The organism is Colidextribacter sp. OB.20 (genome assembly GCF_009911595.1).
In the GTDB taxonomy this organism is placed as follows: domain Bacteria; phylum Bacillota; class Clostridia; order Oscillospirales; family Oscillospiraceae; genus Lawsonibacter.
The window spans coordinates 1-55941 of the sequence record NZ_QWKG01000022.1; the positions used below are offsets into that span (position 1 = coordinate 1).

The 55941-nt window shown below is 61.4% G+C and carries 54 protein-coding genes and 1 tRNA gene (1 of these 55 only partly in view); 36 read left to right on the forward strand and 19 right to left on the reverse strand.

The window, feature by feature from the left end; all coding sequences use genetic code 11:
- Positions 1 to 377, reverse strand: a 377-nt coding sequence (locus D1641_RS07055; protein WP_160664092.1) for a hypothetical protein, incomplete at its 3' end; no start/stop codon positions are given.
- Positions 378 to 606: 229 nt separating this feature from the next.
- Between D1641_RS07055 and D1641_RS19130 the strand changes: the two genes are divergently transcribed.
- Positions 607 to 1557 carry a hypothetical protein gene (locus D1641_RS19130; protein WP_201757279.1) on the forward strand — a complete coding sequence of 317 codons (951 nt, stop codon included), beginning with the start codon at positions 607 to 609 and terminating at the stop codon, positions 1555 to 1557.
- A gap of 303 nt (positions 1558 to 1860) precedes the next feature.
- On the opposite strand, the gene D1641_RS07065 is transcribed toward D1641_RS19130, so the two are convergent.
- Positions 1861 to 1934 (reverse strand) — tRNA-Gln (locus D1641_RS07065).
- 178 nt (positions 1935 to 2112) lie between these two features.
- Between D1641_RS07065 and proC the strand changes: the two genes are divergently transcribed.
- Entirely contained in the window at positions 2113 to 2916 is an 804-nt protein-coding gene (gene proC / locus D1641_RS07070; RefSeq protein WP_160664095.1) for a pyrroline-5-carboxylate reductase, read from the forward strand.
- Between the two features lie 45 nt (positions 2917 to 2961).
- On the opposite strand, the gene D1641_RS07075 is transcribed toward proC, so the two are convergent.
- The 3 genes from D1641_RS07075 to D1641_RS07085 all read right to left on the reverse strand — a co-directional run bounded on the left by D1641_RS07075 (position 2962) and on the right by D1641_RS07085 (position 7319).
- On the reverse strand, positions 2962 to 3888 hold the full coding sequence (locus D1641_RS07075) for a LysR family transcriptional regulator (RefSeq protein WP_160664097.1): 927 nt from the start codon (positions 3886 to 3888) through the stop codon (positions 2962 to 2964).
- A 124-nt stretch (positions 3889 to 4012) separates the two neighbouring features.
- A complete protein-coding gene (gene hypD / locus D1641_RS07080; RefSeq protein WP_160664099.1) occupies positions 4013 to 6397 on the reverse strand; it encodes a trans-4-hydroxy-L-proline dehydratase in 2385 nt (794 codons plus the stop codon).
- A 4-nt stretch (positions 6398 to 6401) separates the two neighbouring features.
- Positions 6402 to 7319 (reverse strand): trans-4-hydroxy-L-proline dehydratase activase, encoded by a 918-nt coding sequence (locus tag D1641_RS07085; RefSeq protein WP_160664101.1) that lies wholly within the window; start codon positions 7317 to 7319, stop codon positions 6402 to 6404.
- A 211-nt stretch (positions 7320 to 7530) separates the two neighbouring features.
- Between D1641_RS07085 and D1641_RS07090 the strand changes: the two genes are divergently transcribed.
- Positions 7531 to 8121 carry a TetR/AcrR family transcriptional regulator gene (locus D1641_RS07090; protein ID WP_160664103.1) on the forward strand — a complete coding sequence of 197 codons (591 nt, stop codon included), beginning with the start codon at positions 7531 to 7533 and terminating at the stop codon, positions 8119 to 8121.
- Between the two features lie 132 nt (positions 8122 to 8253).
- Here D1641_RS07090 and D1641_RS07095 read toward each other — a convergent pair whose 3' ends face one another.
- Positions 8254 to 9738 carry an alanine/glycine:cation symporter family protein gene (locus D1641_RS07095; RefSeq protein ID WP_160664105.1) on the reverse strand — a complete coding sequence of 495 codons (1485 nt, stop codon included), beginning with the start codon at positions 9736 to 9738 and terminating at the stop codon, positions 8254 to 8256.
- 356 nt (positions 9739 to 10094) lie between these two features.
- Between D1641_RS07095 and D1641_RS07100 the strand changes: the two genes are divergently transcribed.
- On the forward strand, positions 10095 to 10526 hold the full coding sequence (locus tag D1641_RS07100; protein ID WP_160664108.1) for an Rrf2 family transcriptional regulator: 432 nt from the start codon (positions 10095 to 10097) through the stop codon (positions 10524 to 10526).
- Positions 10527 to 10694: 168 nt separating this feature from the next.
- Here the strand turns inward: D1641_RS07100 and D1641_RS07105 are convergent, their stop codons facing one another.
- Positions 10695 to 11612 carry a LysR family transcriptional regulator gene (locus D1641_RS07105; protein ID WP_243149304.1) on the reverse strand — a complete coding sequence of 306 codons (918 nt, stop codon included), beginning with the start codon at positions 11610 to 11612 and terminating at the stop codon, positions 10695 to 10697.
- A 300-nt stretch (positions 11613 to 11912) separates the two neighbouring features.
- On the opposite strand from D1641_RS07105, the gene glsA reads away from it, so the two are divergent.
- Positions 11913 to 12833 carry a glutaminase A gene (glsA, locus tag D1641_RS07110; RefSeq protein WP_160664110.1) on the forward strand — a complete coding sequence of 307 codons (921 nt, stop codon included), beginning with the start codon at positions 11913 to 11915 and terminating at the stop codon, positions 12831 to 12833.
- 46 nt (positions 12834 to 12879) lie between these two features.
- A complete protein-coding gene (locus D1641_RS07115) occupies positions 12880 to 14280 on the forward strand; it encodes an alanine/glycine:cation symporter family protein (protein WP_160664112.1) in 1401 nt (466 codons plus the stop codon).
- A gap of 58 nt (positions 14281 to 14338) precedes the next feature.
- On the opposite strand, the gene D1641_RS07120 is transcribed toward D1641_RS07115, so the two are convergent.
- From D1641_RS07120 to D1641_RS07130, 3 genes are all read right to left on the reverse strand, one after another.
- Positions 14339 to 16009 (reverse strand): putative manganese-dependent inorganic diphosphatase, encoded by a 1671-nt coding sequence (locus D1641_RS07120; RefSeq protein WP_160664114.1) that lies wholly within the window; start codon positions 16007 to 16009, stop codon positions 14339 to 14341.
- 30 nt (positions 16010 to 16039) lie between these two features.
- Complete coding sequence (locus D1641_RS07125; protein WP_160664116.1) at positions 16040 to 17740, reverse strand: glutamine--tRNA ligase/YqeY domain fusion protein; 1701 nt, start codon at positions 17738 to 17740, stop codon at positions 16040 to 16042.
- Positions 17741 to 17904: 164 nt separating this feature from the next.
- Positions 17905 to 18612 carry a leucine-rich repeat protein gene (locus D1641_RS07130; protein WP_160664118.1) on the reverse strand — a complete coding sequence of 236 codons (708 nt, stop codon included), beginning with the start codon at positions 18610 to 18612 and terminating at the stop codon, positions 17905 to 17907.
- Positions 18613 to 18802: 190 nt separating this feature from the next.
- Here D1641_RS07130 and D1641_RS07135 point away from each other — a divergent pair, with 190 nt between their 5' ends.
- The 7 genes from D1641_RS07135 to mtnA all read left to right on the forward strand — a co-directional run bounded on the left by D1641_RS07135 (position 18803) and on the right by mtnA (position 26877).
- The gene (locus tag D1641_RS07135) at positions 18803 to 19651 is read left to right on the forward strand and encodes an FAD-dependent oxidoreductase (protein WP_160664120.1); all 849 of its coding nucleotides are present in this window, start codon (positions 18803 to 18805) and stop codon (positions 19649 to 19651) included.
- Between the two features lie 96 nt (positions 19652 to 19747).
- Positions 19748 to 20059 carry a thioredoxin gene (gene trxA, locus D1641_RS07140; protein WP_160664122.1) on the forward strand — a complete coding sequence of 104 codons (312 nt, stop codon included), beginning with the start codon at positions 19748 to 19750 and terminating at the stop codon, positions 20057 to 20059.
- A 471-nt stretch (positions 20060 to 20530) separates the two neighbouring features.
- A complete protein-coding gene (locus D1641_RS07145) occupies positions 20531 to 21739 on the forward strand; it encodes a substrate-binding domain-containing protein (RefSeq protein ID WP_160664124.1) in 1209 nt (402 codons plus the stop codon).
- 157 nt (positions 21740 to 21896) lie between these two features.
- Complete coding sequence (locus D1641_RS07150) at positions 21897 to 23429, forward strand: sugar ABC transporter ATP-binding protein (RefSeq protein WP_160664126.1); 1533 nt, start codon at positions 21897 to 21899, stop codon at positions 23427 to 23429.
- Between the two features lie 27 nt (positions 23430 to 23456).
- A complete protein-coding gene (locus D1641_RS07155; RefSeq protein WP_160664128.1) occupies positions 23457 to 24452 on the forward strand; it encodes an ABC transporter permease in 996 nt (331 codons plus the stop codon).
- Between the two features lie 67 nt (positions 24453 to 24519).
- Entirely contained in the window at positions 24520 to 25731 is a 1212-nt protein-coding gene (gene mtnK, locus D1641_RS07160; protein WP_160664130.1) for an S-methyl-5-thioribose kinase, read from the forward strand.
- An 81-nt stretch (positions 25732 to 25812) separates the two neighbouring features.
- Complete coding sequence (gene mtnA, locus D1641_RS07165) at positions 25813 to 26877, forward strand: S-methyl-5-thioribose-1-phosphate isomerase (RefSeq protein ID WP_160664132.1); 1065 nt, start codon at positions 25813 to 25815, stop codon at positions 26875 to 26877.
- Between the two features lie 53 nt (positions 26878 to 26930).
- On the opposite strand, the gene D1641_RS07170 is transcribed toward mtnA, so the two are convergent.
- Positions 26931 to 27683, reverse strand: a complete 753-nt coding sequence (locus D1641_RS07170) for a DeoR/GlpR family DNA-binding transcription regulator (RefSeq protein WP_160664134.1) — start codon at positions 27681 to 27683, stop codon at positions 26931 to 26933.
- A 96-nt stretch (positions 27684 to 27779) separates the two neighbouring features.
- Between D1641_RS07170 and D1641_RS07175 the strand changes: the two genes are divergently transcribed.
- From D1641_RS07175 to D1641_RS07230, 12 genes are all read left to right on the forward strand, one after another.
- Positions 27780 to 28598: a class II aldolase/adducin family protein gene (locus tag D1641_RS07175; RefSeq protein ID WP_160664136.1), complete on the forward strand. Its 819-nt coding sequence runs from the start codon at positions 27780 to 27782 to the stop codon at positions 28596 to 28598.
- Between the two features lie 4 nt (positions 28599 to 28602).
- Positions 28603 to 29484: a phosphate propanoyltransferase gene (pduL, locus tag D1641_RS07180; RefSeq protein ID WP_160664138.1), complete on the forward strand. Its 882-nt coding sequence runs from the start codon at positions 28603 to 28605 to the stop codon at positions 29482 to 29484.
- A 173-nt stretch (positions 29485 to 29657) separates the two neighbouring features.
- Positions 29658 to 29969 carry a EutN/CcmL family microcompartment protein gene (locus tag D1641_RS07185; RefSeq protein WP_160664140.1) on the forward strand — a complete coding sequence of 104 codons (312 nt, stop codon included), beginning with the start codon at positions 29658 to 29660 and terminating at the stop codon, positions 29967 to 29969.
- Complete coding sequence (locus D1641_RS07190) at positions 29969 to 31435, forward strand: aldehyde dehydrogenase family protein (protein WP_160664142.1); 1467 nt, start codon at positions 29969 to 29971, stop codon at positions 31433 to 31435. The genes D1641_RS07185 and D1641_RS07190 overlap by 1 nt, the downstream gene beginning before the upstream one ends.
- Positions 31436 to 31441: 6 nt before the next feature.
- Positions 31442 to 32746 (forward strand): 4Fe-4S dicluster domain-containing protein, encoded by a 1305-nt coding sequence (locus D1641_RS07195; protein ID WP_160664144.1) that lies wholly within the window; start codon positions 31442 to 31444, stop codon positions 32744 to 32746.
- Positions 32743 to 33291, forward strand: a complete 549-nt coding sequence (locus D1641_RS07200; protein WP_243149305.1) for a BMC domain-containing protein — start codon at positions 32743 to 32745, stop codon at positions 33289 to 33291. Before D1641_RS07195 ends, D1641_RS07200 begins: the two co-directional genes overlap by 4 nt.
- A gap of 73 nt (positions 33292 to 33364) precedes the next feature.
- Positions 33365 to 33649, forward strand: a complete 285-nt coding sequence (locus tag D1641_RS07205) for a BMC domain-containing protein (protein ID WP_160664146.1) — start codon at positions 33365 to 33367, stop codon at positions 33647 to 33649.
- Entirely contained in the window at positions 33646 to 33912 is a 267-nt protein-coding gene (locus tag D1641_RS07210) for a EutN/CcmL family microcompartment protein (RefSeq protein ID WP_160664148.1), read from the forward strand. Before D1641_RS07205 ends, D1641_RS07210 begins: the two co-directional genes overlap by 4 nt.
- A gap of 12 nt (positions 33913 to 33924) precedes the next feature.
- The gene (locus tag D1641_RS07215) at positions 33925 to 34233 is read left to right on the forward strand and encodes a EutN/CcmL family microcompartment protein (protein ID WP_160664150.1); all 309 of its coding nucleotides are present in this window, start codon (positions 33925 to 33927) and stop codon (positions 34231 to 34233) included.
- 62 nt (positions 34234 to 34295) lie between these two features.
- Positions 34296 to 34739 carry an RbsD/FucU family protein gene (locus D1641_RS07220; protein WP_160664152.1) on the forward strand — a complete coding sequence of 148 codons (444 nt, stop codon included), beginning with the start codon at positions 34296 to 34298 and terminating at the stop codon, positions 34737 to 34739.
- Positions 34740 to 34807: 68 nt separating this feature from the next.
- Positions 34808 to 35455: a class II aldolase/adducin family protein gene (locus D1641_RS07225; RefSeq protein ID WP_160664154.1), complete on the forward strand. Its 648-nt coding sequence runs from the start codon at positions 34808 to 34810 to the stop codon at positions 35453 to 35455.
- A 109-nt stretch (positions 35456 to 35564) separates the two neighbouring features.
- Positions 35565 to 37199 carry a DUF262 domain-containing protein gene (locus tag D1641_RS07230; protein ID WP_160664156.1) on the forward strand — a complete coding sequence of 545 codons (1635 nt, stop codon included), beginning with the start codon at positions 35565 to 35567 and terminating at the stop codon, positions 37197 to 37199.
- 61 nt (positions 37200 to 37260) lie between these two features.
- Here D1641_RS07230 and D1641_RS07235 read toward each other — a convergent pair whose 3' ends face one another.
- Complete coding sequence (locus tag D1641_RS07235) at positions 37261 to 37902, reverse strand: dihydroxyacetone kinase subunit L (protein ID WP_160664158.1); 642 nt, start codon at positions 37900 to 37902, stop codon at positions 37261 to 37263.
- An 18-nt stretch (positions 37903 to 37920) separates the two neighbouring features.
- Entirely contained in the window at positions 37921 to 38913 is a 993-nt protein-coding gene (locus D1641_RS07240) for a dihydroxyacetone kinase subunit DhaK (RefSeq protein WP_160664160.1), read from the reverse strand.
- Positions 38914 to 39146: 233 nt separating this feature from the next.
- Here D1641_RS07240 and D1641_RS07245 point away from each other — a divergent pair, with 233 nt between their 5' ends.
- The 5 genes from D1641_RS07245 to D1641_RS07265 all read left to right on the forward strand — a co-directional run bounded on the left by D1641_RS07245 (position 39147) and on the right by D1641_RS07265 (position 47424).
- Positions 39147 to 40589, forward strand: a complete 1443-nt coding sequence (locus tag D1641_RS07245) for an SWIM zinc finger family protein (RefSeq protein WP_160664162.1) — start codon at positions 39147 to 39149, stop codon at positions 40587 to 40589.
- 23 nt (positions 40590 to 40612) lie between these two features.
- On the forward strand, positions 40613 to 42544 hold the full coding sequence (locus tag D1641_RS07250) for a hypothetical protein (RefSeq protein WP_160664164.1): 1932 nt from the start codon (positions 40613 to 40615) through the stop codon (positions 42542 to 42544).
- Between the two features lie 14 nt (positions 42545 to 42558).
- The gene (locus tag D1641_RS07255; protein WP_160664166.1) at positions 42559 to 43653 is read left to right on the forward strand and encodes an AAA family ATPase; all 1095 of its coding nucleotides are present in this window, start codon (positions 42559 to 42561) and stop codon (positions 43651 to 43653) included.
- Entirely contained in the window at positions 43650 to 46022 is a 2373-nt protein-coding gene (locus tag D1641_RS07260; protein WP_160664168.1) for a DUF5682 family protein, read from the forward strand. Before D1641_RS07255 ends, D1641_RS07260 begins: the two co-directional genes overlap by 4 nt.
- A 241-nt stretch (positions 46023 to 46263) precedes the next feature.
- Positions 46264 to 47424, forward strand: a complete 1161-nt coding sequence (locus D1641_RS07265) for a VWA domain-containing protein (protein WP_160664170.1) — start codon at positions 46264 to 46266, stop codon at positions 47422 to 47424.
- Positions 47425 to 47471: 47 nt separating this feature from the next.
- Here D1641_RS07265 and D1641_RS19680 read toward each other — a convergent pair whose 3' ends face one another.
- Positions 47472 to 47594 carry a hypothetical protein gene (locus D1641_RS19680; protein WP_279285662.1) on the reverse strand — a complete coding sequence of 41 codons (123 nt, stop codon included), beginning with the start codon at positions 47592 to 47594 and terminating at the stop codon, positions 47472 to 47474.
- A gap of 94 nt (positions 47595 to 47688) precedes the next feature.
- Between D1641_RS19680 and D1641_RS19135 the strand changes: the two genes are divergently transcribed.
- The 3 genes from D1641_RS19135 (at position 47689) to D1641_RS07275 (ending at position 48502) form a co-directional block, all read left to right on the forward strand.
- Positions 47689 to 47865, forward strand: coding sequence for a hypothetical protein (locus D1641_RS19135; RefSeq protein ID WP_201757280.1), 177 nt, complete (start codon positions 47689 to 47691; stop codon positions 47863 to 47865).
- A 78-nt stretch (positions 47866 to 47943) separates the two neighbouring features.
- A complete protein-coding gene (locus D1641_RS07270; protein ID WP_160664172.1) occupies positions 47944 to 48219 on the forward strand; it encodes a type II toxin-antitoxin system Phd/YefM family antitoxin in 276 nt (91 codons plus the stop codon).
- Positions 48200 to 48502 carry a type II toxin-antitoxin system RelE/ParE family toxin gene (locus D1641_RS07275; RefSeq protein ID WP_160664174.1) on the forward strand — a complete coding sequence of 101 codons (303 nt, stop codon included), beginning with the start codon at positions 48200 to 48202 and terminating at the stop codon, positions 48500 to 48502. Before D1641_RS07270 ends, D1641_RS07275 begins: the two co-directional genes overlap by 20 nt.
- Positions 48503 to 48546: 44 nt before the next feature.
- Here D1641_RS07275 and D1641_RS07280 read toward each other — a convergent pair whose 3' ends face one another.
- From D1641_RS07280 to D1641_RS07300, 5 genes are all read right to left on the reverse strand, one after another.
- Complete coding sequence (locus tag D1641_RS07280) at positions 48547 to 49032, reverse strand: ankyrin repeat domain-containing protein (RefSeq protein ID WP_160664176.1); 486 nt, start codon at positions 49030 to 49032, stop codon at positions 48547 to 48549.
- Positions 49033 to 49062: 30 nt separating this feature from the next.
- Positions 49063 to 50400, reverse strand: coding sequence for a butyryl-CoA:acetate CoA-transferase (locus tag D1641_RS07285; RefSeq protein WP_160664178.1), 1338 nt, complete (start codon positions 50398 to 50400; stop codon positions 49063 to 49065).
- Positions 50401 to 50474: 74 nt separating this feature from the next.
- Complete coding sequence (locus D1641_RS07290) at positions 50475 to 50618, reverse strand: hypothetical protein (RefSeq protein ID WP_160664180.1); 144 nt, start codon at positions 50616 to 50618, stop codon at positions 50475 to 50477.
- 20 nt (positions 50619 to 50638) lie between these two features.
- Positions 50639 to 52501 (reverse strand): DEAD/DEAH box helicase, encoded by a 1863-nt coding sequence (locus D1641_RS07295; protein WP_160664182.1) that lies wholly within the window; start codon positions 52499 to 52501, stop codon positions 50639 to 50641.
- Between the two features lie 82 nt (positions 52502 to 52583).
- Entirely contained in the window at positions 52584 to 53099 is a 516-nt protein-coding gene (locus D1641_RS07300; RefSeq protein WP_160664184.1) for a shikimate kinase, read from the reverse strand.
- A 145-nt stretch (positions 53100 to 53244) separates the two neighbouring features.
- Between D1641_RS07300 and D1641_RS07305 the strand changes: the two genes are divergently transcribed.
- The 3 genes from D1641_RS07305 to D1641_RS07315 form a co-directional block, all read left to right on the forward strand.
- Positions 53245 to 54567: a Na+/H+ antiporter NhaC family protein gene (locus tag D1641_RS07305; RefSeq protein ID WP_160664186.1), complete on the forward strand. Its 1323-nt coding sequence runs from the start codon at positions 53245 to 53247 to the stop codon at positions 54565 to 54567.
- 86 nt (positions 54568 to 54653) lie between these two features.
- Positions 54654 to 55664, forward strand: a complete 1011-nt coding sequence (locus D1641_RS07310) for a GDSL-type esterase/lipase family protein (RefSeq protein WP_160664188.1) — start codon at positions 54654 to 54656, stop codon at positions 55662 to 55664.
- Positions 55661 to 55941: the 5' portion of a DUF4358 domain-containing protein gene (locus D1641_RS07315; RefSeq protein ID WP_160664190.1), read on the forward strand. It continues 196 nt past the right edge of the window; 281 of the gene's 477 nt are visible here — the first part of the coding sequence; the start codon lies at positions 55661 to 55663; its stop codon lies off the right edge, out of view. The genes D1641_RS07310 and D1641_RS07315 overlap by 4 nt, the downstream gene beginning before the upstream one ends.

The following is a 55941-nucleotide window of genomic DNA, read 5'->3' on the forward strand; positions in this document are numbered from 1 at the left end:
GCTCCGGCGGGGCCGGCAGGACCGCCGGCAGGGCCGGCAGGGCCCTGGGGGCCGGTGGGGCCTGTAGGGCCGGTGGGCCCCTGCATGGGAGAGGCGTCCAGTGCGCCCTGCATCTTCCCCTTCAGGAAAATCTGGTTCTGCACGGCGGTCTCCAGCAGACCGCGGACGCTCTCGTTGGCGTTCAGCACGTCCTTCACCGTGGCGGCGGGACCGCTGAGGCCGGGCAGGGTTCCAAGAATATACTGCATCTTCTCGCCCTCGGCGTTGAGGATATGGCTCAGGCCGAGTTCCTCCATAGCGATGGAGGAAAGAATTTGATTAACCGCATCTTCCCGCTGAATCGGCGGGTCTACATTGGGAAAACTGGGCAGAGACATTCAGGAATCTCCTTTCAAATTAAGAAGTGCGCTACGAAAATACGTTGGAACGACGGCGGGAGAGCAGGCGCTCCAGCGCCGCGCCCGAGATACTCTATGCGTCTGCCCGCCGGCAGGTTCCAGCTGGAACCAAACCGCCTCCGCTGTCATAGGGTAGGGCGGCGGCATGGTTTCCCTGCCGCACATCTCAGTCCTGGCTCTGCCAGGACGCGCTGTGGAGTTTTTGAATATGTCTATGCCTTCCTTTCCATCCGGCGGGGCGGACATGACTCGGGATGAAGCTCTGACCATGATCGTTGCGTCTATCGCTATGGAAGAGCTCGCCCTGAGCCATATCCTCAACGCCGAGGGCGAGAAATTACAATATGTCCTTGGAACCCTGCCCGGCACAAGCTCTCAGGATGTGCTGAAAGTCAACAAAAGCGTTACCGCCCTTGTGGAGGTGGTAACCCAGAACCAGATGCTTCTGAAAAACAAGCTGGACCATGTGCTGGAGCTATTACCCTCCCCCACGCCGGAGGAGGATCCGGATTCAGAATTTATCGAAATCCCCGGCTCGACCTCTGATCCTACCCCGACACCAACGCCGACGCCAACACCGACGCCTACCCCAACTCCGACTCCCAACCCCGGCCATACCCCCTATCCCCCGCAGGGCTGGTGGCAGTACCCCGGCAGACCTCCCTACCCGCCCCAATACCCAGGGACCTATCCCAGGCCTGCTCCGCCGTCATATCAGGTGAGCTCCTGTCAGAAGAGCGCTCTCCAGTTGGCAGGTCAGCGGGAGAGGATACAGTGGAATCCGGAATGCCGCCTGCCCTGGAGACTGCGCGGGTGCTCCGGGCATGGGATCTGCTGGGACGGACGTGTCCCCGCCCGGATTCAGCTGAGTCCTGGGAGGACATATGTGGTCCAATACACATTGAATGTCTGCGCGATGTGTCCGGCAGAGGGGGCAGGAGCGATTTGCCTCAGACAGACCCCCTGCGGCGCGTTTGCTGACGCGCCTCCCCTGCGTTTTTCTATGGAGCGCCTGTCACACGGCCCCCAGGTGCTGCACCACATTGCCATGCTGCATCCCCGTATAAATGGGGGGTGCGCGCCCGAGTTGTCTCTGGTGCTGGATGCCCAAGCACCTCTGTGCGTGGAACGGGCCGTGATGGATATTGTGGAGCTTTAGATAAGGAAACACTGAATAAATCCCTGCACGCATTTTTACACCATAAATTCCACCAGGACTGCGTCAGAAGACCTTGAAAGCCCTAAGAAAACAGACAAGGAGCGGCACTCCATAAGGAAGTGCCGCCCCTCGGGCTGATTATCTTTGCCGCGCAGGGCCGCGCGTCGTCGTTGCGGTCTGCCGCCAGAAGAACAATCTGAAATCAAAACTGAACCCTGCCATTTCAAGATTTTCAGGTATAAAAAGACCCTGCCAAATCTGTCAGTTTCATACGTACTGTTCAGATTAGGCAGGGCCATTCACTGGCAGCCGGAGAAGGATTCGAACCCTCACAAACAGAGTCAGAGTCTGTCGTGCTACCCTTACACAATCCGGCTGTTTCTGATGTTCCGGACGGAACGATAGCTATTATAGCAAATACTGAGAAAATGTCAAGGGGTATTTTGAATCTTCTTGCATTTTTTTTCGGAGTCTGCTATAATAGCGAACCATACGGAGACAGAGCATTGCCATGAGCGGCTGAAATAAGGGAAGAATTGTAGGAGGACTGCGGTTATGGATAAAAAATTGGGGGTAATTGGCTTCGGAAACATGGCCACCGGTATTCTGAACGCCATCATAAAATCAGAAATACTCACCCTGGACGAGATCGCCATATGCGAGATCGACCCCAAGGCCCGGAAACGGGCGGAGCAGGCCGGTTTTTTAGTGGCCGAGAGCATGGGGCAGCTGTGTCGGGGCAGTGATATGGTCCTGCTGGCGGTGAAGCCCAACATGGTGGCCTCCGTACTGAAGGAGGCCGGTCCCGCTCTGGAGCGCAAGGCGCTGATGTCCATTGCCGCCGGGGTCTCCAGCCAGAAGCTGAAAGAATTTTGCGGCACTTATTTTCTGCGGGTGCTGCGCATCATGCCCAACTACCCCGCAGTGATGGGGGTGGGCACCATGGTGCTGAGCAGCAATACAGACTTCACCCCGGAGGAGCGGGCAAAGGCGGAGAGCCTGATGGGGGCTGTGGGCCATGTGGAGTGGATCGAGGAGCGGCACATGGACGCGGTCACTGGTCTGAGCGGCAGCGGCCCGGCCTATGTGGCCATGTTTATCGAGGCCCTGGCCGACGGCGGCGTGATGGAGGGGCTTTCCCGGCCTCAGGCCATGAACCTGGCCATGCAGACTGTGATGGGAACGGCCAAGCTGCTTCAGGAGGAGGGCGGCCTCCACCCCGGCGAGCTGAAGGACCGGGTTTGTTCCCCCGGCGGGACCGCCATCGAGGGGGTCAAGGCCCTGGAGCTGGGCCAGTTCCGGCACACTGTGATGAACGCGGTGATTGCTGCCAGTGAAAAGAGCAAGCGCCTGATTTAAAGCCAGAAGCGCCCGGGGCCAGACGGCCCCGGGCGCGCTGTGCTTCTAAATCCCGTCGCTGTGGGTGGAGTACTCCAAGGTGCAGGTTGGGGGCGTGGTTCCCTCAATCTGGTCCACAGCGTCCCGAAGATATTGGAGGAAGCGACGGGCGGCGGGGGAGGCGTCCTTCATGCTGGGGATGAGGATGCCCAGGCTGCGGTAGATGGGGGGCGTGATGGGGAGGAGGATGTTGTCCCCCTGATACCCCCGCAGGACCAGCTCGGGCAGGATGGCGATTCCCAGGTCCTGGCCCACGAGGGCCATCATGGTAAACTCATTCCGCGCGGAAAAGACCTGCTTGGGGTGGATGCCCATAGGGCTCAGGCAGTGGTAGAGGTCCTGGTCCGTGTGGTAGGGCAGGACGCACACCGTCTCCTCCAGACGGTGCAGCTGAAAGGCCAGCTCCTTGGCAAAGGAGGAGGTGGGGGCGCACACCGCCATGTAGTGGTCGGTTTTCAGGGGAATCCACTCCATCTTGCTGGTTCGGCTGGGCCCGGTGATGCCAAAGTCAATGGAGCCCTCCTCCAGGCCGGCCTCGATTTCATCCGTCCGCCACTCCCGGATGTCCACGGTGATGTTGGGGAAGTCCTTGTGGAAGTGCCTGAGGGCGGCGGGCAGCCAGTGGATGGCAATGCTCTCGTAGGCGCCGATGGAGATATGGCCCTCCAGCACACCGCAGATGGCGGAGGTCTCCTCGATAAAGAGCTCGTGGGCCATGACAATCCGCCGGGCGAAGGGGAGGATGCGCTCCCCGTTGGGGGTCAGCACCAGCCCCTTGCGGGTGCGGGCGAACAGAGAAAACCCCACCTCCTTCTCCAGCCGCTTGATAATGTGGCTGGCGCCGGATTCGGTGTAGCCGATCCGCTTGGCGGCTTGGGTGATGTTTTTCTCCTCTACGGCGGTAAGAAATAGCTGTAGATCTTTGATATTCATGCTCTGCTCCTCGTATTACCTCCGATCCGCGGGGGCCGGAGAACAGGGTGATTGGGAAAGGGCGGAGAGCACTTGGAGGTGCTCTCCGCCGCTTGCATCACTGTTTGCCGCAGGCGGGAGAAGATCAGCCGCAGCAACCGAAGTCCTGCTCGGTACGGTCGATAATCTCGTCCTGAAGGGGCTTATCCAGGTTGCGGAAGTAGTCGCTGTAGCCGGCCACGCGGACGATGATGTCCCGGTGCTCCTCGGGCTTGTTCTGAGCCTCGATAAGGGTCTCCCGGTGGACAACATTGAACTGCACGTGGTGGCCGTCCATGTTGAAGTAGGAGCGGATGAAGTTGGCCAGGTTGTCAATGCCCTCCTCGCCAGCCAGAACGTCGGGGGTAAACTTCTGGTTCAGCAGAGTGCCGCCGGTGCGCAGATGGTCCATCTTGGCGCAGGACTTGATGACGGCGGTGGGGCCATTGACGTCGGCGCCCTTCTCGGGGGAGATGCCCTCGGACACGGGCTTGTGGGCCAGACGGCCGTTGGGGCTGGCGATCATCACGTCGCCGAAGTAGACGTGGCAGGTGGTGGGCAGCATATCCACCCGGTACATGCCGCCGCGCATGTTGCGCCGGGCGCACACGTCGTCCAGGAAGTAGTTGAAGACCTTCTTCATCAGGCCGTCGGCGTAGTCGTCGTCGTTGCCGTACTTGGGGGTCTTGTTCTTCACCAGGTTGTAGATGCGCTCATAGCCCTGGAAGTCGGACTTCATGGCGTTGAGCAGCTCCTCCATGGTGAAGTTCTGCTTGTCATAGACGTTATACTTCACGGCGGACAGGCTGTCGGCGATGGTGCCGGTGCCCACGCCCTGGATAACGCTGGTGTTGTACCGGGCGCCGCCGGCGTTGTAGTCCTCGCCCCGGGAGATGCAGTCGTTGGTGAGGATGGACAGGAAGGGCACGGGCATGTACTTGGCGTACAGGGACTCGATCACATTGGAGCCCCGGACCTTGATGTCCAGGAAGTGGTGGATCTGCTTGGTGTAGGCGTCCCACAGCTCGTCAAAGGTCTTGAACTGGGTGACATCGCCCGTCTTGGGGCCCAGCTGCTTGCCGGTCATGGGGTCCACGCCGTTGAACAGGGTGAGCTCAAAGACCTTGGGCAGGTTGAAGTAGCCCTGGAGGATATAGGCCTCGTTGCCGAAGGCGCCGGTCTCCACGCAGCCGGAGCAGCCGCCCTTCCGGGCGTCCTCCAGGCTCTTGCCGGCGTTCATCAGCTCCTGAATAATGGCCTCGGTGTTGTAGAAGGCGGGCTGGCCCCAGCCCTCACGGGCGATCTCGCAGGCCCGCTTCAGGAACTTCTGGGGGTTCTTCTTGCTGATCTGCACGTTGGAGTTGGGCTGAACCAGCTTCATCTCGTCCATGCAGTCCAGGATGATGTAGGACACGTCATTCACGCCGTCCTCGCCGTCGGGGGTGACGCCGCCGGTGTTGATGTTGGCGAAATCGGTGTAGGTGCCGCTCTCCTTCAGGGTGACGCCCACCTTGGGAGGCGCGGGCTGGTTGTAGAACTTGACCCACAGGCACTCCATTAGCTCAAGAGCCTGATCCCGGTTGAGGATGCCGTCCTCCACGTCCTTCTGATAGAAGGGGTTCAGGTGCTGGTCGAAGTGGCCGGGGGAGTAGGCGTCCCAGGGGTTGAGCTCGGTGGTGACGGCCAGGTGGGTGAACCAGTAGTGCTGGATGGCCTGATAGAAGGTCTGGGGCTTGTGGGCGGGCACCACGTCGCAGTTGGCGGCGATCTGGAGCAGTTCCTTCCTGCGCTGCTCGTCAGAGCAGGTCTCGGCCATCTCACGGGCCAGCTTGGCATACCGCTCGCCCAGGATCATGATGGCGTCGCAGCAGATGCTCATGGCGTTGAGCTGGTTGCGGCGGTCGATGGCCTTGGGGTCGTTCATGTAGTCCAGGTTGGCCAGGGCCTCCTTGATGTCGTTCTGATAGTCCAGATAACCCTTCTCAAAGATCTTCACGGAGCCAACAGTGTGGCCGGGGCCACGCTGCTCCATGAACTCGGTGAACATGCCGGCGGCATAGGCCTCTTTCCACTCGTCGGTCATGCTGTCCAGGATCTTCTTGCGCATGGTGCGGTCCTGCCAGAAGGGGATAATCTTCTCCTGCTGGATCTTGATGTCCTCTTCCGTGACGGTGAAGTTGACCACCTTGCGGTCGTTCATGTTGTGCATATCCTCGACGGTGTGGCAGCACAGCTCGGGGAAGCTGGGGGCGGCCTGAGGGTGGTCGCCCTTCTCGCCCACGATCAGCTCGCCGTCGCCGATGTACAGCTTCTTGTTGGAGAAGATGTGCTTCAGGGTCAGGGCGCGCAGCTCGGGGATGGACACCTTGCCCTCATACATCTCGTAGGCCTCTGTCTCCAGGACAGCCCGCTCGATGTAAAGACGGGGCTGGGTCTCCACGCTCAGCTTTCTGAGTTTTTTGATACGATCGTTCATACCGAGATCAGCCATGATATTATCCTCCTATTTTAATATTTGGAAAACCATTTTGCTTAAAGGTCTCAACGACCTGTTGCAGCCATTCTTCCTTGGGGACGGCCATGTTCTTGCCGTCGTACTCCCGGCCCAGCTTCTTGTATTTGCTGGAGCCCGTGTTGTGGTATTTCAGCAGGTTGACCTGCCAGACACGAATCTCGTTGTCCTTCAGAAAGCGGATTACCTGCCCGATATGCTCGTCGGTGGTATTGACCCCGTCGATGAGGGGGAGGCGGATGTTGATTTTGCCGCCGTCGGCGCTGAGCTGCTTCAGATTCTCCAGAATCAGCTGGTTATCCACTCCGATGTACTCCTTGTGCTGCTCCGGGTCCATCAGCTTCAGGTCGTAGAGGTAGACGTCGGTGTAGGGCAGGACCCGCTTCAGGTGCTCGTAGGGGGCGTAGCCGCAGGTATCGATATTGACCAGAATGCCCTTCTCATGCAGCCGCCGGGCTAGCTCCTCCACATAGTCTATGTCCTGGGCCATCACCTCGCCCCCGGAGAGGGTGACCCCGCCGCCGGACTGCTCATAGAACATGATGTCCTTCTCCAGCTGCTTGACCAGGTCCTTGATCTCATACTCCTCGCCCACCAGCTCCCGGGCGTTCTGCATGCAGTACTCGGTGCAGACGCCGCAGGCGGTACATTTGTCGTAGTCGGTATGGGCCTTGTGCTCATCGTCCAGAGAGATGGCCTTCTGGGGGCAGGCCTTGACGCAGGCCCCGCAGCCGGTGCAGCGCTCGACGTAACAGAGCAGGTCGTTGGGATAGCACTGGCTCTCCGGATTGTGGCACCAGCGGCAGCTGAGGGGACAGCCCTTGAAAAACACTGTGCTCCGGATGCCCTCGCCGTCGTGAATGGAAAACTTCTGGATGTTGAAAATCAGAGGCTTACCCATGTCTCTCCGCTCCTTTTTGTCTTGGCAGGCTGGATTAGACCGTGTTTTAGAATGCGTTCTAGTTTTTTCTATATTATAGCGCATACTCACCTAAAAAGCAAGAGCAAATCCATAAGATTTTTAGGATTTTTTCCAATCTCATATTTATGCTTTACGGGGATGGAAATTCATGTTATAGTAAAACGACACTGATAGGGAATAAGGAGATATCATGACCAAACGACAGACGACAAAGAGTAAAATCATCGAGGCGGCCTGGGGGCTGTTTCGGGAGAAGGGCTATGACGAGACCACAATCGAGGACATCATCGCCCAGTCGGGGACCAGCAAGGGGACCTTTTATCACTATTTCAACGGGAAGGACGCCCTGCTGGGCTCGTTGTCGGACATTTTTGACTCTTACTATGAGGAGCTGGTGGAGCGGCTGGTCCCGGAGATGAACAGCGTGGACAAGCTGATTTTCCTCAGCTGCGAGGCCCACAAGATGATTGGAGAGCGCATTCAGCCCGACCTGCTGGCCTCTCTCTACTCCTCCCAGGTGGTGACCCGGGGGGACAAGCACCTGCTCAATCAGAACCGCTTTTACCACCAGCTGGTCCACCAGCTGGCCGACGAGGGGCTGCGCCGGGGGGAGATTTGCCCGGACATGTCTGTCCTTGACGCGGCCCACTATTTCTCTATGTGCGAGCGGGCCATTGTCTACGACTACTGCATCAGCGGGGCCTCCTTCGACCTGGGGGCCTATACCGAGAAGCTGATTCCCGTTCTGCTGGAGGGGCTGCGGGCCCGTCCGGCGGGGTAGAAGGGCAAACAGAATCATTGACCGCTCCGCTGCAGGCGGGGTGGTCAATTTGTTAAAACTCCCCCTGGAGCAGGCCGCTCTCGCGACGGCCCGCCCCAGGGGGAGAAATTCGTGTCACTATGGACAGATTATTTATTTGTCCTCAGCGATGCGCTTTTTGTTGATCTCCTTCCACAGGGCCACGTCAACACCCTTCCAGGAGAGCTTGTCGGGGTTGTAGTAGGGGTCCTTGCCGGCCTTCATCTGCTCACGGTAGTCCTTGTACAGAGCGAAGGCCTTGGGGGACAGGGCCAGAACCACAACCATGTTGATCCAGGTGATGGAGCCCAGAGCCAGGTCGGCCAAACCCCAGGCCAGATCGGGGGCGGCGACGCCGTAGTAGCAGATCAGGGCGATCATGGCGATGCGGAGAACCCAGGTAGCGGTCTTGCGGATGCCTTCCTTGCCCTCGCCCTCGAAGACGTAGATCATGGCGGTCTCGGCCTCGTAGTAGTAGCTAATCAGGCAGGTGAAGGAGAACAGAGCCAGCATGATGGCGATGAAGGTGGGAGCGATGGCACCCATCACGGAACTGGCGGCCATCTGCACATAGAACACGCCGCCCTCTTCGCCGGCCAGCTGCTCAGCGAAGCGCTGGCTGGTGTAGCCGAACTTGGTGTTGTAGGCGTCGGTGAGGAGGATCATCAGGCCGGAAGCGGTGCAGACGATGACGGTGTCCAGCCAAACGCCGGCGGCGTTGGCCATGCCCTGCTTCACGGGGTGGCTGGTCTCAGCGGCGGCTGCGGGGGGCATGGACTCGCCCATGCCGGAGGCGGAGGAGAAGGTGCCGCGCTTGACACCCTGCTGGATGGCGATGCCGATGCCGCCGCCGATGAGGGACTTGGGCCCGAATGCGGACTGAACCACGATGCTGATCATGTGGGGAACCTCACCGATATTGATAATCAGGACGGCCACGGCGGCCAGCAGGTAGATGATCACCATGGGAGGAACGATGAAGGAGGCCACAGTGCCGATGCGCTTCACGCCGCCGATAATGACCACGGCCATGATGGCGGCAATCACAATGGCGGTGGCGATCATGGGAATACCAAGAGACTTCTGGAAGCCGTCAGCGATGGTATTGGTGGCGGCGGCGGGCATAAAGCAGCCGATGCCGATGAAGCTGACGAAGGCCAGGAAAATGGCGTAGGGCTTCCAGCCCAGGCCGCGCTCTGCGCAGTAGGGGCCGCCGCCGCGGTACTCGCCGTCAATCTTGGTCTTATACAGAGAGGACAGCACGCACTCCACAAAACACACGGCGGAGTTGGTCATGCCGGCCAGGATCATCCAGAAGATGGCGCCGGGGCCGCCAGTGTAGATGGCGACGGCCACGCCGGCCACGTTGCCGGTGCCCACGCGCATGGCCATGGTGGTGCAGAAGGACGCGAAGGTGGAGATGCCGGATTCGGAGTCGCCCTTGTCCAGGATGCGCTTCCACATATCGCCGAAGTGGGCGAACTGGAAGAAGCCCAAGCGAATGGTGAAGTACAGGCCGCTGCCCACGATCAGGATCAGCATACCCACGCCCCAGATAGGACCGTTCAGCATACCGACAAAGTTGTTAAGAGCTTCCATAAAACTTTCTCCCTTTCTTTTTTGTATTGGTGCCGCGGAACACCATACAGGCGTTTCTCACATTTTTTATGTACACTCCAGCAAAATGAACAATCAAAAAATATGAGAAACCAGAACCTTGTGGCAATTATAGCTAATTGTTACGAAAATGTAAAGGTAAACATTGTACTATACCTTATTCTATTTTTTCATGTATAGGCCAAAAATTTCCTCAGTGAGAGACTGGCGGGGAAAAGGGCCGCACGCCCCAGAGCTTTGTGGTTTTAGAAGGGGAGAGGCAGGAAAATTTTTGGTTGCTTTACCACTAACCATGTAGTATGCTGGGTTTATGAAAAGACGGAGAAGGAGTGTGCTTTATGCTGATTTCCACAAAGGGACGCTACGCCCTGCGGGTCATGGCCGACCTGGCGGAGCACCAGGCGGAGGGGTTTATCCCGCTGAAGGAGATCGCGGAGCGGCAGAATATTTCGGAGAAATATCTGGAGAGCATTGTCAAGCTGCTGGTGAAGGCCAGACTGCTGGGCAGCCTGCGGGGCAAGGGGGGCGGCTATAAGCTGGTCAAGCCGGCGGAGCAGTACAGCGTCGGCTCCATCCTGCGGCTGACGGAGGCCACCCTGGCGCCGGTGTCCTGTCTGGAGCAGGGGGCAGAGGCCTGCCCAAGGGCGGCGGAGTGCTGCACCCTCGCCATGTGGAACGGGCTGAATCAGGTGATCAACGACTATCTGGACAATATTACCGTCGCGGACCTGGCGCGCCCGGGGGCGGCCGGGAGCGGCCAGATCATTTAGAGCGAGGTGCGGAATTATTGACAGCGGCCTGTAGGGGCGGACATTGTCCGCCCGCTCTACCGATACACACCGCATGATCGAGGGGCGCACATTGTGCGCCCCTGCATGATGCAGCAAGGGACAGAACCGGCGCCGGAGGACCCGCGAGCCTCCGGCACCGGTTTTTCTTCAGGACAGCCGCTGCTTCAAATCGCCGAGAAACTCCAGGGTAATCCGGTTGAGCTGGATGCCGGTGGGGAGGACGTAGCCAAATTCCAGAAGCCCCTCGCAGTCCTCAATGGGGATGGAGACCACCTGGTAGGAGGCTTGCTGCATGGTGAAATCCTGAATGCCGATGGAGTAGAAGTCGGTTTTGGACAGCAGGTGGAGCAGGGAGGCCCGGGTGACAATGTACACAATGCGGGGGTTGGCGCTGAGGTTGAAATGGGACCCCTGAGAGAACAGCTCATAGGTGAAATCCTCGAACTGGCCCTCGTAGCGGACAAATCCATAGCCCGACAGAGCCTCCAGTGTTACCGGCCTTTCCCCCAGCAGGAGGGGGTGATGCTTGGAGATGAGGATGTGGGGCGTCATCCGGGCCAGGGGGTGGTACTCCAGCTGGTGCTGGTGAAACAGGGACAGGATGTTCTCCCGCTGGCTCTGGCTGAAGTGGAGAACGCCGATGTCCGCCCGGTGGTTGTATACGTCCTCCATCACGTCGATGGGGTCCCCCTCCTGGAGGCGGTGGGCATAGGCGGGCAGCTCCTTGTGCTGGAGCACCGTCTGGATAAAGCTCTCCATGATATGGGAGTATTTTGTCATGGAGACCGACAGGGAGACGTCTTGCAGGACGCTGGCCTCCGGCCGGTGGAACATGCCGGCCATCTCGGCCAGCACACGCTGGGCCCGGCGCTGAAATTCGATGCCCTCCGGAGTCAGGGTGACGCCGTGATTGGAGCGGGTGAACAGGGGTGCGCCGGCGCTCTGCTCCAGGTCCCGGATAATTTTGCCAAGGTGGGGCTGGGAGATGAACAGGGCCTGGGCCGCACGGTTGATGGAGCCCATCTGGGCGACGGTATTAAAATATTCCAAGTGCTTTAAGTCCAAAACAAACGGCCTCCCTCGCTGTATTTCCTTTAGGCTATTGTATCACAAATGGCCCCTGTTGTGCACATTAAATAAATGTTTCGTTAAAACTATTATGAATATCGGTTAGTTCAATCAGAAACTATTCAAAAGTTGAGTTCTGTGCTATAATATCACCAAACCGGACATTTGAGGCGGGGGCTTTTATGTGCAAAATACCTGCTCCAAGTGCCGAAACGGCAGACAGGATCGGCGCGCCGGTCTGAGACGGCTTTTGCAGGGCAAAAGCCGTCCGAACTCAAGGGAAAGGGTGTGTTCAGTATGGATGAAGCTTTTCTGAAACAAGCGCTGGAGTTTGGGCAGCCCTATACGGAGCGGGGGGAGGTGGCCAGCTACATCCCGGAGCTGAGCAAGGCGGACGGCAGAGAGCTGGGCATCTGCGTCCGGCCCATCGGCGGAGAGACGGTGCGCTGCGGAGTCTGGAACCGCCGGTTTACCATCCAGAGCATCTCCAAGGTGGTCAATCTGGCCATGGCTCTGGAGCGCTTCGGCTTCGACGCAGTTTTCCACAAAACCAAGATGGAGCCCTCCGGCGCCTCGTTCAACTCCATGTCCCGCATCTCGGATACAGAGGATATCCCCTTCAACCCTCTGGTCAATTCCGGGGCCATCGCTATCGTGGAGCTGCTGGGTCCTGTGGGGCTGGAGGGGATGCTGTCGGCCTTCCGGGGCCTGTGCAGCGACCCGGATATCACCATGGATGAGGCGGTATTCCAGTCCGAGTGGACTCACAGTGCCCGCAACCGTTCCCTGGCCTATCTGCTCCAGAGCAAGGGGCTGATCGGGGAGAATGTGGATGAGACCCTGCGGCTGTATACTCAGCTGTGTTCGCTGAGCGTAACGGCCGGCAGCCTGGCTAACCTGGGTATGCTGCTGGCAAACGGCGGCGTACAGCCGGAAACCGGGCGCAGACTTTTAAAGGAGGAGGTGGTGCGCACAACCTTGACCATGATGCTGACCTGCGGTATGTACGACGGCAGCGGCGAGTTCGCCGTGCGGGTGGGCCTTCCCAGCAAGAGCGGCGTGGGAGGGGGCATCCTGTCGGTCGTCCCAGGTGAGATGGGCATCGGCGTATACGGGCCCAGCCTGGACAGCAAGGGCAACAGCGTGGCGGGGCAGCGGGTGCTGGAGTATATCTCCCGCACAGAGAAGCTGCATATCCTGGATCGGTACACGCGATGACCGATCCCCGCGTTCCAAAATTTTATGAAAGAGAGAGGGAAGAACTATGGAATTATTTTCTACCATAATCGGTACGCTCAGCAACTGGATGTACAGCTACATCCTGATTATCATGCTGCTGGGCGTGGGCCTCTACTTCACCTTCCGGAGTAAGCTGATTCAGCTTCGGCTGCTGGGAGAGTCCATCCGGGTGGTCAGTGAGAAGCCCAAGGATGCCAACTCCGTCTCTGCCTTCCAGGCCCTGATGGTGTCCACCGCCTCCCGCGTTGGCACCGGCAACATCGTGGGTGTGGCCAACGCCATCGCCATCGGCGGCTACGGCGCTGTGTTTTGGATGTGGATCACCGCTCTGGTGGGCGGGGCCTCCGCCTTTGTAGAGAGCACTTTGGCCCAGATCTATAAGAAAAAGGACCCCGAGGGCGGCAGCTACGGCGGCCCCGCCTACTACATTGAGGCGGCCCTCCACAGCCGCGTGCTGGGCGTCATCTTTGCCATTATCCTGATCGCCACCTATGCCGGCGGCTTCAATATGGCTGCCTCCTTCAATCTGATTGACAGCTTTAAGAGCTACAGCTTCTACAGCGACTCCATCCCTCTCATCGGCGGTGCGCTGCTGGCCATCCTGGTGGGTGTGTGTATCTTCGGCGGCGGCAAGCGCATCGTTAAGGTCACCGGCGTCATGGTTCCCGTAATGGGCGTCATCTACATCCTGCTGTCTCTGGTCGTGGTTGTGCTGAACATCGGCCAGGTGCCCATGGTCATAGGCAAAATTTTCTCCGAGGCCTTCAATTTCCGGGCTATCTTCGGCGGCTTCGCCGGCTCCGCCCTGATGCAGGGCATCAAGCGCGGCCTGTATTCCAATGAGGCCGGCGTGGGCTCCGCGCCCAACGCCGCCGCCGATGTCAGCCACCCCGTGAAGCAGGGCTTGGTCCAGATGCTGTCTGTCTTTATCGACACTATCCTGATCTGTACCGCCACCGCGCTCATGGCCCTGTGCACCGGTATTGTGCCCTCTGAGAGCCTGAAGGGAGCCCCCTTTGTCCAGGCCTCCCTGGCTAACGTCTTCGGCGCGATTGGCCCCTACTTCATCACCTTAGCCCTGCTGCTCTTCGCCTTCACCACCCTGCTGGGCAATCTGTACTACTGTGACGGCGCTCTGAACTACGTCGCCGGCCATACTTTAAGCAAGACCAGCAAAACCATCTTCAACCTGGCCGCTATTGTGATTGTGTTTGTCGGCGCTCAGCTGGACTTCGGTCTGATCTGGGACACCGCTGATGTGCTTATGGGCTTTATGGCTATCGTTAACCTGCCTGTGATCGTGATCCTGGGCGGCACCGCCTTGAAGGCGCTGAAGGACTATACCGACCAGCGGGCCGCAGGCAAAGACCCCGCCTTCAAGGCGGCCTCCATTGGTCTGAAGGAAAAAACGGATTTCTGGAACTGATTTGGCGTGATCCAATAACAACGGGAGCGGTCCCCCATATGGGGCCGCTCCCGGTTTGTTACTCCTGTTCCAGCTTGATGGTACTGATGAGACGGGGAATCATCTGCTTTTTCCGGCTGACAATCCCAGGCAGGGTGATCACGCCCCCCTCCGGTCGGACACCGAAGGCCTTGGCGATCAGCTCCTCCGCCCCGGAGCCGGCTGTGAGCAGCTCGGTGCTGGAGTGGCGGGCGTCGGTGAACATGTAGAAGATGTAGTCCAGCCGCTGTTTGGCCAGGGCCTCGGAGAGGTAGGGGCCCACCAGAGCCTGGGCGGCCTTGCGGTTTTTCTCTGTCATATAGATGCCCTGGCCCACGCCGAAGCGGATGTCTCCACTGGTGAAAATCTTATAGTCGCCGTTAAAGACCTCCGCCGCCGTCTTACCTGATACGTCGCCCCCGTGGGCGAACATGTCGTCGGCATAGGCCTCCAGGTCCACCCCGGCCAGCGGGGCCAGCTCCCGGGCGGCCCGCTCGTCCGCGGAGGTGCAGGTGGGGCTGCGGAACATGAGGGTGTCGGACAAAATGGCGGACAGCAGCAGCCCGGCGACGGTGGGGGAGATGTCCACGCCGTTTTCCCGGTACATCTGATAGACAATGGTGCAGGTGCACCCCACGGGGACGTTGCGGAAATACACCGGGCCGTCGGTCTCGAAGGCGCCGATGCGGTGGTGGTCGATAATCTCCAGCACCTCGGCCTCCTCGATGCCCTCCACCGCCTGGCTCTTCTCGTTGTGGTCCACCAGGATCAGCTGTTTTTTGTGCAGGTTCAGCATGTTCCGGCGGGAGACCACGCCGATGTATTTTCCGTCCTCATCCAGCACCGGGAAGTAGCGGAAGCGGACGGTGGCCATCACCTTGGTGGCCGATTCCACCGGGGTGTGCAGGGTGAAGGTGAGCAGGTTCCCGGTGGACATGAAGTGGCGGATAGGCACCGCCTGACTGATAATCTGCCCGGCGGCGTAGGTGCTCATGCTGGTGGTAATAATCATGCAGCCCTTTTCCTCGGCCAGCATACAGATGGTCCGGGGGACCTTGCTCTCGTTGCACACAATGATGCAGCCTGCGTCCATCTCCAGGGCGGCCAGCTGGCTCTCGCTGCGGCTGCTGACAATGGCGATGTCTCCGGGGGAGACGGCGTTCTCGATCTGCTCGGCGCTCCCCGCGCCGATAATAACCCGGCCCTCCACCGTTTTGCCCGTCACATCCCCCACCAGGACAGTGCCGTTCAGGATGTCCAGAATGTTCTGATAGCTGGTCCGGGCCTGGCGCAGGGTGTTGGGGTCGATGCCGTCCATGTTGGCGGTGGCCACGTCCTTGACGGTGATGACTCCCTTCAGCTCCCGGCCGCCGTCCACCACGCACAGGGTATCCAGCTCCTGGTCCCGCATGGTCATCCAGGCCCGGCGCAGGCTCATCTCCCCATCCACACCCGGGGCGGGACGGATATCCACGTCCCGGATGTGAGGGCTGACGTCGGTGTACAGCTGGGGCAGAGGGACCTTGAAGTAGTCCAGCACGAACTCGGTCTCCCGGTTGATGAGGCCGGCCCGGCAGGGCTTGCAGGGGCGGTCAGGGTCCAGGATGTTTTTCAGATTGCTGTAGGCGATGGCGGAGCAGATGGAGTCGGTGTCTGGGTTCCGGTGCCCGATGACCTTGATGGGGCGGCGGTTCACGCTCTGATCGCTCATAGCTGTTTCATTCCTTCCAAATGGCGGGGGTTATTTGCCGGGCTTGAAGCTGTCCTTCAGGCTGACGGCCCGGTTAAAGACCGGCGAGCCGGGCCTGGAGTCCTTGGAGTCGGCGCAGAAGTAGCCCAGGCGCAGGAACTGGAAGCGGTCGGCCGGCTGGGCAGAGGCCAGGGAGGCCTCCAGCTTGCAGCCGGTGAGGACCTCCAGGGAGCCTGGGTTCAGGCAGTCCAGAAAGTCCTTGTCCCCGCTGTCGGGATCGGGGTCGCTGAACAGATTGTCATACAGGCGGACTTGGGCGTCCACGGCGGTAGCGGCGTCCACCCAATGGATGGTGGCCCCCTTCACCTTCCGGCCGTCGGCGGGGTCGCCCCCCCGGCTGTCCGGGTCGTACTCGGCGGTAATCTGGGTAATATTGCCCGCCTCATCGGTCTCATAGCCCACGCACTTGATGAGGTAGGCCCCCTTCAGGCGGCACTCGGGCCCGCCGGGGTACAGGCGCTTATATTTGGGAACGGGCTGAGGGAGAAAGTCGTCGGCCTCCACCCACAGCTCTCGGGAGAAGGTGACCTCTCTCGTTCCGGAATCGGGGTTCAGGGGATTGTTCTCCACGGTGAGCATCTCGCTCTGGCCGGCGGGGTAGTTGGTGATCACCAGCTTGACAGGCCGCAGCACAGCCATCACCCGCTTGGCATGCTCGTTCAGGTCCTCCCGCAGGCAGTGCTCCAAAAAGGCGTACTCCACGGTGGAGGTGTTTTTTGCCACGCCGATGCGGTCGCAGAAGCTCCGGATGGAGGCGGGGGTGTAGCCCCGGCGGCGCAGGCCGCACAGGGTGGGCATCCGGGGGTCGTCCCAGCCGGAGACATACTGCTCCTCCACCAGCCTGCGCAGCTTCCGCTTGGACATGACGGTGTAGTTGATGCCCAGCCGGGCAAACTCGATCTGCCGGGGCTTGGAGGGCACGTCGGTGTTGTTGATGACCCAGTCGTACAGGGGGCGGTGGTCCTCATACTCCAGGGAGCACAGGGAGTGGGTGATGCCCTCCAGGGCGTCCTGAATGGGGTGGGCGAAGTCGTACATGGGGAAGATGCACCACTTGGTGCCCTGGCGGTGGTGCTCGATATACCGGATGCGGTAGAGCACCGGGTCCCGCATGTTGAAGTTGCCGCTGGACAGGTCAATCTTGGCCCGGAGGGTGTACTTTCCCTCGGGGAACTCCCCGTTTCTCATACGCTGGAACAGGTCCAGGCTCTCCTCGACGGGCCGGTCCCGCCAGGGGGAGCGGGCGGGGGTGTTCACGTCTCCCCGGTACTCCCGGAACTGCTCCGGAGTGAGCTCGCACACATAGGCCAGCCCCCGCTTGATCAGGCCGACGGCCAGCTCATAGGTTTTTTCAAAGTAGTCGCTGCCATAGAAGAACCGATCCCCCCAGTCGAAGCCCAGCCAGTGGATGTCCTCCTTGATGGCGTCCACAAACTCGGTGTCCTCCTTGGCGGGGTTGGTGTCGTCCATACGCAGGTTGCAGATGCCCCCGAACTTCTCGGCGGAGCCGAAGTCGATAATCAGGGCCTTGCAGTGGCCGATGTGCAGGTAACCGTTGGGCTCGGGAGGAAAGCGGGTGTGGACCCGCATCCCGGCGCAGCGGCCCCCCTCGGCAATGTCCTCCGTAATGAACTGGTGGATGAAATTTTGGCTTTCGCCCTCCTCCAGGGCGGTTTTGATCTCCTCAGACATGGTTTCTCTCCTCCTTTGTCAATGGTGCTATTTTACACCAGGATAACTATCCTTGCAAGCATTTCCTGTGTTCTTATCAGGATTAAGAGCGGGGAACAGCCTTTGTGGGCAGTTCCCCGATAAAATTTCAGTTTACGGGCAGGGGCAGATTGCTTCTTCGCAGGCTAGATGGTCCGGAAGGGGAGGCGCTCATCCAATGCATACTGCTCTGCGGCGGATCCGGCGCAGACGTCGAGGCTTAGGCAGTCGCAGTTCTGAAACGCGAAAGAGCCGATTTCTGTAACACCCTCGGGGATGGTGACGCTGATCAGGCTCTCGCAGGAGAGAAATGCCTGAAAGCCGATTTCCGTAAGGCTGTCGGGGAGAATGAGGATGGCGAGGCTTGTGCAGAAGGCAAACGCACCCTCGCCGATTTTTGTAACGCCGCTGGGAATGATGATTTTGGCGAGGCTCTCGCAGCCGGTAAACGCATTCCCGCCGATTTCCGTAACACCGTTGGGGATGGTAATACTGGTCAGGCTGCTGCGCTGGACAAATGCACCCTCACCAATCTCCACGACCTTTTTTCCGCCAATACAGGACGGGATGTAAACGGCGCCCACCTCCGGGCCGGTATATTGCTTGATGCGGCAGCCGCCGTCGCAATCCTCAGCTTCAAAGTAAGACGGGTCGGTCTCCTGGGGGTTCTCCGGTACGCCGCACTGGGTGCAGAATTTTTCGCCGGGCTCCAGCTTCGCGTGGCACTCCGTGCAGAAACGCTGGACTTCAGGCGTTTCCTCGCAGGAACACCGGGCCTCGGCCTTTACCCCGCAGGCGCCGCAGAACTTTGCGCCATCCTTGAGGGGGGCGCCGCAATTGGTGCAATTTACCATTGTAAAGCCTCCTTATTGTGCATAAAACATATCATCTTAATTGTATCACAGGTCTCGAACCCGTTCAAGTTGTTTTCGGAAAATTCTTGTGCCCGCTGGGAAAAGAGGGTATAATAGAGGTGACTCTGGAGGCAGAGCGGCTTCTTTCTCCAGGGAGCCTTTCCGCCTGCGGGCGGGACGGGAGGTTATTATGGTTTACGACATTCTCATATTGGGCTCCGGCCCCGCCGGGCTGGCGGCGGCCATCGCCGCCCGGGGCCGGGACAAGAGCGTCCTGGTGATCGGCAACCCCTGGCAGGACAGCCCGCTGGCTAAGGCGGAGCGGGTGGACAACTACCCCGGCCTTCCCGGCCGGACAGGTCTGGAGCTGCTGGAGGAGCTTTTCCGCCATGCGGAGGCGCTGGGCACGGAATTTGTAACCGGCAGGGCCCTGTCCCTGCTGGCCTGGAACGGCTTTTCCCTCACGGTGGGCAGCCAGGTGTATCAGGGAAGGGCCCTGATTCTGGCCCCCGGGGTGGTGCGGCAGAACAAGTACCCCGGCGAGTCCGAGCTTTTGGGCCGGGGGGTGAGCTACTGCGCCACCTGCGACGGGATGCTCTACCGGAACCGGCCTGTCACCGTGGTGGGCCTGTCCCCTGACGCCCCCCAGGAGGCCAATTACCTGAGCGGTCTGGGCTGTCAGGTGGTCTACGTCTCCCCCCACCAGCCTTGGGGGCTGAAGGAGGGTATACCTTATATAAAAGCGGGCAGGCTGGCAGTGAAGGGGGAACAGACGGTCGCCGGCCTGGAGGCGGACGGCGCTCTGCTGCCCTGTGACGGGGTGTTTATCCTCCGCAGGGCGGTGGCCCCCACCGACCTGCTGCCCGATCTGGAGACGGAGGAAGGCGTTGTCAGGGTGGACCGGCGGATGGCTACCAATCTGCCCGGCGTATTTGCCGCCGGGGACTGTACGGGAGAACCGCTCCAGGTGTCCAAGGCGGTGGGAGAGGGCCATGTGGCCGCCCTGTCCGCCTGTGAATATCTGGACGCGGACCCGTAGGGGCGGGCATTGCCCGCCCGTTGCTGCGGCACACCTGTCGTAACCCTGGGGGCGGACGATACCCGTCCCTGCAAAACAAATGAAAGGAAGCTTATTATGATTCATTTCAACAAGGAGACCTTTGAGGAGAAGCTCGGCAAGGGCGGGCTGATGATGGTGGACTTCTGGGCGGAGTGGTGCGGCCCCTGCCAGATGCTGGGGCCTGTCATCGAGTCCCTGGCTGAGCAGTATAAGGGCAGGGCGGTGGTCGGAAAGGTGAACACCGACGAGGAGCCCGAGCTGGCCATGGGCTACCGGGTGAGCGGCATCCCCACCGTCATTTTCTTCAAGGACGGCAGGGAGATTGACCGGCTGGTGGGTGTTATGCCCCCGGACGCCTTTGTCCAGGTCCTGGAGGAGAATCTGTAAAACGAGATACGCCGGACCGCAGTCCCCTCTCCCTTTGACGGAGAGGGGATTGTGGTTTTTTGTGGGAATTTTGGGAAAAGGGAGCGGCCGGACAGCAGGAAAGGAGTGGGGAAGCGGCTGGGATTCCGGAATGGGAGCGGGAGCGGACCAGGAAAGGGTGAAAAACAGAAACGGGAATTTTTGGTGTAAAATTACAAAAAATGGGGGAAATTTACCCGAAAAAAGGCAACATATTAAACGGAACCCCGCCAAAAGCTCTGGGCGGAGCTGGGCGCAAACGCAACAAGGAATCGGTCAGAAATCAAGGGGAAAAATAGACAAAAGTACTCAAGGTAATTTGTAGGAATGGACGAAAATTAACATTTTACAACAAAAGGCCATGCTATGCCCTTGCCATTTGACTGGGCATGTTATATAATCCATCCAAACAAAAGCTTTTGGCTTTTGTAAAAAAGTTTAAGGAGGACCAAAATGAAAAAAAGAGTTCTGTCTATGATCCTTGCCGCGTCCATGATGCTGGCGCTTGCGGCCTGCGGCGGCAATGGCGGCAACGGTGACAAGTCCAACACCCAGCAGCCCCCTCCCCCCAGCAGTAGCGGCAGCCAGCAGCAGTCCGGCGGCAGCACCAGCGAGCCCCCCGCCGCCAGCCCTGTGGCCGGCAAGAAGGTCGCGTACATCATGATTATGCCCTCCGCCACCATCTTCCAGATGTGGGCCAACTCCTGCAAGGACCTGGCCAGCGCCCTGGGCGCCAGCTGCGACGTGTTCTTCTGCGACGGCGACTTCAACAAGTGGCAGGACACCATCCGCACCTGCGCCGCCGGCGGCTACGACGGCCTTCTGGTCTCCCACGGCAACCAGGACGGCTCCTATGTCTTCCTGAAGGAGATTACCGAGCAGTACCCCAACCTGAAGATCACCTGCTTCGATACCCAGTTCTATGCTGACGGCGAGTATCAGAAGATCGAGGGCGTCACCCAGATGTTCCAGCAGGACGCCTCTCTGGTCACCGTTCTTCTGGACGACATGATCAAGAACTTCGGCGAGGGTGTCCGCCTCATCAAGGTCTGGCGCGGCCCCAACTACAACTCCCCCTTCGACCGCCGCGAGGTGGGCTGGCAGGAGTATCAGAATGCCGGCAAGATCGTCACCGTGGGCGAGGTTCAGCCCCTCCAGGACACTGTTGACTCTGCCAACACCGTGTTCGCCGCCTACCTGCAGAGCATCAAGCGCGAGGACGTGGACGGCGCGGTTGTGTACTACGACTGCTACGGCCAGGGCGTGTATCAGGCCATCGTGGAGAACGCCAACTTCAACGGCACCAACGGCGACCCGTTGCCCATGGGCAGTGTTGACATCGACCCCGTCGACGTCACCAACATGCTCACCCGCCCCGACATCTGGACTGCCGCCGGCACCACCGACTGGACTCTGAACGGCGAGATCGGCATGCGTATCCTGATGCTGGAGATCGCCGGCGAGTACGACAAGATCTATGACCCCGCCAGCGGCAAGACCGGCGTGGACGTGGTCGAGGTTCCCGGCTCCGCCATTCTGGCCTCCGCGCTGAAGCCCACCTCCACCGTGGAGAACCTGGGCGAGATCGCCGACGAGACCTACGGCAACCTGAACTACCTGTCCGTGGCCGACTGGATGCCCGCCGACCTGCTCCACAAGTAATTTTACGGAAAAGAGCCTGAAAACTAAATCAGCTACAGCATAACAGGAGGCGCCGGAGGTTTCTCCGGCGCCTCCTCCTGAATTGTAAGTGAGAAAGGGAAATGGAGCGAGGCTCCTGCATGAAGAATTACCCTTGCGGTAGAAAAGAGGGAATCCCATGGATCAAATCACGCTTGAGACAAGAAAAGTTTCCATTGAATTTCCCGGTGTGAAAGCCCTGTCCGATGTGGACTTCAAAGTCTCCACCGGAGAAATCCGCGCCCTGGTGGGCGCCAACGGCGCCGGCAAGTCCACCCTGATGAAGGTGCTGGCCGGAGCCAACCCCGGCTATACGGGGGAAGTTCTACTCAACGGCGAGGCCGTGGAGGTTCGAACCCCCTCCGCAGCGAAGAAGCTGGGCATCCAGATCGTGTACCAGGAGGTGGACACGGCGCTGATCCCCACCCTGTCGGTGGCGGAGAATGTGATGCTCAACCACACAGTTATGAATACAAAGGGCCAGCCTGTAATCAACTGGTCCAAAATGCGGCAGGAGGCCCGGGAGGTTCTGGGCCGGCTGAATATTACCAATATCAACGTACGTACCCTGGTCCAGGACCTGTCCCTGGCTCAGAAGCAGATGGTGCTCATCGCCCGGGCCATTCAGAGCAAGTGCAGCTTCCTCATTCTGGACGAGCCCACCGCCCCCCTGAGCGACACCGAGACGGTGGAGCTCTTCCGGCTGGTGCAGCACCTGCGGGACACGGAGAACATCGGCGTTATCTTCATCTCCCACCGCATCCACGAGATCATCCAGATCTGCCACCAGTACACCGTCATGCGCAACGGCGAGATCGTGGGCACCCGGGACGTGACGCCCCAGACCACCTCCAAGGAGATTGTGGAGATGATGCTGGGCCGCACCTTCGAGGAGAACTTCCCCAAGGAAGTGGTCCAGCTGGGGGAGGAGTTCTTCCAGGTGAAGGACCTCACCGGCGGCGACGGTAAGGTGAACGGCGTGTCCATCCACCTGAAGCGGGGCGAGATTATCGGCATCGCGGGCCTTGTGGGCGCGGGCAAGAGCGAGTTCTGCAAGACGCTCTTCGGCGGCTACAAACAGACCGGCGGCGAGATTGTCCTCAACGGCAAAAAGCTGAAAATCAAGAGCCCCTCCGACGCGGTGCGGGACCGCATCGCCCTGGTGCCCGAGGAGCGGCGCAAGGAGGGCGTGCTGGTCAACGAGGATGTGAGCTTCAACCTGTCGGCGGCCAGCCTGGGCAAGTTCTGCATAGCCTCCTTTATCAACAAAGGCAAGGTGGACGCCAACGCCAAAAGGTATGTGGAGTCGCTGGGCATCAAGACCCCCTCCATCCGTCAGTGGGTCCGGAATCTGTCGGGCGGCAACCAGCAGAAGGTGGCCGTGGGCAAGTGGCTGGCGGCGGACTGCGACGTCTATGTCTTTGACGAGCCCACCAAGGGAGTGGACGTGGGCGCCAAGCAGGACATCTTCCGCCTGATCTACGACATCGCTAAAAACGGAAACGGCGTTATCTATGCGTCCTGCGAGAACTCCGAGCTGCTGTCCATCACTGACCGCATCTATGTGATGTACGACGGCAGAATTATGGCCGAGCTGGTCACCGCCGACACCTCGGAGGACGAGATCATGCACTACTCGGTGGGCGGCACCACCGCCTACGCCAAGGCGTAGCCCGAAAAACAACAGGAGGAACCAGATATGCAAACACTGGAAAAGAATAGTACGCAAAAGGTCCTGCACTTTCTATTGGATTGGGCCGCGGTCATCGCGCTGGTGCTGTGCTTCATTGTGTTTACAGCGCTGAAGGGCTCCAACTTCATGTCCAAGGGCAACATGGTCAACATCCTGCTGGCCATGTCCATCACCACCGTGTTCGGCATCGCCGCCACTGTGACCATGGCCCCCGACGGCTTTGATATGTCGGCCTGCACCCTGGCCAGCTGCTCGGCCTATGTGTTCGTGTCCATGTATCTGTGGTACGGCCTCAGCCTGGGCATGTCCATCGTGGTGTGCATCCTTGTCACCCTTGTTCTGTATCAGCTGACCATGTTCCTGATCCTGGTCTGCAAGATTCCCGACATGCTGGCCACCTGCGCGCTGATGTTCGTCCACCAGGGCCTTGGTCAGTGGTATATCGGCGGCGGCGCGGTGTCCACCGGCATGCGGGTGCCCCACTCCGGGGCTGACCCCGCCCGGACCACCCTGAGCAACGCCTTCTCCGCCATCGGCCGCTCCCCCTACATCATCATTATCATGCTGGCCTGCGTGCTGGCGGCCCACATCTTCCTCAACTACACCAAGCACGGCCGCTTCCTCTATGCCATGGGCGGCAACAAGCAGGCCGCCAAGCTGTCCGGCATCAATGTGAAGAAGTACCGCTATCTGGCCGGTATGATTACCGCTGTGTTCATCGCCATCGGCGGCATCCTGGTGTCCGCCCGGGGCAGTTCCGCCCAGGTTATGTGCTGTGACAACTATCTGATGCAGGCCCTGGCCGCCGTGTTCGTGGGCCGGTCTGTGGGCGGCGCGGAGAAGCCCAACGCCCTGGGCACCCTGGTGGGGGCCATGCTGGTGTCCACCCTGGAGAACGGCCTGACCATCTGCGCCGTGCCCTACTACATCCTGCCCGCCGTGAAGGGCGCCGTTCTGGCCCTGGCCCTGATGGCCGCCTACGCCGGCAAGAAGGAACAGTAAGCAAAATGAGGACCGACGGAAGCGGCGGCCCTGTTCAAATCTATTATTTAGAAGGAAGGAACCAAATATGGGCAAGTTTGACAAGTACTTTCTCATGGGCATCGACGACATCCTGGAGTACACCCTGGAGAAGCTGCCTGACATCGGCTGGGACAAGGCCGCCATGCAGGCCAAGGAGATCGGCGACGGTAACCTGAACTATGTTTTCCGGGTGTGGGATGACAAGGGCCACTCGGTGATTATCAAGCACGCCGGGGTGTCCCTGCGCATCTCCGAGGATATGAAGGTGTCCACCGACCGCAACCGCATTGAGTCGGAGATTCTCCAGCTCAACGACAAGTATGCCCCCGGCATGGTGCCCAAAATTTACTTCTACGACACCGTTATGAGCGCCTGCGGCATGGAGGACCTGTCTGACTATCAGCTCATGCGATACGCCATGATGGAGCACAAGACCTTCCCCAAGTTTGCCGACGACATCTCCACCTTTATGGTGAACACCCTGCTCATGACCAGCGACGTGGTGATGGACCACCAGGAGAAGAAGGCCCTGGTGAAGAGCTTCATCTCCCCTGAGCTGTGCCAGATTACCGAGGATTTGGTGCTTATGGAGCCCTACAACGACATTAACGGCAACAACCACGTGTTCGCCCCCAACGCGGAGTTTGTGAAAAAGGAGCTGTATGAGGACACCGCCCTCCACCTGGAGGTCTCCAAGCTGAAATTCAAATTTATGACCGACGCCCAGGCCCTGATGCACGGCGACCTGCACACCGGCTCCATTTTCGTCCGCCCCGACTCCACCAAGGTCTTTGACCCGGAGTTTGCCACCTATGCCCCCATGGGCTATGACATCGGCAACGTGGTGGCAAACCTGATCTTCGCCTATGACAACGGCCTGGCCGCCGGAGACACCGCCTTCAGCGATTGGTGCCTGAAGGCTATCGAGGAGACCATGGACCTGTTTGTGGAGAAGTTCAACAAAAAGTTTGACGAGGTTGCCACCGAGCCCATGGCTAAGGTTCCCGGCTTCAAGCAGTGGTATCTGGAGGGCATCCTCAACGACACCGCCGGCTACGCCGGCACCGAGCTGCACCGCCGCACCGTGGGCATGGCTAACGTGAAGGATGTGACCACCATCGCCGACGAGGAGAAGCGGGCCTGGGTGGAGCGGCTTAACATCCTGTGCGGCAAGGACTACATCATGAACCAGACCAAATTCCGCACCGGCGCCGACTTTGTGGCCGCCGTGAAGCGCGCCCAGGAGGCGGCGAAGTAACTTACTTTTTCTTGAAAGAAAAAGTAAGCAAAAAGAACTTTAGTGTTTAAACCTTGAAGTAAATAAAGGGAGTCCTAATATATGAACGCATTACAGCTGGACACCGTCCGCATGTCGGCGGACCGGACCTATCTGGAAATTCTGGACCAGACCTTGCTGCCCGGCACCATCAAGGTGCTGAACGTCAGCAAAATTGAGGACATCTGGGAGGCAATCAAGCTCCTTCGGGTCCGGGGAGCCCCTGCCATCGGCGTGTGCGCCGGCTATGGCATCGCCCTCACCGCCTCCCGCATCGACACCGCCGACCAGATGAAGTTCTGCGAGGAGTTTATGAAGCAGAAGGAGTATCTGGCCTCCTCCCGACCCACGGCGGTGAATCTGTTCTGGGCTCTGGACCGGATGGAGCGCACCATGCGGGCGAATCTGACCAGGCCTGTGGCCGAGATCAAGGAGATTCTCTTCACCGAGGCCCAGGCCATCCGGGACGAGGACGTTGCCATCAGCCGGAGCATCGGCGAGATCGGCTTCGGCCTGCTCAAGCACGGGGACGGCATCCTCACCCACTGCAACGCCGGCACCCTGGCTACCGCCAAATATGGCACTGCCACCGCCCCCATGTACGTGGCCCAGGAGCACGGCTGGACCGACTTCCGGGTGTACTGCGACGAGACCCGGCCCCTGCTCCAGGGCGCCCGGCTCACCGCCTTTGAGCTGCACAACGCCGGCATCGACACCACCCTGATCTGCGACAACATGGCCTCCATCACCATGAAGCGGGGGCTGGTGAACATCGTGTTCGTGGGCTGCGACCGGGTCACCCGGAACGGCGACGCAGCCAACAAGATCGGCACCTCCGGCGTGGCAATCCTTGCCAAGCACTACGGCATCCCCTTTTACGTCTGCGCCCCCAGCTCCACCATCGACATGTCCCTGGAGACGGGGGACCAGATCCCCATCGAGGAGCGGGCTCCTGAGGAGGTCACCGAGATGTGGTATAAGGAGCGGATGGCCCCCGAGGGCGTGAAGGTGTGCAACCCCGCCTTCGACGTCACCGATCACTCCCTCATCACCGGAATTATCACGGAGAAGGGCCTGTGCAAGGCCCCCTTCGACAAGGCCTTTGAGGAGCTAGGTATCGGCAAATAACGGCAGAAAAGGGCCGGCGGCTTAACCGCCGCCGGCCTGTCCTGTGACCGGGCTTAAAAGCTGGCCACGCCGATGCTCTTGAGATGGTTCTGCCACACGGGGGAGAGGGGCTGGTCGCAGATTATCCCGGTCAGCTCCTCCAGGGGGCAGAGGGTCAGGAAGGAGATGCCGTCCAGCTTGCTGTGGTCCACCGCCAGGTAGGTGCTGTGGCTGCGGCGCAGCATGGTCCGCCGGGCCAGCGCCTCCCCCTCGTTGGAATCGGTGGCGCCAAACTCCATGTGGACGGTACGGCAGGAGAGAAAGGCCTTGTCCACGTAGTAGCGGTTCAGGTCTGCTACCGTCTGCTCCCCGTAGAAGGACATGGTCCGGGGGGCGTAGTTGCCGCCGGCCAGGATCAGCTTGACGCTGGAGGAGACCGACAGGATGTCGGCCACCTTCAGGGAGTTGGTGAGGACAGTGATGTGCTTCTCCAGCAGCTCCTGGGCGATGCACCAGTCGGTGGTGGAGGCATCCAGAAAGATGGAGTCTCCGGTCTGAATCAGCTGGGCGCACTTTTTGGCGATTTCCCGCTTCTCCTGCTTGCGGATGACGGAGCGGTCGGAGACGTTGATGTCGTTGAGTACCCCGTCGGTGATATAGGCGCCGCCATGGGTGCGGATGAGCTGACCGGCGGCCTCCAGCTCTTTGAAGTCCCGGCGGATGGTCTCGGTGGCTACCCCCAGGGAGGCAGCCAGCTGGGTCACGTTGAGGCTTTGCTGCTCCCGCAGCAGCTCCAGAATCGCGTTGCGGCGGGCGATAGCCAGCATACCGCAGTCCCCCTTTCTCATGGGAATTTTACCATAAAGGGGGGCAGATTGCAAATAAAACCAGATAAATTTATGGAAGAAAGGAGGAGACCGGCTATGTACGGTGAAGAGCGGGACCGCTACCTGTCCGACCGGGACGCCAAGGAGCAGATCCTGGAGGTGGGGCGGCGGATGTACGCCAAAAACTATGTGGTTTCCAACGACGGAAACATCACCTGCAAGGTCTCTCCCACCACCCTTTGGACCACCCCCACCGGGGTGAGCAAGGGGTATATGACCGACGAGATGCTCATCAAGGTGGACCTGGAGGGCCGGGTGGTCCAGGGGACCCACAAGCCCTCCAGCGAGCTGAAAATGCACCTGCGGGTCTATAAGGAGAACCCGGACCTGATCGCCTGCGTCCACGCCCACCCCCCGGTGGCTACCTCCTACGCCATCGCGGGCATTGCCCTGGACAGGCCCATCCTCCCCGAGGGTGTGGTCCAGCTGGGGGTGGTGCCGGTGGCCCCCTACGCCACCCCTGGCACCCAGGAGGTGCCCGACTCCATCGCCCCCTACTGCCGCACCCACAACGGCGTGCTGCTGGCTAACCACGGCGCCCTCACCTGGGGCATGAGCCCCATGCAGGCCTACATGCGCATGGAGTCGCTGGAGTACTACGCCCTGGTCACCATGTACACCGGCAACATCATCGGCCGGGCCAATGAGCTGTCCTGCGAGCAGGTGGACCGGCTGGTGGAGACCAGGACGAAGCTGGGTATTACCACCGGCGGCCGGCCGGTGTGCCGCTTCGCCGCCTCCGGAGAGCCCTCACCCTGCTCTCAGGGGAGGAGCTGCCCCAGCGGGAGCCCCTGCGAGAACGGGCAGGTGGCCGACGTGGTGCGCAGTGTGATGGCCCAGATTCAGGGGCGGTAACACTATGGAGAGGAAGGATATTCGCAACGCGGTCCTCTCCCATCTGGCCGCCCAGGGGACCAGGTACGTCCCCGCCGGGGTGAGCGCCCGCCATGTCCACCTAAGCCAGGAGGACATGGACTGCCTCTTCGGCCCGCATTACGCCCTCCACCCCTGCAAGGCCCTGTCCCAGCCGGGGCAGTTCGCCGCGGCGGAGAGGGTGGCGGTGGCCGGTCCCAGAGGGGAGCTGTCCAACGTCCGGGTATTGGGCCCCGTCCGGGGCAGAAGCCAGGTGGAGCTGACTTTCTCTGAGGCCAAAAAGCTGGGGATACCCGGCCAGGTGCGCATGTCCGGCGACGTGGACAATACCCCCGGCTGCACCCTGAAGGGCCCGGCGGGCCAGCTGACCATTTCCCAAGGAGTGATTGTCCCGGCCCGGCACCTGCACCTGTCCCCCCTTCAGGCGGCCTCCTACGGGTTGAAGGACGGGCAGGCGGTGGCTCTGCGTATGGGCGGACAGCGGGCCGGCCTGCTGGAGCAGGTGATCTGCCGGGTGGGGGAGGGCCACGACCTGGAGGTCCATCTGGACACCGACGAGGCCAACGCCCTGTGTATCACCGACGGCGACCTGCTGGAGCTGGTCACCCCCGGCGGGGAAAAGAAGGAGGGCTGCTCCTGCGGAGGCTGTCACGGCTCCTGCCAGGGCGGCTGCCGCTCCCACGCCGCCCCGGAGGCCCCGCCCCCGGCTCCGGCCAATGAGACCGAGCCCATGGACCTGGTTACCGAGCGGGACGTGGAGGAGGCCTGGAAGCGGGGCATCCCCGTGATCCGGTGTCTCCCCCGGTGCATCGTCACCGACGCCGCCCGGGAGCGGGCCATGAGCCTGGAGATTACGATTAAACGATAAGCTTTTGTTCCTTTTCTTTGAAAAGAAAAGGAACCGAAAAGAAACTTTCCCGCAAAACTTCGTTTTGCGTACGCCGTCAAGAGGACGAGAGAAAAAACGAAGTTTTTTCCAAAAGTTTTCTTTCGCTTCCTTTCTTTTTCAAAAGAAAGGAAGAAAGAAAGGCAGGTGACAACATGCAAATCGCGCGCGTGATCGGCTCGGTGGTGAGCACCTCCAAGTCCGACCGGCTGACCGGCCTGAAGCTTCTGGTGGTCCGGAACATCGACCTGGACACCATGGAGGAGAAGGGCTCCCCCATTGTGGCCATTGACGCGGTGGGGGCCGGCGAGGGCGAGGTGGTCATGCTGTGCGCCGGGTCCTCCTCCCGGATGACCGAGACCACCAAGGACAAGCCGGCGGACTGCACCATCACGGCCATCATCGACTACATCGACATCGACCACAAGCGGGTCTTTGACAAGCACCAAGAAGGAGGTGAGCGGTAATGCTCTCCAAGGAACAGGTGGAAGAAATTGTACGCCTGACCATCGCCCAGATGGGGGGCGGAACCCCCGGGGCCCCTGTCCAGCCCGTGGCGGCTCCGGCGGGGGGCGTGCGGCTGAGTCCGCCTCCGGCCCAGGCGCCGGTGAACGTGGGGGGCTGGATGTATCAGGACGCCGACGCCGCTGTGGAGGCGGCCTGGACGGCCTTTCAGCAGTTCACCCAGATTTCCCTGGAAAAGCGGCGGGAGCTGGTGGAGGCAATGCGTCAGGCCGCCCGGGACAACGCCCGGCATCTGGCTGAGATGGCCCATGAGGAGACGGGCTACGGCCATGTGGACGACAAGGTTGTGAAGAATCTGCTGGCCGCCGACAAGACCCCCGGTCCGGAGGACATCCCCACCGAGGCCTACACCGGCGACGGCGGCTTCACTCTGGTGGAGCACGCCCCCTTCGGGGTGATCGCCTCGGTGATCCCCTCCACAAACCCCACGGCCACCGTCATCAACAACGCCATCAGCATGATCTCAGCCGGGAACTCAGTGGTGTTCAGCCCCCACCCGGCGGCCAAGCGCTCTTCTCAGGAGGCCATCCGGGTCCTCCATGAGGCCCTGGTGGCCCACGGCGCGCCCCCCGGCCTGATCACCACCCCGGCGGAGCCCAGCCTGGAGAACTCCCAGGCGGTGATGAAGCACCCCAAGGTGCGGCTGCTGTCCGTCACCGGCGGCGAGGCCATTGTGAAGGTGGCCATGAACAGCGGCAAGAAGGCGGTCTGCGCCGGACCGGGCAACCCGCCGGTAATCGTGGACGAGACCGCCGAGCTGGACAAGGCGGGCAGGCGCACGGTGGACGGGGCCTCCTATGAGAACAACATCCTGTGTGTGGCGGAAAAAGAGGTGTTCTGTGTCAGCACCGTATTCGACCGCTTCCTCACCGAGCTGGAAAAAAACGGCGCCTTCCGCATCCAGGGCGGGGACATCGACAGGGTGCTGCGCACCGTCCTGGTGGAAAAGGACGGCAAATACACCCCCAGCCGGAAGTTTGTGGGCCGCGACGCCTCCTACATCCTGGACCAGTGCGGCATCTCCTACACCGGCAAGCCCCGGCTCGTCATCTGCGAGGTGGACCGCAATCACCCCTTCGTCACCACCGAGATGCTCATGCCTGTGCTGGCCTGCGTCCGGGTAAATGACGTGGACGAGGCAATCCGGGAGGCGGTGCGGGCGGAGAACGGCTGCTGGCACTCAGCCATCATGCACTCCACCAATGTACGGAACATGAGCCGGGCGGCCAAGGCCCTGAACACCACCATCTTCGTGAAGAACGCCCCATCCTACTCCGGCCTGGGGATGAACGCCGAGGGACACGCCACCCTCACCATTGCCACCCCCACCGGCGAGGGGCTCACCTCCGCCCGGACCTTCACCCGGGCCCGGCGGTGCGTCCTCCACGACGACTTCCGGATTTTGTAAGCGCCTATGCTGGATAAGATATTTGAGGCCGGCGTGGTGGGGGCCGGCGGCGCGGGCTTCCCCACCCATGTGAAGTATAAGGCCAGGGCCGAGGTCTTTATCGTCAACGCCATCGAGTGCGAGCCCCTGCTGCGCACCGACCGGCACATTGTGGAGGCCTTTGCCCCGGAGATCGTGGCCGCCTCCCTGCGGATCAAGGCCCATCTGGGGGCGGACCGGGCGGTCATCGCTGTGAAGGAGCACAACGCCGGCATGGTGGACGCCCTCCGGAAAGCGGCAGAGGGCAAGGCGGTGGAGCTGTACCTCTCACCCTCGGTGTACCCGGCGGGGGATGAGCAGAACCTGATCCACTGCGTCACCGGTCGGGTGGTGCCCACCGGGGGACTGCCTCTGGACGTGGGGTGCGTGGTGTCCAACGCCGCCACTGTCTACCAGGTCTATGAGGCCCTCCAGGGCCGGCCGGTCACCGACAAGGTGATTACCATCGGCGGCGCGGTCCGAAATCCCATCACGGTCCAGGCCCCCATCGGCACCCCTCTGGCCGACCTGCCCGCCCTGGCGGGAGGCCCCGTTGGGGACTGCGTCTACATCATCGGCGGGCCCCTCATGGGCCGGGTGGCGGAGTCCCTGGAGGGGGAGAGCGTCACCAAGACCACCGGCGGCCTGCTGGCTATCCCCCGGGAGGCGGCGCTGCTGGGGCGGAAGGACGGAGACCTTCAGCGGGAGGTGCGCATGGCACGGGCGGTGTGCTGTCAGTGCTCCATGTGCACCCAGATGTGCCCCCGGAACGCCATGGGCCTGAATGTCCAGCCCCACAAGATCATGCGGGCCTTGGCTGCGGGGAACTGCGGACTAATCGGTGGGGAGACCAACGGCGTGTGGTCCTGCTGTGACTGCGGCATCTGCACCTACTACGCATGTAACTTCGGCCTTCACCCCTCCAAAATGATGCAGGTCTATAAGGACCGGATGCGGAAGGAGGGGGCCAGGCCGGTGAAGGAGGTCCGGTATGAGCCCCAGGGCTTTGAGACCAAGCGGCTGCCCACCGGGCGGCTGCTCAGCCGGCTGGACCTGGAGAAATACGACGCCGACGCCCCCTTCGCCGGGACGGTGGAGACCCCGGTGGTGCGCATTCCCTTAAAGATGCACACCGGAGGGCCTGACAGGCCGGTGGTGACGGCGGGGACGGCGGTCCAGAAGGGCCAGCTCATCGCCGAGCCGGAGGGCCTGGGGGCCAGGATTCATGCCTCCATTGCCGGCACTGTCACCCAGGTGACCGGGCAGTACATTGAGATAAGGATGGTGACATGATGGACGCGCTGGGTATGAACGAGGTCATGAGCATCCCCACCGGCTTTCTGGTGTGCGACACGATGCTCAAGGCGGCCAATGTGACCCTGATCTCCTCGGGCTGTGTGTGCGCCGGGAAGTACTACACCGTGGTCTCCGGCGAGGTGGCCGCCGTCCAGGCCGCCGTGGAGGCGGGCCGGAAGATGGCCCAGGGCGTCCTGGTGGACAGCCTGGTCATCCCCAACGTGGACCGGAGCGTGGCCCCCGCCATCATGGCCTGTACCGAGACCGACGATTTGAAGGCGGTGGGCGTCATGGAGACCTACTCCCTGTGCGCCGCCATTCACGCCGCCGACGCCGCCGCCAAGGCGGCGGACATCCGGCTGCTGGAGGTCCGGCTGGGCCGGGGGCTGGGCGGCAAGTCCTTCGTCCTGCTCACCGGCGAGGTGGCGGCGGTCAAGGCCGCCGTGGAGGCAGCCGAGGCCCTGGAGGAGACCCAGGGCCTGATGGGGAAGAGCGTGGTCATCCCCGCGCCCCACCCCGACCTGCTGCGCAGCATGCAGTAATTGATAGACCCTCTGCCGCGGGCAGAATCTAATAATGTCAAAAAATCCAAATTTATAAACGGAGGTACTTACAATGAAAGAAGCTCTTGGAATGATCGAGACCAGAGGCCTGATCGGCTCCATCGAGGCGGCGGATGCCATGGTGAAGGCGGCCAACGTGTCCCTCATCGGCAAGGTCCAGATCGGCAGCGGTCTGGTCACCGTCATGGTGCGGGGCGACGTGGGCGCGGTGAAGGCTGCCGTGGACGCCGGCGCCGCCGCCGCAAAGCGGGTGGGCGAGCTCTTCGGCGCCCATGTGATTCCCCGGCCCCACGCCGACGTGGAGTACATCCTGCCCACCCTGGACAAGGGCGAATGATTACCGGCCGGATCAACGGCACGGTGGTGGCTACGGTAAAGGACCCCTCCATGGAGGGCGTGCCCCTGCTGACGGTGAAGCTCATCGTCAACGGCAGAGAGACCGAGACCGTGGTGGCCGCCGACCACACCCGCCAGGCGGGTCCCGGGGACTTTGTGTTCCTGATTCCAAAGAAGGAGGCGTCCCGGATCTTCCGGGACTGCCAGGGACCCTATGACATGGCGGTGGTGGGCTTTATCGACACCTACAACGAGGAGCTGTAAGGAGGTGGGGCAATGCGAATCGGGAGAGTGGTGGGCAATCTGGTCTCCACTGTGAAGGACGAGGCCCTGCCTCCCTATAAGCTGCTGCTGGTGGAGTATCTCAACCCCATGACCATGGAGCCGGAGGGGGAGCGGGAGATCGCCACCGACTGCGTGTGCGCCGGTGTGGGAGACATCGTCGTGGTGGACACCGACGGCGGCGCGGGCAACATCATCCACGGCGACAACAATGTGATGACAGACCGGATCTGCTGTGCCATTGTGGACAGCTTCACCTGCTACGGAGAAAAGACTACCACCCGTCACGGGGAATACACCTGAAACCGCTGTTTTCCCGCCCGGACGGGCGGGAAAACACAGATAGAAAGAAGAGGCGAAACGCTATGCTGAGAGGCATTCCCAACTGCATTACCCCCGAGCTGCTGAAGGTTTTGCACGAGATGGGCCACGGCGACACCATCGTCATCGGCGACTCCAACTTCCCCGCCGCCTCCACCGCAGCGGCCAAGGGACATGTGAACATCCGCTGTGACGGCCACCGGGCCACCGAGCTTTTGGACGCCATTCTCCAGCTCATGCCCCTGGACGACTTTGTGGACAAGCCGGTCATCATCATGAACAAGACCGAGCGGCACAAGGACCTGGAGTGCACCGTCTGGGATGAGTTCAAGGCCATTGTGGCCAAGCACGACCCCCGGGGCGCCGGCGCTGTGGACTTTATAGACCGCTTCCCCTTCTACACTGCGGCCCAGAACGCCTATGCGGTGGTGTCCACCACCGAGACCGCCCCCTACGCCTGCATTATCCTCCAGAAGGGCTGTCTGTAAGTGTACCGGACCCCTCCCGCCCCTGGAGGGGCGGGAGGGGTCCAAATTTCAGTTCAGGAGGTCAGTGAATGAAAAACTGGAAACGTAAAGTTATCGACGCCGGCATCCGGATGCTCAGCGAGGGCATTACCATCGGCACCTGGGGTAACGTCACCGTCCGGGACCCGGAGACGGGCTATGTCTACCTCAGCCCCAGCGGGATGCCCTATAAGACCCTGGTGGAGGACGACATCGTGGTGGTCCGGCTGGACGGCAGCCGGGTGGAGGGGGAGAGAAAGCCCACCATTGAGACCGAGATGCACCTGGCCATCTACCGCGCCCGGCCCGAGTGCAACGCCGTCATCCACACCCACCCCGTCTACTCCACCGCCTTCTCCGCCATGGGAGAGGACATCCCCCTGCTGCTGGACGAGGCGGCCCAGGTGCTGGGGGACACGGTGCGCACCACAAGCTACGCCCTGCCCGGCTCCCAGGAGCTGGCGGACGAGTGCGTCAAGGCCCTGGGGGACAAGGCCATGGCCTGCCTGCTCCGGTCCCACGGGGCGGTGTGCCTGGGCAGGGACCTGGAGCAGGCCTTCGGCAACTCCACCGTCCTGGAGGCCACCGCCAAGGTGTACAGCATCATCCGCTCCATGGGCGGACAGTTCGACCCCATCTCCCCGGAGAACATCGTCTTTATGCAGAACTTCGTCAAGAACAGCTACGGGCAGAGATAATTTTGCCAAAGAAAACGGCTCCAGCGCATATTTTGCGCTTGGAGCTGTTTTTCGGAAAAGCTGCTGTATAATAAAATCACTATCTGCTTGCTTGAAGGGAGGATACAAGGTGAAAGCAATTACTGCAAATCCAGAAACTATCCGAGAGGTTTTTTCCAAGAGGTATATCATCCCAGATTTTCAACGGCCATACTCCTGGGATAACGATCCCAGTGAAAAGCTGTGGGATGACATTATTGACTTTTATGAGGGAAAAGAAACCAAGGAGGACAAATATTTTCTGGGGAATATTGTAATCAATCCGGCTTCTGACCTGCCCTATGAGGCCTGGGAGGTGGTGGACGGACAGCAGCGCCTGACCACGCTGCTGCTGCTTATCAAGGCTCTGCACTCCCGGGCGGGGACGGTCAAGGCGCTGGAGGAATGTCTGCGAATCAAAGATCCTCTCACATCTGAGCTGACAGACGAACTGCGGGCCAGCTCTTTCGTAATCAGTCAGGACAGGGAGGATCTGCATACCATCCTTTTAGGTGGAGCAGAACCGGCAAAGAGCCGCCTTTTAGACAACTATAGGCTGTTCGGGGAGAAAATCGACGAATGGTGGCAGTCTCAGGGCCAGACGGCGGAAGCCCTGAACCGCCTGATTCTCACCCTGCTGGACAGTGTGGTGCTTCTGCCAATTCACTGCGGCTCGGAGGATGACGCCCTGACTATCTTTGAGACCATCAATAATCGGGGCATGTCCCTGTCCGATGCGGACATTTTCAAGGCTAAGCTCTATCACAATATCCCCCAGGAGGATCAGGCCGCCTTTATCGAAGATTGGAACGCCCTGGAGGACCACGACTGGCTTTTCCGTGTGCTGATGCATATTCTCCGGGCCAAAACCGATGAAGCAGGTAAGGAAATTGGCCTGCGCTCCTATTTCAGTGCCCAAAAAGGTATATTGGGCGACTACGCCGCCATTATGCGAAGTCTTAAAATCATCCATACTATTAGTGTAAACTGGTACGGCAACGATGAGATCAACGCCCTGTGGCGGATCATGGAGACATATCCAAATTATTACTGGTATTTCCCCCTGTTTGTCTTTCTGCACAAGCATGGGACTTTTGACGAGGAGGGCGGAGGCTTTTCTCTGCCAGAGAAGCGCCTGCACCAGTTTTTGGAGCTCCAAAACGCCACGGTACGATATTTTTTCATCAAGGGACTGGTCTATAACGCTGTCAATGCGGTGAAGGATACTGTCTACCGGGTGTGCGCTGACATAGAGCAGGAGCGGGACTATCTGGCCAGCTATGAGGCCAACATCTCTCGGAATGACAGGACCGCTCTTGACCCGATTCTTCATGGGGATTTGCGCCGGCGCTACCAGAGGGGGGTTGTGCTGCTCTCGGCCTATCTGAATCCTAATCAGGACCGGGAAACATTCAGCCAGTTTATGGATGGAAAATATGATATTGAGCATATTCTCCCCAAAAAATGGAATAACTACGATGGCTGGACTGATGCCCTTTGGCGCGATCAGCTAAACAATTTGGGCAACCTGATTCCTTTGGGCCGCGCACTGAATATTGCGGCGAAAAATGAGTTTTTTGTGCGAAAAAAAGAGGAATATGCCAAATCCGCAATCCAGGATGCACAAGATTTGCTGGCGCTGCCAGAATGGACACCGGATGCCCTCATTGACAGTCAGGAGGAAAAAATTGCGCGGCTGCTGAAGTATTTTCGAGCTGAACCATAAAATGGAGTAAAAAATGCGGGATACCTGGAGTGTGGTATCCCGCATTTTTTAGAAACTTTGTTTACAGGGTATCCAGGCCCCGCTTCAGGCCCTGGATCATATACATCCCGGCCACGGCGCCCTGGTCGGCCACGCCGACGGCCTTGGCGGCAAAGACGGCGGCCTTGCCGAACTTGGGGGTCATGGACTTGGTGGCCTCCACCCCCTGGGCCGCCCCCTCACAGGCGGCGGCGATGACGGCGGCCAGGTCGCCCCCCGCTTCGGCGGCCTTCCGGGCGGCCTCACCGGCGGGGGAGACGGCGTCCAGAATAGTCCGGTCTCCCAGCTGGCACTTGCCCCGCTTCTGGATGCCGGCGGCGAAGGCGGTGAGGTAGACGGCCAGCTCGGAGGGGCCCAGCTCCGCCTTGCCCTTGAGGGCCTTGCCTCCCTCCATGATGCCGCTGGACATCAGAGTTCCCATAGTGGAGGGGACCACGCTGGACATCTTCATGCCGGCCTTCATCAGGGTTTTGCCCGCGTCGCCGGTCTCCATGTTCTCCTGGAGCAGGCCGGGCAGAGCCCCGTAGCCCTTGTCCATGGTCAGGCCCAGGTCGCCGTCGCCCATGTTGGCGTCCATCTCACACAGCTCCTCTTTCTTTTCGGCAAAGACGGCGGCCACCCCCTGGAAGAGGGCGGGGAGCTGTTCACAGGTGATGATATTCATAGTGTTGTCCTCCTTGCATTACACCTGGGTGTAGAAGGGGGTGTGGACAGGCATGTCGATCCACTGCTTCATCTCGTCTCCGGACATCTTGCAGATGGAGATGGAGGCCCCCGCCATCTCCATGGAGGTGGCATACTCGCCCACGAAGGTGCGGTAGGTCTTGATGCCCTTCCCGTCCAAAAGCTTGCGCACGCTGCCGCTGAGGATGTACAGCTCCTCGATGGAGGTGGCTCCCAGGCCGTTGATGAGAACGCAGACCTCCTCGCCGGCGGCGATGGGCATATCCTTCAGGATGGCGTCCAGCGACTCCTGGGCCAGCTCGTCGGCGGTCTTGATGGGGCCGGTCCATACACCGGGCTCGCCGTGGATGCCCATGCCCATAGCCATCTCTCCATCGGCCAGGGTGAAGTTGGAGTGGCCCACCTCGGGGATGATGCAGGGGGTGAGGGCGAAGCCCACGGTGCGGGTGTTGTCCTTGGCTAGCTGGGCGGCGGCCAGGACCTCGTCCAGGGTGCCCATCTGGGCGGCCTTGGCCCCGGCGCACTTGTACATGAAGAAGATACCGGCCACGCCCCGGCGTGTGGCGGGGTCGGCGTTGGAGATGACGTCGTCAGCGCCCACGATGGAGCGGGTGGGGATGTCGTCCATGTCGCACATCTCGGCGGCCATGTCGAAGTTCATGATGTCGCCGGTGTAGTTGCCGTAGAGGTACAGGACGCCGGCGCCGGCCTCCACCTCCTTGGAGATGTTGTAGATCTGCTCGGCGGAGGGGGACTGGAACACGCTGCCCACGCCGCAGCCGTCCAGCAGGCCCTCGCCCACGTAGCCCAGGAAGAGGGGCAGATGCCCGGTGCCGCCGCCGGTGATGATGGCCACCTTGCCCGGCTTCTTCTCAGCGACACAGTAGCAGCGCAGATCGTCCGCGGCGTATTTCACCTGACTGTGGGCGGCGTAGATGCCCTGGAGCATATCGTCGGTGTAGGCCTCGGGCGCGTTAATAATTTTTTTCATGGGAGAACCTTCTTTCTGCAAAAATCTTACCAGTCCGCTCTGGCTGACAGGACAGCCCTGATGCTCCTGATTATACCTGTTTTTTTCGGGGGCTTCAATCTTTTTTTGCTGGATTTTCGCATAAAAATTCCGCCCTTCTGTTCTAGATTTGCGGCCCAAGAATGGGATTGCCTTTTTCCTTGTATATATGTATAATTTTCTTGACAGACAAATACCTGGAAGGGAGTTTTACCATGGAACTGACCGAGCAATTCATTCTGCTTCAAGCCCCCAACCCTGCGGCGGCGGAGAATGGGCGGAAGCTGTCCAAAAAGGGGAGCTTCTCTGCCCTTCACCGCACGGAGGACCGCACTCTGTACTGGGCGGACTGCGCCGGCAGCGGCAAAACGCCCTACCGGGTATCGGTGGACTGGACCGTTCCTGATGCGCCGGTGTGCCGCTGCTCCTGCCCCAGCCGGCAATTCCCCTGCAAGCACGCCCTGGGGCTGCTGTTTGAGCAGCTGTCCGGCAGGGATTTTGCGGTGGCGGACATCCCCCAGGACATCGCGGACAAGCGGGCCAAACAGGCGGTCCGGGCGGCCAGGAGGGAGGCCGGGGAGGGAGAGGCCCCCAAGCCCAAAAAGCCCAACGCCGCCGCCCAGAAGAAAAAGCTGGCCAAGCAGCTGGAGGGGCTGGACATGGCGGAGAAGATGGTGAACGACCTGCTCTCCTCCGGCCTGGGGTCGCTGGGCGGGACCACAGCCCAGACCTTCGACAAGCTGGCTAAGGATCTGGGCAGCTGCTACCTCACCGGACCCCAGACCGCCTTTACCCGCATCGCCCTGGCGGTGCGCACCGTCCAGAAGGAGCCGGACCGGGCGGAAGAAGCCTATGCCGAGGCACTGCGGATTTTAGTGGCCCTGCGCTCCACCATCAAGAAATCCCGGGTGTTCCTCCAGAACAAGCTGGAGGCGGGCAGCTTCTCTCCGGAGGACTCCGTCCTCTTTGAGGCCCTGGGAGGGGTGTGGAAGCTGGAGGACCTGCGGGCCATCGGCTCTTTCAAAGAGAATGCCCGGCTGGTTCAGCTGTCCTTCGACGTCTCTTTTGACCAGGCCAGGAAGGAGTATGTGGAGCGGGGCTGGTGGATCGACCTGGACGGCGGGGGCATCTTCCAGACCAGGAACCTGCGCCCCATGAAGGCGCTGAAATATGTGAAGGGGGACGACAGCCGCTTCGACCTGCTGGAGATTCCCGCTCTGTACATCTACCCTGGGGAGGGGGACCGGCGGGTGCGCTGGGACAGCGCCTCCACCCGGCCCCTGACGGCGGAGGAGCGGGCCGCTCTGCCTGGGCTGGCCCAGCCCAGCCTGGCAGCGGCGGTGAAGCTGACCAAGGGGACCATCAAAAACACCCTGGCGCCCAAGTTTTTGGCGGTGCTGGTGCCTGTTGGACAGCTGGGCAGAGTGGGGGAGAGCTTTGTGCTGGAGGACCCCGCCGGAGAGCGGATCATTCTGCGGGACCGGCCTGAAGACGGGGCGGACCACGCCTGCACCTCCCGGCTGGCCATGTTCCCGAGGGAGGTTCCGGCGGGCAGCGCCCTGTTCGGGTTGGCGTTCTATGACGAGAGGGACCGCTCCCTCTGCCTGCACCCGTACAGCGTGGTCATGCCGGAGGAGATCATCCGGCTGCTGTTTTGAAATGGATAACGGAGGATTCTGATATGAATTTACAGCCTCTTTATGATGTAAAGGAGCGGCTGGAAGCCGCTGCCATTGCCGGCACCGGCCTGCTGGGCGAGGACTTCCGCCTTCAGCGGGCGGCGGAGGGCTTAAAGCCTCTGGCCGGGGCGAGCCCGGTGTTCGCGAAGATCGACGGCGGGCTGACGAAGCTGCTGTCCGCCCCTGCCGAGGCGCGGTCCGGCCTGCTTCTGGACACCCTGGCACTGGTGGATGCGGTGGTCTACACCCAGGGCTCCGTTGGGCTGGAGGGTAGGCTTACCCCTCTCCCCGTGGGCGGCGGCTCCTATCGGCAGGCGTCCTGTGCCCAGCTACAGCCCCTGCTCACCGCTCTCACCACCACTGGCGGCGGGCGGATGGAGACCATCAAGTCCGCCTGGGACAACCACCCCGAGCTCTTTGCCGATTTCCGGGTTCTGCCCGCCCTGGTGGCCGGCTTGGGGGACAGCTATGGGGAGATTGCCGACCAGAATGGGAGGATTCTGCGAAGCTCCGGCCCCGCTGCCGTCCCTGTTTTGAAGGAGGGCTTTGACCCCGCTGGGGGCAAGGCTATGGCCCGGCGGGTCCAGGTGATGGAGGAGACTGCCGGGGCGGCGGAAAACGACTGGTATCTGGAGCAGCTTTCCCAGGCGAAGAAGCCGGTGCGGCAGGCGCTGATTTTTGCCCTGCGGCACGACCCCGCCAACGCCCAGATACTCGCCGGTCTGTGCCAGACGGAGAAAAAGGAGTGCCAGCGGGCCGCCCGGTTTGCCCTGGCCCGGATGGAGACGGAGGAGTCCCGGGCGTATTGGGAGGCCCTGGCGCAGAAGGACCTGGGGGGAGCGCTGGAGGCCATGCGGCAGTCCTCCGCCGGGACGGCCACCGACCTGACCGCCGGGTGGTTCCTCCAGATGGCGGAGCGGGTCAGGGAGAATCCCAATATGCCGCTGGACGCCAAGGCCTTCGGCCTGCTGGGCCGCCTGCGCACCGCTATGAAGTGCAAGACCGGGTCCAAGGTCTGTGATGCCTTCCGGGCTGCCGCCAATCTGGGCGCCGCCCTGGACCGGGACTACGCCTATGAGGAGAACGGCAGAGCAAAGACAGAGCCCATGCGCTTCTATTGCAGGGGCGCCACCACCGACCCCGACTCCCAGCGGTATTTCAGCGCCGCCATGCCCTTCACCCTGATGCGCTCCATCCAGTTAACCCGGGACAGCGGCCTGTGCGCCCTGGCCGGGGAGCTGGCCGAAGCCCACGGCGGCGGGTGGATTGCCCCCGCCCTGTGCGCCGCCCTGCTCACCCAGGACAGCGCGGCGGCGGGACAGAGAGCGGAGGAGCTGCTGCGGCCCAAGTTCAAGCTGTTCGGCAGAAAGGACTCAGACACCAGAGTCATTCTCCAGGATGTGCTGTGGGGCCTGTGCTGGAACAATAGCCGTTATGAATACAGGATCTACGCCAACGACCCGGCCAACAATATCAAGACCTTTTTCGACCATGAGAAGCATCCGGTGCTCACCCAGGAGCTGGACCCGGTGTGGTTCGAGCTGCTCATGGAGCTGGGCGGGCTGGATGCCGCGCTGATGAACCTCCTGCGGCCCATGGAGCATCCGGTGATGGACAAGGTGGGGAAATACCTCTATCTCCGGGCCACACGCGGCAAAAATTCCGGCGGCTTTATGCAATATGTCCATGCGCTGACCCAATGCGGCTGGAAGGACTGGGACGGGTTCGTTGTCAAATACGCCCAGGCCCAGGGGGAGGTTTCATACTACTCCATTCAGACGATGTTGAACGAGCTGCCTGTCCCTGGGAAGGAAAAGGCGGCTCAGCTCAGGGCGGTCAATGACCTGGTGGGAGCGAAAAGGCTCAAGGCCCAGTACGGGAGATGGCCCGACGCCCAAATCAAGCAGGTCATCGCCCAATGGGAAAACGAATAGAGGAGTGAACGACAATGGCAGAGAAAAATGTACAGCGCCTCCCGGCGGAGGAGCTTTTCCAGCGGGAGATTGACGCCCTCATTTCGGCGGAGACCGACCCCATCCCCACCGGCTGGCGGATGTCCCCCAGGTCGGTGCTTACCTATATTGAGGGCGGCGCCACGGTCAAGGGGGTGGACATCACCCCCAAGTACATGGGCAACAGGCGGCTGGTGGAGATTGCCATCGCCACCCTGGTGACTGACCGCGCCCTCCTCCTCATCGGCGAGCCGGGCACGGCAAAGTCCTGGCTCAGCGAGCACCTGGCCGCCGCCGTCAACGGCGACTCCACAAAAGTCGTTCAGGGGACGGCGGGCACCACCGAGGAACAGATCCGCTACTCCTGGAACTACGCCATGCTCATCGCCAAGGGCCCCTGCCCCGAGGCCATGGTAAAGAGCCCCGTCTACCGGGCCATGGAGACGGGCTCCGTGGCCCGCATTGAGGAGATCTCCCGCTGTGCCAGCGAGGTCCAGGACGCCCTGATCTCTATTCTGTCGGAAAAGCGGCTGTCCGTCCCCGAGCTGGGGCTGGAGGTGCCCGCCCAAAAGGGTTTTTCGGTGATTGCCACCGCCAACACCCGGGACAAGGGGGTAAACGACATGTCCGCCGCCCTGAAGCGCCGGTTCAACATCGTGGTTCTGCCCACCCCCGCCGACATGCAGACCGAGATGGACATTGTCCAGACCCGGGTGGCCCAGCTGTCCGCCGGCCTGGACCTGAACGCCCGCCAGCCGGAGCTGGATACGGTGGAGAAGGTGGTCACCATCTTCCGGGAGCTGAGAGGAGGGGTCACCCTGGACGGCAAGCAGAAGCTGAAAACTACCTCCGGGGTGCTGTCCACCGCCGAGGCCATCTCCCTGCTGGCCAACTCCATGGCCCTGGCCGGCAGCTTCGGAGACGGCTCCATCGCTCCGGGTGATCTGGCCGCCGCCCTCCAGGGGGCGGTGGTGAAGGATGAGGACAAGGACAAAATTTCCTGGAAGGAGTATCTGGAGAATGTGATGAAGAAGCGGGGCTCCGCCTGGCTGCCCCTCTACCGGGCCTGCCGGGAGCTGAACGGAAAATGAGTCATCCAACATTTTTCGGAGTGCGCCACCTGTCCCCGGCGGCGGCGCACCGCCTGAGAGAGGCCCTGGACGCGGCCAGGCCGGAGCTGGTGCTGGTGGAGGGCCCCAGCGACTTGAACGGCCAGATGGAGTGGCTGTGCCACCCTGAGACAAAATTTCCAGCCGCCATCCTGGCCTACACCAAAACGCCGCCGGTGCGTACCGTGCTGTGGCCCTTCGCCGTCTACTCCCCGGAGACACAGGCCATTTTGTGGGCCTATGAGCACGGGGTGGAGTGCCGGTTCATGGACCTGCCCTCGTCAGTGTTTCTGGCGTTCCGGGAGGCGGAGGAAATGTCTGTAGGGCGCGACGACCCCGGCGCGCCGCAGAAGAAGGACTCCGACGCGCCTGTAGGGGCGGATAATATCCGCCCGCAGGATACCACCGGGAGCGCCGGGGAACGGGCGGATGATATCCACCCCTACACAGAGGACCCCGCCCAAACCACCGAATCGGTCTACAAGCGCCTGGAGACCCTCACCGGGGAGGACCACGACACCTTCTGGGAGCGGAACTTCGAGCAGGCGGAGGACTATCAGGCTGCCGCCAACGCCTTTGGCCGGGAGCTGCGGGCGGCGGAGGAGGACGGACCCCGGGACAGGGCGGAAACGGTGGTCCGGGAGGCCTACATGAAGCGGGTGATCTGCCAGGCTGTGGACGCCGGCATTTCCCCGGAAAAGATTTTCTGCGTCTGCGGGGCCTTCCATGTGGCGGGACTGGAGGAGAACGCCCCCATGACCGACGGGGAGGAGGCCTCCCTCCCCCGGGCGGACACCACCGCCACCCTGATGCCCTACTCCTACTACCGCCTGTCCACCCGGTCAGGCTACGGGGCGGGGAACAGGGCCCCGGCCTACTTCGAGCTGCTGTGGGATTCCCTCAACGCCAGGGGGCTGGAGGAGGTCCCCTACCGCTACCTCACCCGGCTGGCCGCCGCCCACCGAAAGGCGGGGAACCTGGTGTCCTCCGCCGAGGTCATCGAGGCGGTCCGCCTGGCGGACACCCTGGCGGCCATGCGGGGGAGCCGGTATCCCGCTCTGGCCGACCTTCGGGACGCCTCGGTCACCGCCATGGGCCACGGGCAGTTCTCCGAGCTGGCTTTGGCGGCGGCGGACACCGAGATTGGCAAAAAAATCGGCTTCCTCCCCCAGGGGGTGGCCCGCACCAGCGTGCAGGAGGACTTCTACCGCCAGCTGAAGGAGCTGCGGCTGGAGAAATTCCGCACGGCTGAGCTCCAGCGGCTGGACCTGGATCTGCGGGAGAAGCTGAATGTCAAGTCGGAGGCGGCCGCTTTGGGCGATCTGCGCCGGTCCTTCTTCCTCCACCGCCTGCGGGTGCTGGGGGTCCACTTCGCCGCCCTCCTCCCCTCCCGGCAGGAGGGGGCCAGCTGGGGGGAGTACTGGGAGCTGCGCTGGACCCCGGAGGCGGAGATTGAGATTGTGGAATCCGCCCTTATGGGTGACACCATCCAGGGGGCGGCGGCCTTTGCTCTGAAGGAGCAGGCGGACAGCAGCACCTCTATCGGCCAGGCCGCCGCGATTTTTCAGGACGCCTTTCTGTGCGGGATGCCCTCTGCCGCCAGGCACGCTCTGTCCGTCTTGCAGGGGCTGGGGGTGGACGCGGCCGCCATTGCCGACGTGGCGGACACCGCCTCCCGGCTCAGCCTGGTGGTGCGCTACGGCGACCTGCGGCGGTTTGACCCGGAGCCGGTGATCCCCCTTGTAAAGCAATTATACCTGCGGGCCTGCCTCACTCTGGCGGGGGCCTGCGTCTGCGACGTCAAGGCCGCCCCGGCGGTGACGAAGGCCATGGATCAGATCAATGCCCTCCAGCTCAGCCACGACTTCCTGGAGGAGGACCGCTGGCTCTCACTGCTGGAAGAAATTTCCGACCGGGACGACCTGAACACCCGATGCTCCGGCTTCGCTATGGCCATTTTGCTGGAGCGGGGAAAGGCGGACGAGGAGCTCCTCGCCCGGGAGGTGGCCCGGCGGCTGTCCCCCGGCGTGCCCGCCGACCTGGGGGCGGGGTGGTTTGAGGGGCTTGCGGGAAAGAACCGCTACGCCCTCATTGCCCGGCTGTCCCTGTGGCGGCAGCTGGACGGCTACCTCAGCACCCTGGACGACGAGACCTTCCGCCGGGCGCTGGTGTTCCTCCGCCGGGCCTTCGCCGGCTTCTCCCCCAAGGAGAAGAACGACATTGCCGAAAACCTGGGGGAAATCTGGGGAGTGACACCCCAGCAGGCAGCGGAGGTGCTGATGAACGACACGACAGAAGCCGAACAGGAGATTTTAAACAGCCTGTCCGACTTCGACTTTGACGATATTTAGAGGGAACGCTTGTAGGGGCGCACATTGTGCGCCCGCGAATCCAGGCAGAGGATTCCCTGCGTAGGGGCCGACGACCCGGCGGCCCGCTGTTTCGGCGAATCTGCCCCGGTAGAGAGGCGCGCCGAGTCGTCGCGCCCTACGTAACGGCCATGTGTAAGGGCGGATAATATCCGCCCGCAGGGCAAAAAGGGGAACGGGCGGATGATATCCGCCCCTACAGACAACATTGCGAGGTGATTCTATGTCGCAACAGGAACAGCTCTCCCGTTGGCGGCTGATTTTGGGGTCGGAGACCCAGGAGTCTTTCTCCGGGATGGGGGGCATGTCCCTGTCCCAGGAGGAGCTGCTGATGGACTCCGCCCTGGGGGCCATCTACGGCGGACCGGGGGAGAGCTTCGGCGGCTCCGGCGGGGGCGGGGGGAAGGGACCCTCCTCCCCCCACATCTCCAAGTGGCTGGGGGACCTGCGGTCCCTCTTTGATCCGGAGACGGTGGCGGTGGTGCAGAACGACGCCATTGAGCGCAAGGGCCTGAAGCAGCTCCTCCTGGAGCCCGAACTGCTGGAGGGGCTGGAGCCCGACCTGAACATGGCCTCCACCCTGCTGATGCTCAAGGACCAGATTCCAAAGAAGTCCAAGGAGTCGGCCCGGGCCTTTATCCGGAGGATTGTAGAGACGATTAACAAAATGCTGGAGAGCGACGTGCGCCGGGCGGTGACCGCCGCCCTGAACCGCCGGGCCCACTCCCCGCTGCCCTCCGCCTCCGCCCTGGACTTTCCCTATACGATTCGGAGAAATTTGAAGAATTATAACCAGGAGCTGGGGACAATTATTCCAGAGCGGGTGTGGTTCTTCGACCGGGCCAGCCGGGTCAACCGCTGGAACGTGATTTTGGACATTGACCAGAGCGGTTCCATGGGCCAGTCCATCCTCTACTCCTCGGTGATGGCCTGTATTCTGGCCTCCATGTCCGCCGTAAACACCCATGTGGTGGCCTTCGACACCCAGATTATGGACCTGACCCCCCTGTGCGCCGATCCGGTGGACCTGCTCTTCGGCTTTCAGATGGGGGGCGGCACTGACATTGCCAAGTCCATCGCCTACTGCCAAAGCCTGGTGGAGGTTCCGGCCAAGACCCTGTTCTTCCTCATCTCTGACCTGGAGGAGGGGGGCAACCGGGCGGGCCTGCTCCGGCGGCTGGAGGAGATGAAGGACTCGGGGGTGACGGTGATTGTCCTGCTGGCCATCGCCGACGGGGGAAAGCCCTACTACGACGCCCAGACCGCCCAGCGCATTGCCGCGATGGACATCCCCTGCTTCGCCTGCGCCCCGGAGCGGCTGCCTGAGCTGCTGGAGCGGGCGCTGAAGGGTCAGAGCCTGGAGGGATTGGCAAAGCAGGCATAAAAGGAGGCGGGCACGGCCTGTCCGTACCCGCCTCGGGTCCACATATTTTATGCGGCGGCGGCCGCCAGCTCCTCCTGGGCCTCCCGCTCGTTGTCAGCGGAGAAGCAAAACCGCCCCGCCCAGTCGTAGACCTCTACATGTCCTCTTACCCATACAATGTTATACTCCATAGCGTCTTGCTCCTTTCTTGTATTGTAATCACAGTATACAAGAGGAGAAGTCCCATAAACCGGACTTTTGTCCGGCCCGGAGGAGGGAATTTTATTGGACACCATCTTTTACACGGTCCGCTCCATCAACGGCGATTATGCTGATTTAGTCACGGACGGCGGCCAGGAGCACTCCATTACTATGTTCCTGCTCCCTGAGGGCGTCACCGTGGGAAGCAGGCTCAAGCTGGAGAATTTTCAGTGGGAGCTGGTATCAGAAAATTTCAGCTGACAGTGCTGAGCAAGAAAATTCCACTTGAATTATTGTACAGAATAATGTTATAATAATGTACAAGAAGGGGGTGCCGGAATGCCGCAAATCAGACCGATTACAGATCTGCGTAATACCAATGAAATTTCAGAGATTTGTCATGCGTGCTCAGAGCCGATTTTTATTACAAAAAACGGCTATGGAGACCTGGTGGTCATGAGCATGGAAACCTATGACAGCATGGTCGGAATTGCCGAAACAGACGCGGCCATTGCCGAGGCTGAGGCGGAATTTGAGCGTGATGGGCAGCTTTTTGACGCGAAAGAGATGTTGACATCACTGAGGAGGAAACACCTTGGAACAGTACAGCGTTAAGCTGTTGGGACGTGCGCGGCGGGATTTGGATGGAATCTATGCCTACATTGCAAAAGCTCTGCTGGAACCGGAGACCGCCATATCCCTGGTAGAGAAAATTGAGGCGCAGATTCTCTCACTGGGCTCAATGCCCTATCGCTGCCCGGAGCGGAGAAGAGGGGCCTATGGCAATCGGGGATATCGAGAACTGATGGTGGGAAATTATACCGCCATTTATCGAATTGATGAGGTTGAAAATCAGGTTATTGTGGTAACAGTCCGTTATTCCCGCAGTAATTTTTAACGAAACCAGAATAAAATCCCGGCCTTGCGGCCGGGATTTTCCTTCTATTTGGACCAATTTTTTAGATAATCAGCAATAGGCCCCGGAGCAAGATACTTGGCGTTCTGCCGGGCACTGGGGCGGACCTCCCCGTCCCGTTCATCCGGGTCTGCGCCTGCGTCTAAAAGCAGCTTGACCATTTCAAAGGCCCGGTCGTAGGAGTGGGTCTGGGCGGCGTACATGGCGGAGCAGAGCAAGCTGCGACCATCGAGTTTGACGTCTGCTCCCCGCTTTAGGAGCTCCCGCAGGACCTCAACCTCACACGCTTGAGTGGCAAAAAACAGGTCGGAGCACCCCGCGTGATCCTTGTGATTTACGTTGTCGTAATGCTTCAGCAATTCCAGTGCGTCCTGGGTCTGGTGAAGGAGAATTGCGTATGTAAACTCTGTCCTGCCGAAGTCATCCTCGGGCAGGGGACCAAGCGCCTGAGACTGCGGCTCGGTTTTGGGGAAAAGCTTTTTCATTGCGGCTTTGAAGCTTTTGTTGTCCATATGGCCTCCCTGCAAGCAAGGACGAATAATTTACTTATTGCTCCTTCTCCAGATGTGCATTTTCTCGGCGTCCTGGATGAGCTGCTCCCGGAAGTCGGGGTGGGCGATGCCGATGAGGGCCTCGGCCCGCTCCCAGGTGGACAGGCCCTTCAGGTTGACCATACCGTATTCGGTGACGATGTACTGCACGCAGGACCGGGGGTCGGTGGCGATGGAACCGGGGGTGAGGGTGGGGACGATGCGGCTCTTGAGGGAGCCGTCCTTGCCGGTGACGGTGGAGGACATGCAGATAAAGCTCTTGCCGCCCTTGGACAGGTAAGCGCCCATGACGAAGTCCAGCTGGCCGCCGGTGCCGGAGATGTGCTTCAAACCGGCGGACTCGGCGTTCACCTGACCGAAGAGGTCCATGTCGATGGCGTTGTTGATGGAGATGAAGTTGTCCAGCTGGGCCAGCACCCGCACGTCGTTGGTGTAGTCCACAGGGGCGGCCATGACGGCGGGGTTGCGGTTCACATAGTCATAGAGCTTCTGGGTGCCGGCGGCGAAGGCGTAAACCTGCCGGCCCTTATCCAGGGCCTTGTTCCGCCCGGTGAGCTTGCCCGCCAGGGCCATGTCCACAAAGCCGTCCACATACATCTCGGTGTGGACGCCCAAATCCTTCAGATCGGACTGGGCGATCATGGAGCCCACGGTGTTGGGCATTCCGCCGATGCCCAGCTGGAGGCAGGCCCCGTTGGGGATCTGCTCCACGATCAGTTTGGCCACCGCCCGGTCCACGTCGGTGGGCTCTCCGCCCCCGCCCAGCTGGGCCACGGCGGGGTTGTCGCCCTCGACAACATAGTCCACATCGGCGATGTTGATCTCACAGCCGGTGAGGCCATAGACCCAGGGCAGGTTCTGGTTGACCTCCAGGATGATGACCTTGGCCCGGTCCAGCATGTCGGCCAGGTGGGAGGCGGCCAGGGCGTAGCTGAAGTTGCCGTGGCTGTCCATGGGGGTGACCTGGATCATAGCCACATCCACCGACACGTTTTCCCGATAGAACCGGGGCAGCTCGGAGTACCGCATAGGGGAGAAGAAGCCCATCCCCTTGGAGATAATCTTCCGGTCCACGCCGGAGCAGTGCCAGGAGTGCCAGGTGAAGTGGTCCCCGGCGTCGTCAGCCTTGGCAATCTCAGGCATCCACATGGTGACGCCGCCCCGGACCTTTACGTCGGTGAGCTCGTCCTTCCGGGCGGCCAGAGCGCGGTCCAGGGCCACAGGGTGGTTGGTGCACCAGCCGTAGTCCACCCAGTCGCCCGACTTGACGGCCTTGACGGCCTGCTCGGGGGTGGTGAGCTTCTGCTGGTAAAGGGCTTGATAATCCATGATGATCTCCTCCATATCTATAATCGTATCCTTTTGAGATGGGGCCGGCTCTTCGGCCCCGATTCCTCCTATTTCTAACCTGTAGAGAAAACGTATACGGTAATAAGCTTCTTAACCTCTTCCGCCGTGTAGGTCTGCTGTGCAGGGTTTTCATCGACGATGTGGCACAGGTCGAGCGCCATTGCTTTCCGGGTATCCTGCCGCTCAGCTTCGGTCATGACTTTCGGCCTCCTTTCTTTTATCTTCCAATGTCCAGATAATAGGGCTTCATCAGACTGGCCTGCTCGGTAGAGTCCTTGGGCTGGTTCTTCCTGGGGGGCTCGGGGGGCGTCCGGCGGTCCCGGCGGGGGGGCCTGGAGGACGCCTTCTTTTTGGAGGGCTGAAGGGCGGGCGCGGCCTTCTTTGGGGACTCCGCCTTGACCTTGGCCGCCTTTTGGGGTTTTGTCTTTTGGGGCTGCTCCGCCTTGGCGGGCTTGGGCTGCCTTGTCTTTTTCGGCGCGGCCTGCTGCTTCTTCGGGGGCGCTTCCGGAACGGGCCGCCTGGGGGCCAGCAGCCGGGCGGTGGCGTCCATGATGACGTCGCTGTCCAGGGGGCTGGGGCGGTGGAACTCGGTGTTGGGCATGGCGTCGCCGGTGTCCATCAGGGTGCCGGGGCGGACGCCCCGTTTAGGTGCGGAGGGGGGAGTGGGCAGATAGTCGAAGGCGTCTTCCTCTTCCTCCGCGGGGGCGGCGGGGCGGAGGATGACCTCCTCCGGGAGAGCCCCGGTTTTCTTCTTCCGACGGCGCTTCTTCTTGGGCTCCGCCGGGACGGCCTGCTCAGGCGGAGCGGTCCTTTGTTTGACCTGGACCGCCTGCCCGGCCAGGCGCCTGGCCTCCTCCCGGGCCCGGCGCAGCTCCTTGGCGGCCTGACGGGCCTCCTGGTCCTCCTCATTGATGATTTTGCCGTTTTTGTCCCGCTTGGGGGCCTCAAAGACCTGCATGGGGTAGGGGTGGTCCTCCACCAGGGGGACCTTTTTGCCGATAAGCTTCTCGATGTCCCTGAGGAGGGGCTTCTCCCCGAAGTCGCAGAAGGCGATGGCCTCGCCCCCCCGGCCCGCCCGGCCGGTGCGGCCGATGCGGTGGACATAGGTCTCGGGAACCTCGGGGAGGTTGTAGTTGAACACGTGGGACAGCTCCTCGATGTCCAGCCCCCGGGCGGCGATGTCGGTGGCTACGAGACAGCGGAGCCTGCCCGCCTTGAAGTCGCTCAAGGCCTGCTGCCGGGCGGTCTGACTCTTGTTGCCGTGGATGGCAGCGGCGGAGATGCCCAGCCGCCCCAGGTCCCGGGCCACCTTGTTGGCCCCGTGCTTGGTGCGGGTGAACACCAGGGCGTTTTTCACCTGCTTGCGCTCCATCAGGTGGGCCAGAAGATGGGTTTTGTTCCCCTTGTCCACCAGGTAGACGGATTGGCGGATCACCTCCACCGGGGAGGAGATGGGGTCCACCGCCACCTTGACGGGGTTTTTCAGCAGGGAGTTCACCAGGTCGGTGATCTCCGGAGGCATAGTGGCGGAGAAGAACAGGGTCTGCTTCTTCTGGGGCAGCCACTTCAAAATTTTCCGCACATCGTGGATAAAGCCCATGTCCAGCATCCGGTCGGCCTCGTCCAGAACGAAGATCTCCAGGGCGTCCAGGGAGATGAAGCCCTGATCGTGGAGGTCCATCAGCCGGCCCGGGGTGGCCACCAGGATGTCAACTCCCCTTTTCAGGGCCTCCACCTGGGGGTTCTGGCCCACCCCGCCGAAGATGACGGTGTGGCGCAGCTTGAGATATTTGCCATAGGCATCGAAGCTCTCACCAATTTGGATAGCCAGCTCCCGGGTGGGGGTGAGGATGAGGGCCCGGATGGGCCGCTTGGAGGCGCTGACCGCCTCCAGACGCTGCAAAATGGGGGCGGCGAAGGCACAGGTCTTGCCCGTGCCCGTCTGGGCGCAGCCCAGCACGTCCCGCCCCTGGAGGGCGGGGGGAATGGCCTTCTCCTGAATGGGGGACGGCTTGGTGTAGCCCTGCTCCTCCAGGGCTTTCAGGATGGGGGCGTTCAGCCCCAGGTCACGAAACTGCATTCAAAACTTCCTTCTTTTCATTCGCGGCGGACGTGCCCGTCCGGCGCGGCCCGCGCCTTTCCCTGCGGGCTGGGGTGTTGATTCAGCGGGGCAGGCCGCACTCCTTCAGCGCGGTCTGCACCAGCTGGGCCGTCTGGTCCAGGGGCTGGCCCGGAGGGCAGTCCACAATCAGATCGGCATATTTGCGGTAAAGGGGGTCACGGAGGGCCAGCACGTCGGCCAGGGTCTGGCCCGGCTCCATGGCGATGCCCCGCTGGGACAGATTCCGGATGCGCCGCTCCAGCTCCTCCAGGGGGACGTTCAGATAGACCACCGGCCCCAGGCCGCTGAGGTGCCGGGCGGCCCCCTCCCGGCACATGGCGCTGCCGCCCGGAGCAATCACCGTATGGCGGCAGTCCAGCGTGAGTACCGCCTGCTCCTCTACGTCCAGGAAGGCGGCGGTCCCCCGCCGGTCCAGGATCTCCTGGAGCAGGGCCCCCTCCCGCTCCTGGATAATGAGATCCACGTCCAAAAAGCCCATGCCCAGCGCCTTGGCCAGCAGGACGCCAATGGTGCTTTTGCCGGAGCCCGGCATTCCTGTGAGGATGATGTTGTCCAAACGTATTCCCAGCCTTTACATACAAACTCAATGATAGTATACCACAGGGCGGAAAAAAAGAAAAGGGGGAAGGGGGCGAAAAAGAGGTGACAAACCGGGGCGGAGATGGTACAATCCCCCATAGACTGAAAATGGGGGATAAGGCATGGAGCTGTTGGCGGCGTTTGGGGTATTTCTGGCCTGTGTGGCGGGCTGTATGGTGAAGGGGGTCTCTCTGGGCTGGGCGCTGGGGGCGGGCTTTGTCTGTTTTTTCGCCGTGGGAGTCCGGCGGGGGACGCCAGCCCCGGCTTTGATGAGGATGGCGGCGGGGGGGATGGTCACCTCCCTGAAGGTGTTGCGCATTCTGCTGCTGCTGGGCCTGCTCACCGCCCTGTGGCGGGCCGGGGGGACGGTGGCCTTTTTTGTCTGGGGCGGCACCCGGTTCATCACCCCCGCCACCTTCGTACTGGTGGCCTTTGTGCTGTCCGCCGTGTTCAGCCTGGCCTTCGGCAGCTGCTTCGGCGTGGCGGGGACGGCGGGGGTCATCCTGATGACCATCGCCCGCAGCGGCGGAGCCAGCCTGCCGGTAACGGCGGGGGCCATTATGTCGGGCATCTATTTTGGAGAGCGGCTGTCTCCGGCCTCCTCCTCCGCGGCCCTGACGGCGGCGGTGGCCGGCGTGGATCAGCACGGCTTCCAGATGCGGATGTGGAGGTCCACCCCTGTGCCGCTGGCACTCACCCTGGTCCTGTACGGGGTGCTGTCCGTGCTGTACCCCATCCAGGGGGTGGACGCCCGAATCCTGGCCTCTCTGGAGGAGGGCTTCGTCCTCACCTGGCCCGCCGCCCTGCCCGCCTTGGCGCTGCTGCTCCTGCCCTGGCTGAAGGTGAGCGCTGTGGCCGCCATCGCGGCCAGCTGTGCTCTGTCCGCCGGATGCGCCCTGCTGGTTCAGCGCATCCCGCCGGCGGAGCTGCTCCGGGCCTGTGTCCTGGGCTACCGCCCCGCCCGGCCCGATCTGGAGGAGCTGATGTCCGGAGGCGGGCTTGTCTCCATGGCCTCGGTGTGCGTGATTGTGATTTTGTCCTGCGCCTACTCCGGCATGTTCAACGGCACCGGCCTGCTGGACCCGGTGACCGGCCGGTTCGGACAGCTGGCCGGGCGGTTTGGCCTGTTTGCCGCCCACGCCGCCGCCGCGCTGGGGTGCAGCGCTTTGTTCTGCAACCAGACGGTGGCTATCGTGATGAACGCCCAGCTGATGGGGGAGGAGTATCGGGACCGGCCTGCCATGGACCTGGCGGAGAATATTGGAAACTCCTCCATCAACCTGCCGGGGCTGGTCCCCTGGGCTATCGCCTCCAGCGTTCCCCTCGCCGCTATGGAGATGGGGGCCGAGGTGCTGCCCCTGGCCTTTTACCTCTATCTGCTCCCCCTGTGGTGCTGGGTGAGGAGCGGCAGGAACAGGCAAAATTGTAACGGTTTTGTCACTTGAATTTTGAGAAAAGTGTGGTATCCTGAATAGGAACCATTTCGACAGCGCTTGACAGCATACAAGTCTGTTATGGGGGTGTTTTTGGAATGTCAGGCAGCTATAAGGGGAAACATGCTGCCCACTCCAGGCAGATCATTCTGATATTGGCGATTGCGGCCGCGGTAGTCCTGGCGGCGATTGCGGCGATGGCCTGGGCCCACCGCCCTGCCGCCGCCGGTCCGGACAGCCCGGCGGGGAATATGGTCCAGCGGACGGATGGGAGCGTCAGCTCCGGCTCGATCAGCGGGGGCGGCTCCGCCCTCAGCCCTGATTCCGCCAGCGGTTCGGTCTCCGGCCCGGCGGCCGGCCAGTCCCAGGAGGCGCCTCCCGATCCGCCCGAGGCGGAGCCCTACGATTTCTCCCAGCCCGCCCCCCAGGGCGAGACGGTGGACAACAGCTATTTTCAGGACGCCGCCTTTGTGGGCGACTCCCGGACCGACGGCTTTATGCTCTACAGCGGCATCGGCGCCGGCAAGAACCTGACCTCCAACGGCCTGTCTATCTTCAAGCTGGCGGAGAAGAAGGCCCTCACCATCGGCGGAGAGAAATACACCCTGCTGGAGGCACTGGCCCTGGAGGAGTATGGCAAGGTTTATCTCTCCCTGGGGGTCAATGAGCTGGGCATCTATAAGGACAACGCCTTTTATGAGAGCTACTGCGCCGCCATCGACCAGATCAGGGCGGTGCAGCCCAACGCCGTTATCTACATACAGGGCCTCATCCCCCTGAACGAGGGGCAGATCAGGCAGGCCAACGGCAACAAGTACAACCTGACCAACGACCACCTGCGGGTGTACAACGACCTGATGAAGCGGGCGGCGGAGGAGAAACAGGTGGTCTATCTGGACCTGTACGGCGAGTTTGTGGATGAGAACGGCGAGCTGCCCGAGGGGGTCAGCCGGGACGGGGTCCATCTGGTGAAGGACGCCTGCAAGCAGTGGCTGGAGTACCTCAAGACCCATACGGTGGATTTTGACGTGCTGTACCCGGACGGCCCGCCCGTCGTAGAGAGTATTGCTCCGGAACAGACGCCGGAGGATGGGAGTGGACAAGCATGAAAAAACTGATTGCGGCCGCGCTGGCCCTGACTGTGGTGCTGGGCCTGACTGCCTGCGCCAAAGAGGGAGACAACGATGCTCCGCCCCTGTATGGAACTTTTCATGTGGCGGCCATGGCGGAGGCGGGCGCCTTCTCCGAGGAGCTGGAGGAGCTGGACGCAGACACCGCCTTTCTCCTGTATAAGCTGGCCGACTACGGCCTGGCCCGGGAGGATTTGAAGGAGTGCGCCGTCCAGCGCTCCGCCGGAGCCACCTGCGAGGAGGGGGCGGTGCTGGT

Excerpts from the sequence above, each read along its gene's own strand:
- D1641_RS07185 (WP_160664140.1), top strand. The coding sequence starts at position 29,658 with ATGCAAATCGCGCGCGTGATCGGCTCGGTGGTGAGCACCTCCAAGTCC.
- D1641_RS07195 (WP_160664144.1), top strand. The coding sequence starts at position 31,442 with ATGCTGGATAAGATATTTGAGGCCGGCGTGGTGGGGGCCGGCGGCGCG.
- D1641_RS07290 (WP_160664180.1), bottom strand. The coding sequence starts at position 50,618 with ATGACCGAAGCTGAGCGGCAGGATACCCGGAAAGCAATGGCGCTCGAC.
- D1641_RS07205 (WP_160664146.1), top strand. The coding sequence starts at position 33,365 with ATGAAAGAAGCTCTTGGAATGATCGAGACCAGAGGCCTGATCGGCTCC.
- mtnK (WP_160664130.1), top strand. The coding sequence starts at position 24,520 with ATGGGCAAGTTTGACAAGTACTTTCTCATGGGCATCGACGACATCCTG.
- hypD (WP_160664099.1), bottom strand. The coding sequence starts at position 6,397 with ATGGCTGATCTCGGTATGAACGATCGTATCAAAAAACTCAGAAAGCTG.
- D1641_RS07125 (WP_160664116.1), bottom strand. The coding sequence starts at position 17,740 with ATGTCTGAGGAGATCAAAACCGCCCTGGAGGAGGGCGAAAGCCAAAAT.
- D1641_RS07095 (WP_160664105.1), bottom strand. The coding sequence starts at position 9,738 with ATGGAAGCTCTTAACAACTTTGTCGGTATGCTGAACGGTCCTATCTGG.
- mtnA (WP_160664132.1), top strand. The coding sequence starts at position 25,813 with ATGAACGCATTACAGCTGGACACCGTCCGCATGTCGGCGGACCGGACC.
- D1641_RS07225 (WP_160664154.1), top strand. The coding sequence starts at position 34,808 with ATGAAAAACTGGAAACGTAAAGTTATCGACGCCGGCATCCGGATGCTC.
- D1641_RS07115 (WP_160664112.1), top strand. The coding sequence starts at position 12,880 with ATGGAATTATTTTCTACCATAATCGGTACGCTCAGCAACTGGATGTAC.
- D1641_RS07220 (WP_160664152.1), top strand. The coding sequence starts at position 34,296 with ATGCTGAGAGGCATTCCCAACTGCATTACCCCCGAGCTGCTGAAGGTT.
- D1641_RS07295 (WP_160664182.1), bottom strand. The coding sequence starts at position 52,501 with ATGCAGTTTCGTGACCTGGGGCTGAACGCCCCCATCCTGAAAGCCCTG.
- proC (WP_160664095.1), top strand. The coding sequence starts at position 2,113 with ATGGATAAAAAATTGGGGGTAATTGGCTTCGGAAACATGGCCACCGGT.
- D1641_RS19680 (WP_279285662.1), bottom strand. The coding sequence starts at position 47,594 with ATGGAGTATAACATTGTATGGGTAAGAGGACATGTAGAGGTCTACGAC.
- D1641_RS07310 (WP_160664188.1), top strand. The coding sequence starts at position 54,654 with ATGTCAGGCAGCTATAAGGGGAAACATGCTGCCCACTCCAGGCAGATC.
- D1641_RS07255 (WP_160664166.1), top strand. The coding sequence starts at position 42,559 with ATGGCAGAGAAAAATGTACAGCGCCTCCCGGCGGAGGAGCTTTTCCAG.
- D1641_RS07285 (WP_160664178.1), bottom strand. The coding sequence starts at position 50,400 with ATGGATTATCAAGCCCTTTACCAGCAGAAGCTCACCACCCCCGAGCAG.
- D1641_RS19130 (WP_201757279.1), top strand. The coding sequence starts at position 607 with ATGTCTATGCCTTCCTTTCCATCCGGCGGGGCGGACATGACTCGGGAT.
- D1641_RS07090 (WP_160664103.1), top strand. The coding sequence starts at position 7,531 with ATGACCAAACGACAGACGACAAAGAGTAAAATCATCGAGGCGGCCTGG.
- D1641_RS07085 (WP_160664101.1), bottom strand. The coding sequence starts at position 7,319 with ATGGGTAAGCCTCTGATTTTCAACATCCAGAAGTTTTCCATTCACGAC.
- D1641_RS07250 (WP_160664164.1), top strand. The coding sequence starts at position 40,613 with ATGAATTTACAGCCTCTTTATGATGTAAAGGAGCGGCTGGAAGCCGCT.
- D1641_RS07135 (WP_160664120.1), top strand. The coding sequence starts at position 18,803 with ATGGTTTACGACATTCTCATATTGGGCTCCGGCCCCGCCGGGCTGGCG.
- D1641_RS07120 (WP_160664114.1), bottom strand. The coding sequence starts at position 16,009 with ATGAGCGATCAGAGCGTGAACCGCCGCCCCATCAAGGTCATCGGGCAC.
- D1641_RS07305 (WP_160664186.1), top strand. The coding sequence starts at position 53,245 with ATGGAGCTGTTGGCGGCGTTTGGGGTATTTCTGGCCTGTGTGGCGGGC.
- D1641_RS07210 (WP_160664148.1), top strand. The coding sequence starts at position 33,646 with ATGATTACCGGCCGGATCAACGGCACGGTGGTGGCTACGGTAAAGGAC.
- D1641_RS07240 (WP_160664160.1), bottom strand. The coding sequence starts at position 38,913 with ATGAAAAAAATTATTAACGCGCCCGAGGCCTACACCGACGATATGCTC.
- D1641_RS07175 (WP_160664136.1), top strand. The coding sequence starts at position 27,780 with ATGTACGGTGAAGAGCGGGACCGCTACCTGTCCGACCGGGACGCCAAG.
- D1641_RS07100 (WP_160664108.1), top strand. The coding sequence starts at position 10,095 with ATGCTGATTTCCACAAAGGGACGCTACGCCCTGCGGGTCATGGCCGAC.
- D1641_RS07200 (WP_243149305.1), top strand. The coding sequence starts at position 32,743 with ATGATGGACGCGCTGGGTATGAACGAGGTCATGAGCATCCCCACCGGC.
- D1641_RS07235 (WP_160664158.1), bottom strand. The coding sequence starts at position 37,902 with ATGAATATCATCACCTGTGAACAGCTCCCCGCCCTCTTCCAGGGGGTG.
- D1641_RS07130 (WP_160664118.1), bottom strand. The coding sequence starts at position 18,612 with ATGGTAAATTGCACCAATTGCGGCGCCCCCCTCAAGGATGGCGCAAAG.
- D1641_RS07245 (WP_160664162.1), top strand. The coding sequence starts at position 39,147 with ATGGAACTGACCGAGCAATTCATTCTGCTTCAAGCCCCCAACCCTGCG.
- D1641_RS07150 (WP_160664126.1), top strand. The coding sequence starts at position 21,897 with ATGGATCAAATCACGCTTGAGACAAGAAAAGTTTCCATTGAATTTCCC.
- D1641_RS07075 (WP_160664097.1), bottom strand. The coding sequence starts at position 3,888 with ATGAATATCAAAGATCTACAGCTATTTCTTACCGCCGTAGAGGAGAAA.
- D1641_RS07190 (WP_160664142.1), top strand. The coding sequence starts at position 29,969 with ATGCTCTCCAAGGAACAGGTGGAAGAAATTGTACGCCTGACCATCGCC.
- D1641_RS07170 (WP_160664134.1), bottom strand. The coding sequence starts at position 27,683 with ATGCTGGCTATCGCCCGCCGCAACGCGATTCTGGAGCTGCTGCGGGAG.
- pduL (WP_160664138.1), top strand. The coding sequence starts at position 28,603 with ATGGAGAGGAAGGATATTCGCAACGCGGTCCTCTCCCATCTGGCCGCC.
- D1641_RS07270 (WP_160664172.1), top strand. The coding sequence starts at position 47,944 with ATGCCGCAAATCAGACCGATTACAGATCTGCGTAATACCAATGAAATT.
- D1641_RS07260 (WP_160664168.1), top strand. The coding sequence starts at position 43,650 with ATGAGTCATCCAACATTTTTCGGAGTGCGCCACCTGTCCCCGGCGGCG.
- D1641_RS07145 (WP_160664124.1), top strand. The coding sequence starts at position 20,531 with ATGAAAAAAAGAGTTCTGTCTATGATCCTTGCCGCGTCCATGATGCTG.
- trxA (WP_160664122.1), top strand. The coding sequence starts at position 19,748 with ATGATTCATTTCAACAAGGAGACCTTTGAGGAGAAGCTCGGCAAGGGC.
- D1641_RS07265 (WP_160664170.1), top strand. The coding sequence starts at position 46,264 with ATGTCGCAACAGGAACAGCTCTCCCGTTGGCGGCTGATTTTGGGGTCG.
- D1641_RS07280 (WP_160664176.1), bottom strand. The coding sequence starts at position 49,032 with ATGGACAACAAAAGCTTCAAAGCCGCAATGAAAAAGCTTTTCCCCAAA.
- D1641_RS07155 (WP_160664128.1), top strand. The coding sequence starts at position 23,457 with ATGCAAACACTGGAAAAGAATAGTACGCAAAAGGTCCTGCACTTTCTA.
- D1641_RS07215 (WP_160664150.1), top strand. The coding sequence starts at position 33,925 with ATGCGAATCGGGAGAGTGGTGGGCAATCTGGTCTCCACTGTGAAGGAC.
- glsA (WP_160664110.1), top strand. The coding sequence starts at position 11,913 with ATGGATGAAGCTTTTCTGAAACAAGCGCTGGAGTTTGGGCAGCCCTAT.